This window comes from Actinomadura monticuli, from assembly GCF_041463655.1.
GTDB classification, from domain to species: Bacteria; Actinomycetota; Actinomycetes; order Streptosporangiales; family Streptosporangiaceae; genus Spirillospora; species Spirillospora monticuli.
The window spans coordinates 512,240-569,910 of record NZ_JAXCEI010000003.1; the positions used below are offsets into that span (position 1 = coordinate 512,240).

Sequence of the window (57,671 nt, forward strand, 5' to 3'; positions counted from 1 at the left end):
GCGCCAACCGCCTCGCCCACGAGCTGATCGCCCGGGGCATCGGCCCCGAGGACCGCGTGGCCCTCGTCCTTCCGCGCACCCCCGCGATCGTCGTGGCGATCCTCGGCGTGCTCAAGGCGGGCGCCGCCTACGTCCCGATCGACCCGGAGTACCCGTCCGACCGCATCGCCTCCATGCTGGCCGACGCCCGCCCCGCCCTCACCATCACCGCCGACGACTTCCCGGACGCGGAAGGGCGGCCCGCGCACGACCCTTCCGACGGGGACCGGGTCCGGGCGTTGCGGGCGGAGAACGCCGCTTACGTCATCTACACGTCGGGGTCCACCGGGCGGCCCAAGGGCGTGACCGTTCCGCACATGGGGGTGCTCAACTACTTCGAGGCGCACAGGGACGCGTTCATCGACCCGGCGGTCGAGGCCGCGGGCGGGCGGCGGATGCGGTTCGCGCATCTCGCGTCGTTCTCGTTCGACACGTCCTGGATGGGCCTGCTGTGGATGATGTACGGCCACGAGCTGCACCTCATCGACGACGACACCCGCCGCGACGTCGAGGCGTACACCGCCTACGTGGCGCACGCGAAGATCGACCTGGTGAACACCACCCCGTCGCACTTCGCCTCGCTCCGCGAAGCGGGCCTGCTGAGCGATGACGGGCGGCACGTGCCGGCGCAGCTCCTCCTCGGCGGCGAGGCCGTCGGCGAGAGCCTGTGGGCCGAGCTGCGCGCGATGCCCGGCCTCACCGCGCGCAACTTCTACGGGCCCACCGAGGCGACCGTCGACACGATGAACCAGGTCGTCGCGCGCAGCGAGCACCCGTCGGTCGGCGCCCCGTACCGCAACACCCGGTCGTACGTGCTCGACACCGCGCTCCAGCCCGTCCCGGTGGGCGTCCCCGGTGAGCTCTACCTCGCGGGCGCGCAGCTCGCGCGCGGGTACCTGGACCGGCCCGGCCTGACCGCCGAGCGGTTCGTCGCCGACCCGTTCGGCGAGCCCGGCGACCGCATGTACCGCACCGGCGACCTGGCCCGCTGGCTCCCGGACGGAACCGTCGAGTACCTCGGCCGCGCCGACGACCAGGTGAAGATCCGCGGGTTCCGGGTGGAGCCGGGAGAGATCGAGAACGTCCTCGCCGGGTGCGCGGGCGTCACGCGGGCGGCCGTGGTCGTCCGCGAGGACCAGCCCGGCGACAAGCGCCTCGCCGCCTACCTCGTCGGCCCGGACGTCGACGTCGCGGCCGTCCGCCGGTACGCGGCCGAGCGGCTGCCCGACTACATGGTCCCGGCGTTCACCGTCCTGGACGCGCTGCCGCTGACCGTGAACGGCAAGCTCGACCGGGCCGCGCTGCCCGCGCCCGACACCGGCGCCGCCGCGAGCCGCGCCCCGCGCACCCCGCAGGAGGAGATCCTCTGCGGGCTGTTCGCGGAGATCCTCGGCGTGCCGCGGGTCGGCGTGGACGACGGGTTCTTCGACCTCGGCGGCGACTCGCTCACCGCGACCCGCCTCGTCAGCAAGGTCCGGTCGGCGCTCGGCGCCGAGCTGCCCGTCCGGGCGCTGTTCGAGGCGCCGACCGCCGCCGGGCTCGCCGAACGGCTGGCGGAGGCGGCGGGCGACGTGCGTCCCGCGCTGGTGCGGGCCGAGCGCCCCGACGTGGTGCCGCTGTCGTACGCGCAGCAGCGGCTCTGGTTCCTCAACCGCTTCGAGGGCGCGTCGGCGACGTTCAACATGCCGATCGCGCTGCGGCTGAACGGCGCCCTCGACCTGGACGCGCTGCGGGACGCGCTCGCCGACGTGGTGGCGCGGCACGAGTCGCTCCGCACGATCTTCCCGGACGGGTCCGGGACCGCCCGGCAGCTCGTCCTCGAACCGGCCGCCGCCCGCCCCCGGCTCGACCTCGCCGAGACCGGCGAGGCGGGCCTGCCGATGGCGCTGGCCGCCGAGGTCGGGCGCGGCTTCGACCTGTCGGTCGAGCCGCCGCTGCGCGCCCGGCTGTTCGCGCTCGGCGACGACACGCACGTCCTGATGCTGGTCCTGCACCACATCGCGGCGGACGGCTGGTCGATGGCGCCGCTCGCCCGCGACGTGATCCTCGCCTACGCGTCCCGCGCGGAGGGGCGCGAGCCGCAGTGGGCTCCGCTGCCCGTCCAGTACGCCGACTACACGCTCTGGCAGCGCGAGCTGTTCGGCTCGGAGGACGACCCCGAGAGCCTGATCTCGCAGCAGATCGCCTACTGGCGGGACGCCCTGTCCGGCCTGCCGGAGGAACTCGCGCTTCCCACCGACCGGCCGCGCCCGGCGGAGGCGTCCTACCGGGGCGGGACGCACGCGTTCGAGCTGGACGCCGGCCTGCACGCCGGGCTGCTCGCCCTCGCGCGCGAGAACGGCGCGAGCCTGTTCATGGTCATGCAGGCCGCCTACGCCGCGCTCCTCACCCGGCTCGGCGCCGGGACGGACGTGCCGATCGGCTCGCCCATCGCGGGCCGCACGGACGAGGCCCTCGACGACCTCGTCGGCATGTTCGTGAACATGCTCGTCCTGCGCACCGACACGTCCGGTGAGCCGTCGTTCCGCGAGCTGATCGCCCGGGTGAAGGAGCGTGACCTCGCCGCGTACGCGCACCAGGACCTGCCGTTCGAGCGGCTCGTCGAGGTGCTCAACCCGGCGCGGTCAATGGCCCGGCACCCGCTGTTCCAGGTCGTCCTGTCGTTCCAGAACAACCCGGAGGCGCGGCTCGAACTGGACGGGCTCACCGGTGGCGCCGAACCCCTGACGGCGGGCGCCGCCAAGTACGACCTGTCCCTCTACCTGGAGGAGCGGCACGGCGACGACGGGGCGCCGGGCGGCATCGAGGCCGGTCTCGAATACGCCCTCGACCTCTTCGACGCCGGCACCGCCGTGACCCTCGCCGAGCGCTTCGAGCGCCTCGTCCGCGAACTGGTCGCCGACCCGGACGCGCCCATCACCGCCGCCGAGATCCTCGACCGGGGCGAGCGCCGCACGCTGCTGCGCCGCTGGGCCGGGGGCAGGGGCGGCGGGGATGTCGAGCGGGCGACGATCCCGGCGTTGTTCGAGGCGCAGGCGGTGGCGCGTCCGGACGCGCTCGCTGTGACGTTCGAGGGTGTGTCGTGGACGTATGGCGAGGTCAATGCCAGGGCGAATCGTCTCGCGCACCGGCTTATCGGGCGGGGTGTGGGGCCTGAGCAGTTCGTGGCGCTGGCGCTGCCGCGTTCGGCCGACTTGGTGGTGGCGATCCTTGCGGTGCTGAAGGCGGGTGCGGCGTATGTGCCGATCGACCCGGACTATCCGCAGGACCGGATCGCGTACATGGTCGAGGACGCCGAGCCCGTCCTCACCCTCGGCCCCGAAGATCTCGACGCCGTCGGCGAGCCCGACACCGACCCCGGTATCGCGATCTCGCCGGACCACCCCGCGTACGTCATCTACACCTCGGGTTCGACGGGTCGTCCCAAGGGTGTGGTGATTCCGCATCAGAATGTGGTGCGGCTGCTGCGTTCCACTGAGGAGTGGTTCGACTTCGGTGCGGACGATGTGTGGACGCTGTTCCACTCCTACGCGTTCGACTTCTCCGTCTGGGAGCTGTGGGGGCCACTGCTTTACGGCGGCCGTCTCGTCGTCGTCCCGTACCTGACGTCCCGTTCGCCGGAGGACTTCCTCAAGCTCCTGGAAGCCGAGAAGGTAACCGTCCTCAACCAGACCCCGTCGGCGTTCTACCAGCTCATGGCCGCTGACCGGGACAACCCGGGCACCGATCTGGCGCTGCGTTACATCGTGTTCGGCGGCGAGGCCCTCGACCTCGGCAGGCTCGAAGACTGGTACTCCCGGCATCCCGAGGACGCGCCGGTGCTCGTCAACATGTACGGGATCACCGAGACGACCGTGCACGTCTCCTATCTGGCCCTCGACCGCGCCTACGCGGCGACCGCGCCCGGCAGCGTGATCGGTGTCGGCATCCCCGACCTGCGCGTCTACGTCCTCGACGACCGTCTGCAGCCCGCCCCGCCCGGCGTGGCCGGCGAGTTGTACGTCGCGGGCGCCGGGCTGGCGCGCGGCTACCTGAACCGGCCCGGCCTGTCCGCCGAGCGGTTCGTCGCCGACCCGCACGGCAGGCCCGGCACCCGCATGTACCGGACGGGCGACCTCGGCCGCTGGCGCCGCGACGGCACCCTCGAATACCTGGGACGCGGCGACCAGCAGGTGCAGCTGCGCGGCTTCCGGATCGAGCTGGGCGAGATCCAGGCCGTCCTGACCAGGCACGACGCCGTCCGGGACGCCGCCGTGATCGTCCGCGACGACCGCCTCGTCGCCTACGTCGTCGCCGGCCGGATCGACACCGCCGACCTGCGCCGGTTCGCCGCCGGGTCGCTGCCCGACTACATGGTCCCCGCCGCCGTCGTCGAGCTGGACGCCCTCCCGCTGACGTCCAACGGCAAGCTCGACCGCAAGGCGCTGCCCGCCCCCGACTTCGCCGCCAGGGTGTCCTCCCGCGCGCCGCGCACCCCGGCGGAGGAGACCCTCGCCGGCCTGTTCGCCGAGGTCCTCGGCCTGGAGCGGGTCGGCGTCGACGACGGGTTCTTCGACCTCGGCGGCGACTCGATCATCGCGATCCAGCTCGTCTCCCGCGCCCGCCAGTCCGGCCTCGTCATCACGCCCCGCGAGGTGTTCCAGCACCAGACCGTCGAGGAGCTGGCCGCCGCCGCGCAGCCGGTCGGCGAGGCCGAGGAGATCGAGGCCGAGGCGCCCGGCGCGGGGATCGGCCGCGTCCCGGCGACCCCGATCATGCGCTGGTTCCAGGAGCTGAACGGCCCCGTCGGCGGCTACAGCCAGCGGATGCTGCTCCAGGTCCCGCCGGACGCCGGCCTCGGCGAGCTGACGAGGGCGCTGCAGACCGTCCTCGACCACCACGACATGCTCCGCCTCCGCGTGGACGGCGACGAGTTCGAGGTCGCCGAGCCCGGTACGGTCGACGCCGCGCCGCTCGTCCGCCGCGTGGACACGGCCGGCCTCGGCGCCGCCGGCCTGCGCGCCGTGCTCGCCGAGGAGGGCGAGGCGGCGCGCCGCCGCCTCGACCCGGCCGCCGGGACGATGGCGCAGCTCGTCTGGTTCGACGCCGGGCCCGCCGCCTCCGGGCGCCTCCTGCTCGTCCTCCACCACCTCGTGGTGGACGGCGTGTCCTGGCGGATCCTGCTGCCCGACCTGGTCACCGCGTGGGCCGGGGGAGACCTCGACCCCGTCCCGACCTCGTTCCGCCGCTGGGCGCAGCGCCTCACCGCCGAGGCGTCCGACCCGTCCCGGACGGCCGAGCTGCCGCTCTGGGAGGACGTCCTCGCCACCCCCGACCCCGTCCTCGGCGCCCGCCCGCTCGACCCGGCCGCCGACACGTTCGCGGCGGCCCGGCACCTCACCCTCGACCTGCCCGCCGACGTGACCGAGCCCCTCCTCACCGAGGTCCCGGCGGCGTTCCACGGGCGCGTCAACGACGTGCTGCTCACCGGCCTCGCCCTCGCCGTCGCCGAATGGCGGCGCGAGCGCGGGACGTCCGACGAGACGGCCGTCCTCATCGACCTCGAAGGGCACGGCCGCGAGGAGATCGTCCCCGGCGTCGACCTGTCCCGCACCGCCGGCTGGTTCACCTCCATCTACCCGGTCCGCCTGGACGCGGGCTGGGTCGAGCCCGCCGACGTCCGGGAGGGCGGCCAGGCCGTCGGCACCGCGCTGAAGCGGGTCAAGGAGCAGCTCCGCGAGATCCCCGACAACGGCATCGGGTACGGGCTGCTCCGCCACCTCAACCCCGCCGCCGGGGAGCGGCTGCGGGGCGCGCGACCGCAGATCGCGTTCAACTACCTCGGCCGCTCCGCCGCGCCAGAGGCCACCGACTGGGGACCGGCGGGCCAGGCCGACGGCGACGCCCTCGGCCCCGCCCAGGACGGCGCGCTCGGCCTCGTCCACGCCGTCGAGGTCAACGCGCACACCCGCGACCTGCCGGGCGGCCCCGAGCTGTCCGCGACGTGGACATGGGCCGGGGACCTGTTCGACGACGCCGCGATCGAGGACCTCGCCGGCCGCTGGTACGCGGCGCTCCGCGGCCTCGTCGCCCACGTCGTCGACGGCGCCTCCGACGGCCCCGTCGGCGGGTTCACCCCGTCCGACCTGTCCCTCGTGGACGTCAGCCAGGACGAGATCGACGAGCTCGCCGCCGAGCTCGACGATGAATGGGAGCTGGAGTGAGCAAGTCGCAGCTTGAGGACATCCTTCCGCTGTCCCCGTTGCAGCAGGGACTGTTCTTCCACGCCCTCTACGACTCCGGCCGCGACGTCTACACCGCGCAGATCGTGTTCGACCTGCGCGGCCCCCTCGACGTGGACGCGCTGAAGGCCGCCGCCGCGACCCTCCTGCGCAGGCACGCGAACCTGCGGGCCGGGTTCCGGCAGCGCAAGGAGGGCTCACCGGTCCAGGTCGTGCACCGGGCGGTCCGGCTGCCGTGGCGCGACGAGGACCTCTCCGCCCTGCCCGGACGCGAACGCGAGGCCGCCGCCCGCGAACTGGCCGACGCCGAACGCGCCCGCCCGTTCGACATGACCAGGCCGCCGCTGCTGCGCTACCTGCTCATCAAGCTGGCGGACGGCCTGCACCGCATGGTGTTCACCAACCACCACATCCTCCTGGACGGCTGGTCCACACCCGTCCTGCAGACCGAGCTGTTCGCCCTGTACCTTTCCAAGGGCGACGACACCGGGATGCCGCGCGTCGCCCCCTACAAGAACTACCTGGCATGGCTCGCCGCGCAGGACCGCCCCGCCGCCGAGGACGCCTGGCGCCGCTCGCTGGACGGCGTCCACGAGCCCACCCTCGTCGCCCCCGGCGCGCCCGAGCCCGGAGCCGGCACCCCCGGACGCGTCCGGACGACCCTCACCGAGGAGCTCACCACCGCGCTCAGCGCGCGCGCCCGCGCCCAGGGCGTCACCCTCAACACCGTCCTGCAGCTCGCCTGGGGCACGCTGCTCGGCAGCCTCACCGGCTCCGCGGACGTGGTGTTCGGCGCCGCCGTGTCCGGCCGCCCGCCCGAGCTGCCCGGCGTCGAGCAGATGATCGGGCTGTTCATCAACACGCTGCCGATCCGCGTCCGCGTCCACCCCGCCGACACCGTCGCCGAGGCCCTCACCCGCCTCCAGGACGAGCAGGCCGCGCTGATGCCGCACCACCACCTCGGCCTGTCCGACATCCAGCGCCTGACCGGCGCCGGGACGCTGTTCGACACGATGACCGTCCTGGAGAACTACCCGTTCGACCCGGACGCCGCCGGCACCGACCTGGGCGGCCTCACCCTCCACGACGTCGACGGCTACGACGCCTCCCACTACCCGCTGACCTTCGCCGCCGTTCCCGGCCGCGGCCTGTCGCTCCGCATCGACCACCGCCCCGACCTCTACACCGGGGAGGACGCGGGGCGGCTCATGCGCCGCCTCGTCCGCATCCTCGAAGCGATCGCCGGCCGCCCCGACCTGCCCCTCGGCCGCATCGCCGTGCTGGACGACGACGAACGCGCCCGGGTCCTGCGCGACTGGCAGGGCCCGGCCACGCCCCGCCGCCCCGGCACCCTCACGGCGCGGTTCGCCGCGCGGCTGGCCGAGGCCCCCGCCGCCACCGCCGTCCGCGCGGCGGGGGAGTCGATCACCTACGCGGAGCTGGACGCGCGGGCCAACCGGCTGGCGCACCGGCTCATCGGGCTCGGCGTCGGGCGGGACACCCCGGTCGCCGTGCTCCTCGAAAGATCCGCCGACACCGTCGTGGCCTCGCTGGCGATCCTCAAGGCGGGCGGCGCCTACGCGCCCGTCCACCACAGCTACCCGCCCGAGCGCATGGCGTGGGCGGTCGCCGAGGTCGACGCGCCCGTCCTCGTGGTCAACACGCCGATGCGGGACCGCGTGGCCGGGCTCGACACGTCCGCGCGGGTTCTCGTCGTGGACGACGACCCCGAGACGGACGCCCAGCCGGACACCGCCCCCGGCGTCGGCTGCCACCCTGAGCAGCTGGCCTGCGTGCTGTTCACCTCCGGGTCGACCGGCGTCCCCAAGGGCGTCATGCTGCGGCACCGCGACGCGCTCGACCTCGCCACCGACGGCCGGCTCGGGGGAGGGGCGCACGACCGGGTCCTCGTCCACTCGCCGCACGCGTTCGACGCGTCGATCTACGAGATCTGGACGCCGCTGCTGCACGGCGGCACCGCCGTCGTCGCGCCGCCCGGCCACCTGGACGGCGAGGCGCTCGAAAAGGTCATCGCCGCCGAGGACCTGACCGGCCTGTTCCTCACCACCACCCTGTTCAACCTGGTCGCCGACGAGCGCCCGCACGCGTTCGCCCGGCTCCGCGAGGTCCTGACCGGCGGGGAGGCGGGATCGCCGAGCGCGATCCGCAAGGTCCTCGCCGCCTGCCCCGAGACCGAGGTCGGCAACGTGTACGGGCCCACCGAGGCCACCACGTACACCACCATCGCGGGGCAGCGCGCCCCGCTCGGCGACCCGTCCGAGACGTCCACCGTGCTGGGCCGCCCCATCGACGACATGCGCGTCTACGTGCTGGACCCGGCGCTGCGGCCCGTCCCGCCCGGCGTGGTCGGCGAGGCCTACATCGCGGGCGCCGGGCTCGGCCGCGGCTACCTGCGGCGCCCCTCGCTCACCGGCGAGCGCTACGTCGCCGACCCCTACGGCGCGCCCGGCGACCGCATGTACCGGACGGGCGACCTCGTCCGGTGGCGGGCGGACGGCACCCTGGAGTACGTCGACCGCGCCGACTTCCAGGTCAAGGTCCGCGGGTTCCGGATCGAGCTGGGCGAGATCGAGGCCGCGGTCGCCGCGCACCCCGCCGTGCAGAACGTCGCCGTCGTCGCCCGCGAGGACGCCCCCGGCGTCAAGACCCTCGTCGCCTACGTCATCGCCGCGTCGATCGACGGCCTCCGCGCGTTCGTCAAGGACCGGCTGCCCGAGTACATGGTGCCCGCCGCGTTCGTCCGGCTCGACACGTTCCCCGTCGGCCCGAACGGCAAGCTCGACCGGCGCGCCCTGCCCGCCCCCGACTACGGCGAGGCCGCCGCCGGGCGCGACCCCGGCACGCCCGAGGAGGAGCGGCTCTGCGGGATCGTCGCGGACGTCCTCGGGCTCGACCGCGTCGGCGCCGACGTCAGCTTCTTCGACCTCGGCGGCGACAGCATCGCCGCGCTGAAGCTCGTCACCCGCGCCCGGCAGGCGGGCATCGAGCTGACGCCCCGCGACGTGTTCACCCACCAGACCGTCGAGGCCCTGACCCGCGTCGGCGAGCCCGAGGACCGGCTCGGCTTCGAGGTCCTGCTGCCCATCCGCGCGTCGGGGTCGCGGCCGCCGGTCTTCTTCGTCCACCCGGCCGGCGGGCTGTCCTGGGGCTACCTCCAGTTCCAGCGGCACCTCGGCCCCGACCAGCCGATCTACGGGCTGCAGGCCCGCGCGTTCACCCGCTCCGAGCTGCCCGGCTCGGTGGAGGAGATGGCCGCGGACTACCTGGAGCAGATCCGCGCCGTCCGGCCGTCCGGCCCCTACCACCTCGCGGGCTGGTCGCTCGGCGGGCTCGTCGCCTACGAGATGGCCGTCCGGCTGCAGGCCGCCGGCGAGCGCGTCGGGCTGCTCGCGCTCATCGACGCCTACCACGGCCAGGACCTGGAGTCCGAGCGGCGCGAGGTCCTGCCCGAGCTGCTGGAGGCCATCGGCATCGACGCGAAGATGGTCGCCGCGGACGGCAACCCCGACATGGCGCAGATCATGGCGGTGCTCGCCGACCGCGACGACGCCCTCGCCACCCTCGGCGAGGACGACCTCGTCAACGTCTACCGCAACTACGAGAACGGGCTCCGCCAGGCCGAGGCGTACCGGCCGGGACGGTTCCGCGGCGGCATCGTGTTCTTCACCGCGCTGCGGGGCCGCACCGAGGGCTCGCCCACCGGGCGGTCCAACTGGGGGCCGCTCGTCGAGGGCGAGATCGAGGACTACCCGCTCGACGTCGACCATCACCTGCTCATGGAGCCGGGCCCGGCCGCCGAGATGGGCGCCGTGCTGGCCGCTAAATTGGACAAACTGCACAGCAGTCACTGAAAGGGATACAGATGAGCAACCCGTTCGAGGACCCGGACGGCACGTACTCCGTCCTCGTCAACGACGAGGGCCAGCACTCGCTGTGGCCCTCCTTCGCCGAGGTCCCCGCCGGCTGGACGGTGGTCAAGGACGAGGACACCCGGCAGGCGTGCCTCGACTACATCAACGAGAACTGGACGGACATGCGGCCGAAGAGCCTCATCGAGGCCATGGGTGAGTGAGCCCGGCTGGGGGCCGCCCCCAGGAGACGGCGCTCTGCGGATCCCCTCGGTCACCGAGTGGGAGATGGAGATGCGGGACGCCGCCGACCTGCGTCCCGCGCCGCTGCCGGGCGTCGAGATGACGTTCACGCTGGCCGCGCTGCCGTCCGCCGACGTCAACCGCGCCCTGTACGCGACCGTCGGCTCCCGCGTCTGCTGGACCGACCGGTTCCCGTGGACGTACGCGCAGTGGCGCGGCTGGGTCGAGCGCCCCGAGCTGGGCACCTGGATCGCGATGGCCGAGGGCACCATCGCCGGGTTCTTCGAGATCGAGGCGCAGCCCGGCGGGGACACCGAGATCCACCTGGTCGGCCTCACCCCCGCGTTCGTCGGGCGCGGCTACGGCGGCTACCTCGTCGAGCAGTGCACCCGCCGCGCCTGGCAGCGCGGCGAGCTGTGGGCCCTGGACGCCGGGCCCGCGTCCCGGGTGTGGCTGCGCACGAGCAGCCTCGACCATCCGAACGCGATCGCCAACTACCGGCGCCGGGGCTTTAAGGTGGCGGCGGAGACCACCGCGCCGAAGCTCGTGCCGGACCCGCGGGTCGCGCCCTGGCCGCTGCCGGACGACCCGCGCAGGGCCTCCCGCCGGTACGAGGACGAGGAGGAGTTGATCACGTGACCACCTGGTTCCGCTGCGCCGAGACGCGACCGTGGGCGTCCATGCGGCTGTTCTGCCTGCCGCACGCGGGCGGGTCGGCGGTGTTCTACCGGTCGTGGGCCAGGGAGATCAGCCCGGCCGTCGAGGTGCACGCCGTCCAGTACCCGGGCCGCGCCGACCGGATGGCGGACGCGTTCGTCACCGACGCCCACCAGCTCGCCCGCCTGGTCGCCGGTGCCATGGCCCCGCTGATGGACCGTCCTGCCGCGCTGTTCGGGCACAGCATGGGCGCCGTCCTCGCCTACGAGGTGGCCCGGCTGCTGCAGGAGCGGGGCAGCGCCCCCGTGCACGTGTTCGCCTCCGGCACCCGGCCGCCCCACGACCGCGGCGACGACCGCGTCTCCGAGCGGGACGACGACGGCGTGGTCGAAGAGATGGTCAGGCTGGGCGGCAGCGACGCCGAGGCGCTGCAGGACCCGGAGCTGCGCGAGCTCGTCCTGCCCTACGTCCGCAACGACTTCGCCCTGATCGAGGACTACGCGCACCGGGACGGGACGCGGCTGGCCGTCCCGCTCACCGCCATCATCGGCGACTCCGACCCGCACGTGTCGGTGGAGCAGGCGCGCGGCTGGGCGCGGGTCACCGACGGGGCGTTCGCGCTGAAGGTGCTGCCCGGCGGCCACTTCTACCTGACCGACCAGCAGCCGGCGGTCATCGCCGAGGTCCTGCGCACCCTGGAGGTGCCCGCCACCGGCTGAGCCCGCCGTCGGCGAGACCGGCCGGACCCGGTCGGGGCCCGCACGCGGCGGCGGGCCGCCCCCACGGAGTCCGGGTGGGGACGGCCCGCCTCTCACGGTGCCGTCTTCTCAGTCGTGCCGCGAGATCAGTAGACGCTCAGCCCGTAGCGGGAGAGCGGCTCGGTGACGGGCTGGAAGAACGTCGTCCCGCCCGACGAGCAGTTGCCGCTGCCGCCGGAGGTCAGGCCGAGCGCGGTGGACCCGGCGAACAGGGAGCCGCCGCTGTCGCCCGGCTCCGCGCACACCGTGGTGCGGATGAGGCCGCTGACGCTGCCCTCCGCGTAGTTCACCGTCTGGTTGAGCGCGGTGACCCGGCCGCTGTGCAGGCCGGTGGTGCTGCCGCTGCGGTACACGGTCTGCCCGACCGCCGCGTTTCCGGCGCTCGTGATGTCGCGGGTGCCGGAGTAGAGGCTGACGCTGCCCTGCGTGTCGGTCGGCGTCGAGGTGTACTGCACGACCCCGTAGTCGTTGCCGGGGAAGCTGCTGGCCACGGTGCGGCCGAGCGTCCGGCCCGAGCTGTCGGTCCAGGTCGTGCCGATGTTGGTGCAGTGCCCGGCGGTCACGAAGTAGTACGTGCTGCCGGACCGGACGTTGAAGCCCAGCGAGCAGCGCGCGCCGCCCGTGTAGATGGCCTCGCCGCCGCGGGTGAACTTCTGGAACGTCCCGGCGACCCGCTCGGTGCGGACGGCGGCGCCCTGCTTGGCGACCGCGGCCCGCACCTTCGTGAGCTTGGCGCCCGTGACCGTGCTGTCCATGGTGAGGAGCACCTGGTTGCTCGCCGCGTCCACGGCCCACGCGGTGCCGGGCACGGTCGCGTCGCGCTCGAGCGCCTTCATGACCTTCTTCAGGTCGGCGCCGCTGCGCGCGACGGTCTGCGGGACGGCGCCCGCGGCGCGGACCGCCTGCGCGGCCCGCGCACCGGTGACGGTGACGACCAGCTTGCCGTTCTTCAGGTAGGAGCCGGCGGTCTGGGAGCCGAGCTGGTGCGCGAGGCCGGTGGCGACCTCGCCGGGAGCGGCCGGTGCGGCGGGAGCAGCCGGTGCCGCGGACGCGGCGGGAGCGGTGGCGAGGGTCGCGGCCACCAGGCCGGCCGCGGCCGTGGTGACGGCGGCGGCGCCGACGCGCCTGTGACGGTTCTTCACGTGTGCCTCCAGCGGGGGGATTGGCGCACCCTTGTGGTGCGCCGGAGGTCCTGGACATCGTGTAAGAACCGTCAATACGGATGTAAGACGCAGAAGGTGACTAATTCGGGACGACGTCGTTGTCATCCTGCGGGGCCGCAGGTGGTCATCCGGGCATGCCGGACTCCCGGCCCAGGAAACCGAACGCGATTATGTTTCGGGATGCGCGGGGCGTCCGGACCGGGTGTGCCGCAGGGGACGCCCTCGACCGGGCGTCCGCTGGGCCTCCCCGCCGCGCCGAACCCGTCGTACAGTCGGAGATGACGGGGGACCGGACATACGACGCGGATCCCCCGCTCCCGGTTCCCGCACGGGAGTGCCCATGGGTGTCGAGATCCGGGTGGAAGGGCTCAGGAAGTCGTTCGGGCGGCAGGTCATCTGGGAGGACGTGTCGCTCACCGTCCCGGCGGGGGAGATCTCCGCGCTGCTCGGGCCGTCCGGCACCGGCAAGTCGGTGTTCCTCAAGAACCTCGTCGGGCTGCTGCGCCCGGACCGCGGCCACGTCTACGTCGCCGGCGGCGACGTCCCCCGGCTGCGCGAGCACGAGCTGTACGAGATGCGCCGCCGGTTCGGGGTGCTGTTCCAGGACGGCGCCCTGTTCGGCTCCATGAACATCTACGACAACATCGCCTTCCCACTGCGCGAGCACACCAAGAAGGGCGAGTCGGAGATCCGGCGCATCGTGCTGGAGAAGATGGAGATGGTCGGCCTGACCGGGGCGGAGGACAAGCTGCCCGGCGAGATCTCCGGCGGGATGAAGAAGCGCGCCGGGCTCGCCCGCGCCCTCGTCCTGGACCCCGAGATCATCCTCGCGGACGAGCCGGACTCCGGCCTCGACCCCGTCCGCACCGCCTACCTCAACCAGCTGTTCGTCGACCTCAACACCGAGCTCGGCGCCACGTTCCTCATCGTCACCCACGACATCGGCACCGCCCGCGTCCTGCCGGACAACCTCGGCCTGCTGTTCCGCCGCGGCCTCGTGATGTGGGGGCCGCGCGAGATGGTGCTGTCCAGCACGGACCCGGCGGTCAACCAGTTCTTCAACGCGCGCCGCCAGGGCCCCATCGGCATGGCCGAGGAGAAGGACGTCGCCGACGCCGCCGCCGAGCCGCAGGCGGTGCCGATGCCGGCGCCGATCCAGCCGCAGCTCATGCCGAGCGACGGCCGGCTGCGCCCCTCGATGCGCCGTCCGGGCGCGTGGCTGCGCGACCACGGGATCACCCCGCCGCCGGGCTCGTTCGTCGACGAGCAGGGACGCGACTGGCTCGCCGACTGGGACACCCTGGTCGCGCAGCGCCAGCGGCACCCGTAGCCGGGAGTCCGCGGACCCGGACCGGTGAGGACCGGACCGGCGAGGCTGGCTACCCTCCGAAGTCGTCGCCCGCGCACGGGAGCACGGGCGGGAGACATGGGGGGACGGCATGGGAGAGAGCGCGTCGGGCGGCACGACCCTCTACCTCGCCCGGCACGGCGAGACCGAATGGCACGCGGAGAACCGGTACGCGGGCGTCAGCGACGTCGGGCTCACCACGACGGGCCGCGCGCAGGCCGAACGGCTCGGCCGGTGGGCGGCCGGGGCCGGGGTGGACGCGGTGTGGGCCTCCCCGCTGGGCCGGGCGAGGGCGACGGCCGCCCCGGCGGCGTCCACCCTCGCCCGCCCGCTCGCGATCGACGGCGACCTCGCGGAGGTGGACTTCGGCTCCGCCGAGGGCCGCACCCTCGCCGAACTGCCGCCCGCGGAGGCGGCGGCCTTCCTCGCCGACCCGGTGACCGGGGCCTTCCCCGGCGCCGAGGACCCGCGCAAGGCCGTCGAGCGCGGGACGGCGGCGCTGCGGCGCATCGCCGCCCGGCACCGCGGCGAGCGCGTCCTCGTGGTCACCCACAACACGCTGCTGCGGCTGACCCTGTGCGGGCTGCTGGGCATCGCGCCGTCCGCGTACCGCACGGTGTTCCCGCAGGTCCGCAACTGCGCCGTCACCGAGCTGCGGTTCACCGGGCGCACCGCGGGCCTGGTCTCCTTCAACGTGCCGGCCGGGTAGCGTCCCCGCCGCCGCGGGGGAAGATGGTCCGGTGACGCTCCTCCTGAACCGTTCCGACCTTGAGACGCTGCTCGATCCCGCCACGTGCCTCGACGCGCTGCGCCGTGGCTTCACCGCCGTCGAGGACGGGACGGCCGCGCGCCGGGTGGTCGTGCCGCTGCCCGGCCAGGGCACCGCCACCGCGCTGCTGCCGGGCCTGGTCGAGGGAATCCCCGCCTACACGGTGAAGGCCAACGCCAAGTTCCCCGGCAGCCGGCCGGCGCTGCGCGGCGTCGTCTGCCTCCACGACCTCGGCACCGGCGAGCTGCTGGCGCAGCTGGACTCGGCGACCGTGACCGCGTGGCGCACCGGCCTGGCCGCCGCGCTCGGCACCCACGCGCTGGCCCGCCCGGACGCCGGCGACGTCGCGGTGATCGGCGCCGGCGCGCAGGCCGAGCTGGTCCTGCGGGGCCTGTCCGAGCTGCGGGAGGTGCGCGGCCTCACCGTCTGCGACCTGGACGCCGGCCGCGCCGCCGGGTTCGCCGAGCGGCACGGCGCGCGGCTCGGCATCGCGCCGGCCGTCGCCGCCGACCCGCGCGCCGCCGCCCGGGACGCGGGGATCGTCGTCATGGCGACCTGGGCGCGCCGCCCCCTTCTGCACGCCGCCGACGTGGCGCCCGGGACGCACCTCACCTCGCTCGGCGCGGACGAGCCCGGCAAGGCCGAGCTGGGCGCCGACCTGCTGGAGGGCGCCCGCGTCGTCGTCGACGACGTCCCGCTCGCCGTCGAGATGGGCGTGCTCGCCGGCGCGGGCCTCGACGTGAAGCACGCCGCCGGGACGCTCCGCGACCTGCTGCGCGGCCAGGTCCCGGCACGGGTGAAGGGCGGAGAGGTCACGGTCTACGCGCCCGTCGGGCTGCCCTGGCAGGATCTCGCGGTGAGCTGGGCGGCCTACCGGGCGGCCCGCGCCGCCGGGGCGGGCGCGGAGTTCGACTTCCTCGCGTGAGCTCGCGAGGCTCGGCCGCACCTGGCTAGACCTCCGGCGCGCCGAGCAGCGGGACGAGCCGCTCCTCCTCGTGGTCCAGATGCGCCTCCAGCGCATCGGTGAGCCGCTCGACCTCCGCGAGCAGGGACGCGGGGTCGCCCGTGTCGAGGACGCGGCGCAGCTCGTCCAGCAGCCCCTTCACGACCTCGTGCTCGTCCTTCATGCGGGCCAGCGCCGGCGCGAGGTCCGGATGCGCCCGCTCCAGCGCCGGGAACAGCATCGTGTCCTCGCCCAGATGATGGTTGCCGAGCCCCTGGCACAGCGAGAGGCAGGTGACGCGCAGCTGCGCCCCCACACCGGCCCCGGACGCCGCGACCTCCTTCCGGATGAGCGCCAGCTCCCTGCGGAACGCGTCGTGCACCGCGAGCAGCATCGCGGCCGGAGACTCCGGCCCGCCGGGCGGCCCGGCCGCCGTCTGGACCAGCGCGACGACGGGCAGCGTCCGCCCCGACCGGGCCTCGTACTCGCCCCACCCCGGGTCGGCCTCCACGGCCCGCGCGAAAGCGGTGTCGCGCTCGGCGCCCTCCAGGACGACGGCGTCCGCCTCGTACCTGAAGGGGCCGCTCTCCACCGTGACGCGCGGGGTGGCGACGAGGTTGCGGAACCAGGCCGGGTGCCTCGGCGCGCCGCCGGCCGACGCGATGACCAGGACGCGCGTCTCCCCGTCCGGCAGGTAGCCGAGCGGCGTCGTGTGCGGGGCGCCCGACCGCGCCCCGGTCGTGGTCAGCAGGAGCAGCCGCCCGCCCTCGAACGGGCCGCCGACCCGCCCGCCGTTGGCGCGGAACTCCTCGATGACCTGACGATTGAAATCCATGTGTCTCCTGAACTGTTTCCGGGCATGGCGAAAAAGCCATGGAGGCGGCAAGCGACCATGACTGAAGAAATGGTGGGGACGGGCATGCCGAAGAGACGGGCATGCCCGATGACGTCGCGCGATGCGCGTGAAGAGAAGAGAGAGAACGCGAGTGGAAAAGGCGGGCCGCGCGCCCGCCCCGGCCTCACTCGGAGGCCGGGAACCTCACTCGCTCATGGCCAATGGCCGACCCGGCAGTCACGAATAGCAGGCTAACCGAACCGTGCCGTTCAACGCAACGCTCACAGTCCTTCGCGGTGGGCCACGGCGGCGGCCTGGGTGCGGGACGCGACGTCCAGCTTCGCGAGGATGTTGGAGACGTGGACGCTCGCCGTCTTCGGCGAGATGAACAGCGCCGCCGCGATCTCCCGGTTGTTGCGCCCCTCCGCGACCAGCTTCAGGACCTCCCGCTCGCGCCCGGTGAGCGCGCCGAGCCGGCCGGACGACGCGGGCGCCGCGCGGCCGGCCGTCCCGCCGAGGCGGGCGCGGGCGCCGAGGTCGCGCAGCACCGCGAGCAGCGGCCTCGCCTCCAGCCGTTCGGCGGTCTCGACGGCCGAGCGCCACACGTCCGCCGCCTCCTCGCGGTCGCCGCTCTCCGCGAGCGCCTCGGCGAGCCGCCAGCGGGATCGCGCCACCTCGTAGGCGAACCCGCCGTCCGGGTCGCCGTAGGTGAACAGGTCGGCGGTCTTCCGCCACAGCTCCACGTCGTGGACGCCGTCGATGCGGGCCCGCTCCGCCTCGGCGCGGCTCACCCAGGCGTGCCCCTCCAGCCCGAGCCAGGTGCGGGGCTGCCCGTCGAAGGTGACCGCGACGGCCCGCCGCACCCGCCGCATCAGGTCGTCGCCGGCCTCCGCCGCCCGCCGCACGGCGTCCCCGTCGCCCGCGGCGCGCCCCCGGGCGGCCAGTTCGGCGTGGGCCCAGAGCCCCGTCGCGGCGATGCGCAGGAAGGACGCGCCCTCGCCGTAGAACGGGTCGGCGATGGCGCCGACGTGCTCCAGCGCCTCCCGCGGGTCGTCCCGCCACAGGGCGTCCTCGGCCGCGAGGCCCCGCGCGATGTAGTTGGCCAGGAGGTCCTCGCCCCAGAGCGGAGCGATCCAGCGCAGCCGCTCGGCCACGACCGGGCTGCCCTGCGCGACCTCCACGAACAGCGCGTAGGCCGAGACCTGCGCCTCGTAGGGCCGGACGACCTGGAGGGGGAAGCCGCCCGCGATGCCGCGGGCCTCCGCCCAGTCCCCGGTCGTGTAGCGGACCAGGTACTGCAGCGTCCGCATGGCGATCCCGAACATGCTCCATCCGACGCCGTTGTCGAGGGCGAACCGGACGCCCTCGTCCGCCGCCGACGCGGCGCCCGCGAGGTCGCCGCGGTCGAACTTCGTCCGGGCGTACTGGAACCTGGCGCGCAGCGCCGCCTGCGGGCTGTCCCCGCCGGCGTCGGCGAGGTCGCGGGCCCGCGCGAACAGCTCGGCGACCCCGCTGTCGGCCTCCCGCGACTCCCGGTACATGCCGAGCGTCACCAGCAGGGCCGCCTCGGCGCCGGACGCGCCGGCGGCCCGCGCGGTGCCGATGGCCTTCTCCGCCATCCCGGGCATCTCCCCGTCCGGGTCGGTGTACAGGAGCGTCCGGGCGTAGGCGGCCTCCGCCCAGGCGAGGCCCGGTGTCGGCGGGTCGGCGGGCAGCATCGCCACCGCGTCCCGCGCGACGGCGCGCGCCTCGTCCAGCTCGTCGAGGTCGAGCAGGTACGTCGAGTAGTGCTCGCGGATCGTGGAGCCGAGCGCGACGTCGGCCGGGTCCACGACGTCCAGCAGGCGGCGCAGCCGGTGCGCGGCCCGCCGCGCCTCGCCGGCCCGCGCGGACGCCTTCGCGGCGGTCAGCGACAGCCGGACCCGGTCGGTGCCCGCGGCCTCCGCCGCGCCGGGGACGGCCTCCCACAGCTCCAGCGCCCGCTCGTAGTGCTCGAACGCGTCCGCGGGCGCGCCCAGCCGGTCGGCCTCCCGGCCCGCCCGGACGGACGCGGCGAACGCCGCCGGCAGGTCGTGCGCCGCGAGGCTGTGGTGGGCCAGCTCCGCCGCCGATCCCCGCGTCCCGGCCGGCAGGTCGGCGAGGCGGCGGGCGAAGTCGGCGTGCAGCCGGGTCCGCTCGCCCGGCAGCAGATCGGCGTAGACGGCCTCGCGCAGCAGCGCGTGCCGGAAGACGTACCCGGTCCCGTGCGGGACGAGCAACTGGTGCGACACGACCTCGCGCAGCGCCTCACCGACGGCCGCCTCGTCCAGCCCGGACACGCGGCGCACCAGCTCGTCGTCGATGCGGCGTCCCGCGACGGCCGCGACCCGCACCACCCGCTGCCCGCCGTCCGACAGCCGCTCCACCCGCGACAGCAGCAGGTCGGCGAGCCCGGACGGCAGCTCCGCCGCCCCGTCCCGCGGCCCGGGGTCGGCCGAGTACAGCTCGCCCGCGTAGAACGGGTTGCCCTCCGACCGCCGGTGCACCCGCTCCACGACCTCCGCGGTCACCGGCGCCGCTCCGTGCGACAGCGCCGCCAGGTACTCGGCGGTCTCGCCGGGCCCGAACGGCGGCACCTCGACGCCCGTGACGTTCGGCAGCCGCAGCAGCTCCGCCACCACGGGCCGCAGTGGATGCCGCCGGTGCAGGTCGTCCGACCGGTACGTCCCGACGAGGCAGACCCGCTCGCGCTGCAGGACGCGGCACAGGAACGTCAGCAGATGCCGGGTCGACCGGTCGGCCCAGTGCAGGTCTTCGAGGACGAGCAGGACGGGCCGGTCGCGCCCCAGTTCGCCGAGCAGCCCGAGCACCGCCCCGAACAGCTGCTGCTGGCCCAGCTCCGACGCCGCGCCCGGCCCGCCGTCGCCGTCCGGCAGCAGGCCCTTCAGCACGGGCCGCGCGTCGAGCGCCGCGCGGACCTCGTCCGCCTCCGGCGCGCCGGGCTGCGCGGCCGTCCACAGCGCGTCCGCGAGCGGCAGGTACGGCATGCTCTCGCCGAGTTCCGCGCACTGGCCGACCAGCACCGCGCCGCCCTGCGCACGAGCGGCCCGGGTCAGCGCGGCCACCAGATGCGACTTGCCGACGCCCGCGTCGCCGCTGACCAGCACGGCGCCCGCACCGCCCGCGGCGGCCCGCTCCATGGCGACGGTCAGCTCCGCGAGCTCCGCCGCCCTGCCGATCAGCACCCCGCTCATTCCGCCGAGTATCCCATCGGACCGGACATGGACGGGCCCCGGATCCGGAGAGGGAACCGGGGCCCACGGAACGGAGGCTTCATCGCCGGTGGGCGGGCCTGGCGGCCGGCGGACGGTCGTCGGGCGAAGCCCGTCGGTTGGATGGTGGTGGGTGGGGGCTGGCGGACGGTCAGCCGACGAGGGCGGGCGCCAGGTCGGTCTCGTGCTCCGCCGCCTCCTCGGCCGCCGGCTCGGGCTCGGGCACGGGCAGCACCTTCAGGTAGGCGCGCAGCGTCTCGGCGGCGATCCGCTCCAGCGAGTAGCGGGAGCGGGCGCGGTCGGCGGCGGCGATCGAGTAGCCGTGCAGCGTCGTCTCCTCCGCCAGCAGCTGCCGGACCGCGCGGCCGATCACGACCGGCCGTCCCGCCGGGACGTGCAGTCCGGTGATGCGGTCGAGCACCTCGTCGACGTTCCCGCCGGCCGGGGTCGCCACGACGGGGACGCCGCAGGCCATGGCCTCCAGCGGCACCGACGGGCACGGCTGGTGCGGGGCCAGGCACAGGGCGAGGCTCGCGGTGCGCAGCAGCTTCGGCAGCGCCTTGCGGGGCAGCCGGCCGAGGAAGATCACCCGGTCGCCGACGTGCAGCTCCTTGGCGAGCAGCCGCAGCCGGTGCACGGCCTGGTCGCTCTCCAGCTCCTCGCGTCCGGGGCCGCCGGCGACGGCCAGCTCGGCGTCCGGGACGTGCACCAGCGCGCGCATCGCGGTGGCGACGTCGCCGGCCTCCAGGTCGTCGCAGACCATCACGAGGCGGGGCCGGCCGCCGTGCGGCATCGCCGGGCCGACCTGGGAGAAGTGCTCGCCGTCCACGCCGTAGGGGACGACCGCGACCGACGGGCGGGGGACGCCCATCCGCACGACCTGGCCGGCCTCCTCGGCGTGCCCGACGAGGACCATGTCGGCGTCGCGTCCGATGGCCTTCTCCAGCCGGTCGCGGTGCGGGTGCACGCGGCGCCCGGCGCGACGCTCGGACGCGGCCACGCCGTGGTAGCTCTGCGCGAACGGGATGCCGAGCTCGCGGGCGACGGCGCAGGCGGCGAGACCGCCGATCCAGCCGTGCGCGTGCACGACGTCGGGGCGTCCAGAGCCGCTCCAGCGGCGGCGCAGCCCGTCCGCGAAGTCGCGGATGTGCTGCAGCAGCTCGTCGTCCGAAAGCGGGCGCGCGGGCCCGGCGTCCAGGTGCACCAGCGTGGCGCCCGGCGCGAGCCGGACCCGGCCGCGCGCGGCCTTGTTCTCCCGCCGCGCGTAGACGGTGACCTGGTTCGGCTCCCCGTCCGTGGTGAGCGGACGGGTGAGTGAACGAGCGAGATCCCGGACGTGGACGGACTGCAGGTGTTCGCCGTCAAGGTCGGAGGCGGACACGAGAGCGATGTTAAGCGGGCGAGTCATACGGATCCTCCGGGACATCACAGGGAAGCACGGAGGTATCTGCGTCGTAGACACCTGCTCGGCAGGGTTCATATCCGCCCGCGGGCCCCGCCAAACCCCCTGAAACGTCATCCGGTCCGGCCAGGTGCCATGAAACCACCACTGGCCTGCGGCGATACTGGACCGGATGGACGACGATCCGCTCTGGTACGTGGCCTACGGCTCGAACCTCTTCCAGGAGAGGTTCCGCTGCTACCTGTCGGGCGGCCGCCCGCGCGGGAGCGCCCGCCACCACACCGGCTGCCGGGACCCCCGCCCGGCCCGCGCCACCTGCTCGATCACGGTCCCCGGCGGGATCTACTTCGCGCACACCTCCCTGACCTGGGGCGGCGGGATGGCCTTCTACGACCCGGACCTTCCGGGCCGGGCCGCCGCCCGCGCCTACCTGCTGACCCGCCGCCAGTTCTGCGACGTCCTCTCCCAGGAGATGCGCCGCGGCACCGGCACCGACCACGACCTGTCCGAGGCCCTCGCCCGCGGCCGCCAGCGCCTGGGCCCGGGCCGCTACGAGACCGTCCTGAAGGTCGGCGAGCGGGCCGGCCGTGCCATGCTCACGTTCACCTCACCCGCTCCGGCGCCTCCAAACGCGCCCACCGCCCCCTACCTGGCGATGCTCGGCGGCGGCCTGCGCGAGGCGCACGGCTGGAGCACCGCCCGCGCCGCGTCCTACCTGGCCGGACGCCCCGGCGCGCAGGGGGTGTGGACCGCCCGGGCCGTCGCCGGGGTCCTGGGCTAGGTTCGTCCCATGAACGTCGGTGACACGGTTGACGATTTCGAACTGCCCGACGAGACGGGCGCCCCCCGGACCCTCGCCTCCCTCCTGGAGAAGGGGCCCGTGGTCCTCTTCTTCTACCCCGCCGCCCTGACCCCCGGCTGCACCGCCGAGGCCTGCCACTTCCGGGACCTGGTCGCCGAACTGGCCGAGGCCGGCGCCCACCCCGTCGGCATCAGCGCCGACCCGGTCGCCAAGCAGAAGGAGTTCGCCGACAAGCACTCCTTCGGCTACCCCCTCCTGTCCGACCCGTCCGGGGAGGTCCGCGCCCGCTTCGGCGTCAAGCGCGGCCTCGCCCTCATGCCGACCAAACGCCAGACGTTCGTCATCGGCACCGACCGCCGCGTCCTGGCGGTCGTCAAGAGCGAGATCCGCATGAACGCCCACGCGGACAAGGCCCTGGAGGCCCTCCGGGCCGCCAAGGGCTGAGGCGGGCTCTCCGCCCTCCGCGTCGCGCACGCGGCGGGGCGCTACGCGGTGACGATCGGGAGATTGACGGCCGACGGGTGGTCCGGCGAGTGGAAGATCTCCTGGTCGGCGGTGAGCATCTCGGTGGCGGTGCCCATGGGCGCGCCGGTGCCGGGGTTGCGGGCGACGCGCGGGTAGGCGCCGCTCGCCACCTGGACGCGGATGCGGTGGCCGCGGCGGAAGCGGTGCCCGGCGGGCCACAGCTCCAGGGCGACGCGCCGGACGCCGCCGGCGTCCGGTTCCGGCGTGCCGGGGACGAGCCGGCGCATGCCCTCGCAGAGGTTGAGGGACTCGCCGTCCGGGGTGACGTCGCAGAGCCGGACGACGAAGTCGGTGTGCTCGCGGTTCGAGCGGATGTGCAGGTCGGCGGTGACGGGGCCGATGATCTCCACGTCGTCGTCCAGCACGGCCGAGGTGTAGGTGAGCACGTCCCGGCGGCGCTCCAGGCGCTTCTGGTCGGTGGACGGGCGGGTCTCGCCCAGCAGGGTCGGGCCGCCGAGGAACGGCGTCGGGTGGTTCGGGTCGTAGCGGTAGGCGTCGGGGTCCGACTCGGGCGGCGCGTCGGGGGACAGGGCGCCGGCCGGCTGGAGGTGCCAGCGTTCCTCGCGCATGCCGGGGACGGGCCAGTCGGGGAACTCGCGCCACTCGTCCGCGCCGGTGATGAACAGGCGGACGGGCTGCTCGCGCAGGTCGGACGGGTCGTCCAGCAGGTGGGCGCGGAACCAGCGGACGGAGTCGGCGACCGAGCCGCGCATCATGCGCTGGTCGGCGTGGAACCAGGGGCCGATCGTCAGGTAGGGGCGGCGGCCGGCGGCGCGCAGCGCCGCGTAGTCCTTCATCTGCCAGGGCAGGAAGATGTCGTACCAGCCGCCCGTCATGTTCACCGGCGCGGTGACCTCGGACACGGTGGGGCTGAAGTCGCGCTTGTCCCAGAACGGCGTGTCGGGCCCGTTGACGAGCAGCTCCTGGAAGAAGCGCTGCTGCGCGCCGGTCGCGAGCCGGTCGAGTTCGGCGAGCGGGCGCCCGGAGAGCGTGGCGCGGCGGGCGCGGCGCGGCGACATGATGCCGGTCGTGATGCCGGACAGGGAGTTCTTCATCCGCGCGGTCAGGTCGACCCAGATGAGCGCCGACTCCAGCGCGAAGGTGCCGCCGACGTTGACGGCGTCCCGGAACGTCGACGCGGTGACCTGCATCGACAGGGCCTTCAGCTCGGGGCCGGCCTCGGCGGCGACGGCCCACTGCACGTAGCCGAGGTAGCTCGGGCCGTGCATGGCGAAGGTGCCGCCGAACCACGGCTGCGCCTTCAGCCACTCGATGGTGGCGAGCCCGTCCTCGCGCTCGTCGAGGGCCTCGAAGACGCCGCCGGACCCGAACCCGCCGCGGACGCTCTGCACCACGGCCTGGAACCCGTGCGACGCGAACGCCTGCCCGCACATGAGCCCGAACGGCCCGCGCCGCCCGTACGGGGAGCGGACCAGCACCGTGGGCGCCTTGTCGACGTCCACCGGGGCGTACCGGTCGGCCATCAGTTCGACGCCGTCGGTGACGGGGACGGCGAGGTCGCGCTCGACCGCCACCCGGTGGGGGCCGTTCCGCAGTCCCAGCGCCGTGACCCCCAGCCGGCGCATCATTCCCACGCCTACCACCTGTCCGATCGTAACCGCCACAGCGGGCGACCCCGCGGCCACACCTCCGTGATCTGCCTCGCAGCGGCCCGCGCCTTCACTACGATCGTGGACGCGTAAGACGGCAAATCGGGATCTTGCGGACCGTGGGGTCCCGCGGAGGGAGAGTTTCACACGTCATGGGTGACCTGGGCGATCTGAGCTGGGCGCGCGTCATCGTCGCCGCCGCCGTGATGGCGGCCGCGCTGGTGATCGCCGTCCTCCTGCGGCTGGCGACCGGGCGGCTGACCCGGCGCGCGGGCGACACCCGCTGGGCGTGGGACGACCTGGCCGCCCGCCTCATCCGGGACCTGGCGATGCCGCTCGCGGTGCTGCTCGGCCTGTGGACGGCGGCGAAGGTCCTCGAACTGCCGCGCGGGACCCTGGACGTGACCGCCAGGGTGCTGACGGCGGTGACGATCCTGGTGGTGTCGCTGGCGCTGGCCCGGCTGATCGCGGCGTCGGTGTCGTCGATCGCGCTGGCCCGGCAGGGCGTCGCCGCGAACGTCACGATCTTCGCGAACATCACCCGGGTGATCGTGCTCGGCATCGGCCTCCTGGTGATGCTGCAGAGCATCGGGGTGTCGATCACGCCCCTGCTCGGCGCGCTGGGCGTCGGCGGTCTCGCGGTGGCGCTGGCCTTGCAGGACACGCTGGCCAACCTGTTCGCGGGCGTGCACGTCCTCGCGTCCAAGACGATCGAGCCCGGCGACTACATCAAGCTCTCCACCGGCCAGGAGGGTTACGTCGTCGACATCAACTGGCGCAACACCTCCATCCGGACGCTGTCGGACAACATCGAGGTCATCCCGAACCAGCGGTTCTCCGACACGATCCTCACCAACTACCACCGTCCGGCGCAGGACATGTCGGTGCTGGTGTACGCGAAGGTCCACTACGAGGTCGACCTCGACGAGGTGGAGGAGCTCCTCGTCCAGGTGGGCCACGACGTCATGAAGGACGTCCAGGGCGGCGTCGCGGACTCCAACGTCCTGGTCCGGTTCGACGACTTCAACGACGCCACGGTCGGCTTCCACGTGATCCTGCGGTCCAGCGAATTCGGCGACCAGTTCGCGATCAAGCACGAGTTCCTCAAGCGCCTGCACAAGGTGCTCCGCGAGAGGGGCATCGCGCCGCCCTACTGGCAGCACCGCGTGGTCGTGGACGAGCCGGCCCGCGCGAACGGCGTGCCCCGCAAGGACGAGCTGGCCCTGTAACCGGCCCGCCCTCCGGGCCCTCCGGGCCCTCCGGCCGTCACGGCCGCAGGAGCGGCATCATCACCTCGTCCACGACCGACTGCACGTAGGCGTCGTCGAGCGGGCCGCCCTCGACGAGGTTGTGGTAGACGATCACGGCCGGGCCGACGTTGGCGACCTGCCGGGTCGCCGCGCCCGGCCGGATCTCGCCGCGCTCGGCGGCCCGCAGCAGCGCGTCGTACAGCAGGTCCCGGACGGGCTTGGACAGCCGGGCGTGGACGACCTCGTGCACGATGCCCTTGCCCTGCTCGGTCTCCTCCTTCAGCACCTTGAAGGCGGCGCCCCGGCAGGCGGTGAGGGTGTCGCGCGTGCAGGTGAGGATGGCGAGGAGGTCCTCGCGCACCTTGCCGGTGTCGGGCGCGGTGGGCGGCTCGGGCAGGACGTGCTCGAGCGCGTCGGAGATCAGCTCGTCCTTGGACCTCCACCGCCGGTAGAGCGCGGCCTTCCCGGTCCGGGCGGCCGTCGCGACCCCCTCCATGGTCAGCTTGGCGTAGCCCACGCTCTCCAGCTGCGCGAACACGGCGTCGAAGATCGCCGCCTCCAGGTCGCCGCCGCGGCGGCGGGTGGCCGGGGTCACGGCGCGCTCCCCAGAATAGTGAACGCTGACGTTCTCTTTTTCGCGTATCGGTGGTACGTTCCCCACATAGTGTACTTCGCCGTTCCTTAAATCTCGGAAAGGTCCGCCTGTGACCGCGTCCAACGAGCGGACGGCCGCGCCCCCGGAGTCCGCCGCTCCGGGGAAGGCCGCCGCCTCCCATCATCGCCCAGGAACCGTCCTCGCCGTCATCGTCGGCTGCCAGCTCATGATCGGCGTGGACACCTCGGTCGTCACCATCGCGCTCCCCGACGTGCGGCAGGGCCTCGGCCTGTCGACCGGGGGCCTGGCCTGGATCCAGAACGCCTACATGCTCGCCTTCGGCGGCCTGCTGCTCCTCGGCGGGCGCGCCGGGGACGTGTTCGGCCGCCGCCGCGCGTTCACCGCCGGGGTCGCGCTGTTCACCGCCGCGTCGCTGCTCGGCGGCCTGGCGGACGCGGGCTGGTGGCTGCTCGCCGCCCGCGCCGTCCAGGGCGCCGCCGCCGCCGTCGCCGCGCCGAGCGCGATGGCGCTGATCGCGCAGAGCTTCGAGGGGCCCGCCCGCGTCCGCGCGCTGAGCGTCTTCTCCGCGGTGACCGGCGCCGGCGCCGCCCTCGGGATGGTCGCCGGCGGCGTGCTGACCGAGGCCGGGTCCTGGCGGTGGGTGTTCTTCGTCAACGTCCCCGTCGGAGCCGTCCTGCTGCTGGCCGCCCCGCGCGTCCTCGCCGAGACGCCGCGCCGCCCCGGCCGGTTCGACCTCGGCGGCGCCGTCGCCTCCACGCTCGGCATGACCGCGCTCGTCTACGCGCTGATCCGGGCCGGCTCCGACGGCTGGGACGACGGCCGGGCGCTCGCCGCCTTCGGCGCCGCCGCCGTCCTGCTGGCCGGCTTCCTCGCGGTCGAGCGGAGCGTCCGGCGGCCGGTCATGCCGCTGTGGCTGCTGACCGGACGCGACCGCGCCGCGTCCTACCTCGTCCAGTTCCTGCTGACCGCCGGGATGTTCGGCGCGTTCTTCTTCCTCACCCAGTACCTGCAGCAGGTCCTGCACTACGGGCCGCTGCGCGCCGGCGCGGCGTTCCTGCCGATGGTCGCGACGCAGTTCGCCGTCGTCCGGCTGGCGCCGCGCCTCATGGCGCGCGCCGGCGCGCGGCCGCTCGTCGCGGCGGGCGCGCTCCTGCTCGCGGGCGGGCTGCTGTGGCTGTCGCGGCTGTCGCCCGGGGACGGGTACGCCGCCGGCCTCCTCGTCCCGTTCCTGCTGATGGGCGCGGGGGGCGGGCTGTCGATCATGCCGCTGAACGCGACGATCCTGGCCAGCGTGGCGCCGGACCAGTCCGGCGCGGCGTCCGGGGTGGCGCAGACGATGCTGTGGTCGGGCGGGGCCGTGGGCTCGGCGGTCATGGTCACCGTCTACGGCTCCGCCGCCTCGGGCGCGGACGTCTCCCGCGGCATGGACGCCGCGTTCGCGACCGGCGCCGGGTTCGCCGCCGCGGCGCTGGCGGTGGCCGTGCTCGTCCTGCGCGTGCGCCGCTGAAGGCCGCCCCGCCCGCCGGACGGCGTCAGGCGGGCGGGGGAGCCACCTCGTCGAACCAGGCGAGGAACTCGGTGTTGCCGAACATCCGCGCCGTGTCGGCGGCGGACGGCGACCCCGCCCGGGGGTCGGCGCCCGCGTCCAGGAGGGCTCGCACCACGTCCGCCTCCTTCTTGAACACCGCGCCCGCGAGGGGGCGCTGGCCCCGGTCGTTCGCGCGCTCGGGGTCGGCGCCCCGCGCGGCGAGGGCCCGGACGGTGTCCGGGTGGCCGTGGTAGGCGGCGAGCATGAGCAGCGTGTCGCCCTTGTCGTTGCACAGGTTGACCGGCGTCCCGGCCTCGACGTAGTCGACGAGCCGGCGGGTCTCCCCGGCCCGCGCCAGCTCGAACATCCGGGTCCGGAACTTCTCGCTGCCCGGGCGGACCTCGGGCATGGGAGGCAGGCCGTTGTCGGCGGTGAGGAGCCCGCCGAGGCTGTCCTCGCCGTAGCTGAGCCGCTTCTCCAGCGAGACCAGCGCGCCGTCCTCGAGGAACGACCGGAACCGCACGTCGTCCGCCAGCGACCGCATGATCAGCAGGCCGCGGCCGTGCTCGGCGGACGGGTCCGGCCGGGGCACCCGCTCGGCGTCGAACCCGGAGCCCGCGTCGATCACCTTGATCACGCAGCGGCGGTCATGGATGGTGGCGCGCACCGTGTAGCCGGCGCCGTGCTCGGCGTGCCTGATCACGTTGCTGCACGCCTCGGTCAGCATCATCTGGATGTCGTCCCGGATGTGGTCCTCCACCCCGAGTGCGGTGAGCGCCGCGTCCAGGAGCCTCCGCGTCGCCGGGACGCTCGCGGCGTCCCGGGGGAGCAGGAGGTCCAGGCTGATTTCCACATCATCTCCGTCCGTCCCCTTGAATCGTGCCCTTCCGGGCACGCTCAAACCTGGGCCGGACGCCGGGGTCACTCCGGCCCGGCGGGCCGGGGCGCGTAGTCGTCCACGTACTCCTGCCCCGACAGATCCTGGATGGCCTCCATGATCTCGTCGGTGACCTGCCGCGCCGCCCTCCCGCGCGGGACGCCCCGGTCCCGTCCGCGGAAGTCCATCGGCGGGCCGATGCGCAGCCCGATCCGGCCCGGCTTCGGGACGGCCTGCCCGCGCGGCTGCACCTTGTCGGTGCCGGTGATCGCGACCGGGACGACGGGCGCGCCGGTGCGCATCGCCAGCCGCGCCACGCCCGTCCTGCCCCGGTAGAGGCGCCCGTCGGGGGAGCGGGTGCCCTCGGGATGGATCGCGAACGCGCCGCCGCGCTCCAGCACCGCCGCGGAGGTGTCGAGCGCGTCCAGCGCCGCCCGCCCGCCGGACCGGTCGACGGCGATCGCGCCGACGCCGCGGAAGAACGTCGCCGTGGCGCGGCCCTTCACCCCCGCCCCGGTGAAGTACTCGTGCTTGCCGAGGAAGTGGACCCGGCGCGGCACCATCAGCGGCAGGACGAACGAGTCGAGGAACGCCAGGTGGTTCGCCGCGAGGATCAGCGGGCCGACCCGCGGGACGTGCCGCAGGCCGCTCACCCGGGGAAGGAAGGCGACGCGCATCGCGGGTCCCATGACGACGTACTTCATCAGCGGGTAGACAACGCGTTCGGGGTCCATGTCCGAGAAGGCTATGGGCCGCGCCGCCCCCGCCGCCGCTGGCGCCCGGTACAAACCAGGCCCCTCCTAGCTTGTAGGAATCCGCACTGGCGCAGCATAGATTGCACGCAATTAAATTGGAAGCAATCTAAGGAGGACGCATGGACACCCACTACACCGCGGTGGCGACCGCGAACGGGCGCGACGGCAGGGCCGTCACCTCGGACGGCCGCCTCGACCTCGGCCTCGCCGTCCCGCGCGAGATGGGCGGGAGCGGCGACGGCACCAACCCCGAGCAGCTGTTCGCCGCCGGCTACGCGGCGTGCTTCGCCAGCGCCATCGGCGCCGTCGCGCGCGGTACGAAGCAGGACGTCCGGGACGTCTCCGTCACCGCCGAGGTCGGCATCGGCGGCGACGTCGAGAGCGGGTTCGGGCTCGCCGTCGTCCTGCGCGTCGAGCTGCCCGACGGCCTGGAGAACGGCCGGGACCTGGTGGAGCGCGCCCACCAGGTCTGCCCCTACTCCAACGCCACGCGGGGCAACGTCCCGGTGGAGCTGGTCATCGAATGACCGGTGACCGCTGACGGCCGGATGACCGGTCAGCCGGCGGCGGCCGCGTTCAGCCGGCTGATCAGCTTGCGGACGGCGGGCGCCGCCGGCCCGCTGCGCGCCGTCAGCTCCTCGATCCGGCGCTTGTGCCGCCGCCGGTCCGACGCCGGCAGCACCGACGACAGCTCGCCGGCCGCCGCCAGCGCCACCGCCGCCGCGTCGTAGCTGTTCACATGGGCGACCGGCCGCCCGCGCAGCGCCGACGACGCCCCGCCCCACAGCGCCTTCACCACCCGCGGATCCTTCACGGTGACCTCCTGGCGCGGGAACAGGCCCAGCGCGCGCCGCTCGCGCACCCGGATCCAGCCGTCCCGGACCAGCTCGTCCCGGACCGTGCCGACGAGGGCCCTGGCGTCCTTGCGCACCCAGTGCTGCCACGACCGGGGCCGCGACGCCGCGATCTGCGCCAGCACGCCGTACGGGTCGTCGCCCGGCGTCCCCGGGACGGGCCGGCGCCGCTCCTCGCCGAGCCGCCCGTCCAGGTACAGCTCGGTGAGCGCGGCGGCCCGCAGCACGTAGCCGAGCCGCGCGCCGCCGCCGGTCATCTTCCGCTTCCTCAGGTCGTACGCCAGCAGGTACATCCGCGCCGGCAGCGACTCCGGAACCTCGACCATGGCTAGTCCTCGCCCCCGCCCTCCGGCGGGCCGTCCTCGTCCCGCGTGTTCCCGGCCGGCCCCCTGCGCGGGCGGCCGGGCCTTCGCATCCGTCCGGCCGACCCGGGCATCCGGCCCGCGTCGGCGAGCGCCTGCCGCAGCAGGAACTCGATCTGCGCGTTGGTGCTGCGCAGCTCGTCCCCCGCCCACCTCGCCAGCGCGTCGTGCACGGCCGGGTCGAGCCGCAGCAGGATCTTCTTCCGCTCCGCCACTGGTTCCGGGGCTACTGGTAGAGGGTGCCGGTGTTGACGACCGGCTGGGCGTCCCGGTCGGCGCACAGCACGACCAGCAGGTTGCTGACCATCGCCGCCTTGCGCTCCTCGTCCAGCTCGACCACGTTCTCCTCGTCCAGCCGTCCCAGCGCGAGCTGCACCATGCCGACCGCGCCCTCGACGATCCGCTGCCGCGCCGCCACGACCGCGCCCGCCTGCTGCCGGCGCAGCATCGCCTGCGCGATCTCCGGCGCGTACGCCAGCCGGGTGATCCGCGACTCGATGATCTCCACTCCGGCCGAGGCGACGCGCTGCGCCAGCTCCTCCGACAACTGGGCGGTGATCTCGTCGGCGTTGTCGCGCAGCGAGGTCCGGTCGGCGGCGTCGTAGGGGAAGCTGCCCGCGATGTGCCGGACGGCCGCCTCCGTCTGGAACGCGACGAACTCCACGAAGTCGTCGACCTCGAACACGGCCCGCGCGGTGTCGGCGACCTGCCAGACCACCACGGCGGAGATCTCGATCGGGTTCCCGTCCAGGTCGTTGACCTTGGCGAGCCCGGTCTCGTGGTTGCGGATCCTGGTCGAGACCTTGCGCCGTTCGGTCAGCGGGTTCACCCACCGCAGCCCGTCGGTGCGCACTGTCCCGGAGTACCGGCCGAGCAGCTGCAGGACCCGCGCCTCGCCCGGCGCGACCGGCGTCAGCCCGACCAGGACGACCAGCCCGGCCAGCGCCAGCAGCGAGCCCACCGTGACCCCGACGGCGAGGGCGGCGCCCCCGCCGGCCAGCGCGCCGAGCGCGGCCGCCGCGCCGCCCACCGCGATCCACAGCACGCCGACGCCCAGCATCATCCAGCCGCCGCGGTCCCGGGCCGGCCGCTCCGCGATCTTCGGCCGCGGCATCTCCACCTTGGCTCCCGCCTCCACCATGCCGTCCTCCTCCTCGGTTATCATCAATCTATCAAAGTGATATCACATTTAACGGGGGAGCGGGACGCCGGGGCGGCTCAGGGGGCCGGGACGAGACCGGCCTCGCCGGCCTCGTCCGCCTCCTCGATGACCTTGGGGACGTTCCGCAGGCTCACCAGGGCGAACACGGCCACCAGCGCGGCCATGCCGGCGCTGCACATCAGGGCGGCGTGCATGCCGTCCACGAAGGCGGTCCGCGCGGCGGCGCCGACCTGGCCGGCGAGCGCCGCGGGAAGGTGCGCGGCGGACTGGAGGGCGGCGCTCAGCGAGTCGCGGGCGGCGGCCGCGGCGGGGGCCGGGACTCCCGCGGGCAGGTCCAGCGCGTTGCGGTAGACGGCCGTCAGCACGCTGCCGAGCACCGCCATGCCGAGCGCGGCGCCCAGCTCGGTCGCCGTCTCGGAGATCGCGGACGCGGCGCCCGAACGCTCCTTCGGGACGGACGCGAGCACGGTGTCGGCGGTGACCGTCATCGCCATCCCCATCCCGATGCCGGACAGCAGCATCCCGGGGAACATCACCCAGTACGAGGTGTTCAGGCCGATCGTCGTGAAGACCGTGAAGCCGGCGGCGGAGACCGCCATGCCCGCCGCGACGACGCGGGCGCGGCCGAGCGCGGCGATGAGCGGCGGGGCGAGCGCGGCGCCGCCGATCATGGCGCCGGCCGCGCCGGGCAGCCCGGCGAGGCCCGCCTTCAGCGGCGACCAGCCGAGCGCGAGCTGGAAGAACAGCGAGAAGATCAGCGACTGGGCGACCAGCGTGAACATCGCGAACATGTTGGTGACGACCGATCCGGTGAACGCGGTGCGGCGGAACAGCCGGATGTCGATGAGCGGCTCGGGCACCCGGGCCTGCCGGAGCAGGAACGCAGCCAGCGCCGCCAGGCCGATCGCCGCCGAGACGTAGATCCGGGTCTCGTCCAGGCCGTGCGCGGCGGCCTCCTTGATCGCGTACACCAGCCCGAGGACGCCGGCGGCCGACAGCGGGACGCTCAGCAGGTCCAGCCGGCCGGGGACGGGGTTGCGCGACTCGGGCAGCACCAGCGCGCCGGCGACCAGCGCCACCGCCATCAGCGGCACGTTGATCATGAAGACGGAGCCCCACCAGAAGTGGTCCAGCAGCGCGCCGGCGACGACCGGGCCGAGCCCGACCGCGAGGCCCGCGATCCCGCTGAACGCGCCGATCGCCGCCGTCCGCTCCTTCGGGTCGGTGAACGCCCGGCGGATCAGCGACAGGCAGGACGGCATCAGCGTCGCCCCCGCGACGCCGAGCAGCGCGCGGGCCGCGATCAGCAGCTCGGCGCTCGGCGCGTACGCGGTCACCGCGGACGCGGCGGCGAAGACCGCCGTGCCGATCAGCAGCAGCCGCTTGTGCCCGACCCGGTCGCCGACGCCGCCCATGGTGATCAGCAGGCCGGCGAGCGCGAACCCGTAGGCGTCGGCGATCCACAGGATCTGCGTGGCCGAGGGGTCCAGGTCCGCGCTCAGGTGCGGGATGGCCTGGTTCAGCGCGGTCAGGTCGATGTTCGGCACGAGCGCGACCAGCAGGCAGATCGCGAACGTGCCCCATTTGCGGGCCGTGCTCTGGCCGGCGTGCGTGTTCTTGCTGGCTGGGGTGTCCATGCCCGCGACTGTCGCGGGCGGCGCTGACCGTCCCCGCACCGTCCGCTGACAGCGCGCCCAGGTGCCGTCAGCCGCCCGCCAGCACGGCGAGGGCCTCGTCGCGGGTGAGCGCGGCGCCCCGCGCGCGGGCCTCCTCGAACGCGGTGCCGCCGAGCAGGCCGCGGGCGAGGGCGGAGACCCGTTCGGCGTCGGGGTCTCCGTCGACCTGGATGCCGCGCAGCGCCTGCGCGACACCGAGCAGCAGCGCCGCGCGCTCCCCGTCGCCCTCCGCGACGGCCACCCCGGCCAGCGCGGCCGCCGCGGACGTCCGGTAGAGGAACAGCGGGTGCTCGAACGACATGTCCAGCGCCTCGCGCAGCAGCCCGCGGGCCCGTCCGGTGTCGCCCTCCGCGATCGCCGCCCAGGCCAGCCCGATCAGCGCCGCGCCCCGCGTCGCGACGGCGATGAACCGCTCCGACGAGTAGCCGGTCAGGGCCGTCTCGTACAGCCGCCGGGCCTCGGCGACGTCGCCGCGCAGCCGCGCCAGGTCGCCGAGCCCCTGGTAGCCGGCGGCGATCTTGTCGGGGGTGCCGGCCCGGCGCGCCAGCTCGATCCCCCGCTCGAACCCGGCCCGCGCGGCGTCCGGCGTCCCGCCCCGGATGAGCACGTGCGCCCGCTGGTAGAGCAGGTCGGCGGTGTCCTCCAGCGCGCCGAGCCGCTCCACGAGGTCCAGCGCCTCGTCCAGCAGCGCGACGGCGCGGGCGTGGTCGCCGCGCCAGCCGGCCGCCTGGGACAGGGTGTCCAGCGAGTTGGCGATGCCCCACCGGTCGCCGCAGGCCCGGAACCCGCGCAGCGCCTCGCCGCACGCCCGCTCGGTCCCGGTGATGTCGCCGGCGAACTGGGCGAGGAACCCGTCGCTCATGCTGACCAGCGCGCGGGTCCAGGGGTCGTCCCCGACCTGCTTGGCGAACACGGCGTGGTCGGTGCGGCCGGGGCCGGCCGTGAGCGCCCACAGCACGATCACGACCGGATACCGCACCCGCCGGTCGATGTCCTGCAGCAGCGCCGCGGCGCGGTCGAGCCAGGCCACCGCCCGCTCGCCCGTGATCCCGCTCGACACCGCGTTCGTGACGCACAGGACGTACTCCTCCTCCAGCCCGTCCGGCGGCTCCGGGCCGATCGCGTCGAGCAGGTCGGCCGCCAGCGCCGCGCCCTCGACGCGTCCGCGCAGCCACCAGTACCAGGACAGCGACGCGATCATCCGCAGCGCGAGCGCCGGGTCGGGACGCAGCGAGCGCCGCAGCGCCGCGTGCAGGTTCCCGTGGTCGGCGGCGAGGAGGTCCAGCCATTCGAGCTGCTCGGCGCCGCGCAGATGCGGGTCCGCGCGGCGGGCGAGGCCGGCGAAGTACTCCGCGTGCGCCCGCTCGAACCGCTCCCGCTCGCCCGCCTCGTCGAGCCGCTCCGCGCAGAACGCCCGGACCGTGTCGAGCATCCGGTACCGGGTGCCGTCGCTCTGCACCAGTGACTTGTCGGCCAGCTCGATCAGCAGCTCGTCGGCGTCGTCCAGGTCGCAGACGCTGGCTGCGGCGTCCAGCGTGAGCCCGCCGGAGAACACCGTGAGGCGCCGGGCGAGGGTCTGCTCCGCGCCGTCCAGCAGGTCCCAGCTCCACTCGACGACCGCGCGCAGCGTCTGGTGGCGCGGCGCCGCCGCCCGGTTGCCCCGCGACAGCAGCCGGAACCGGTCGTCCAGCCGCGTCGCGACCTCGGTGACCGGCAGCGACCGCAGCCGCGCCGCCGCCAGCTCGATCGCCAGCGGCAGCCCGTCCAGCGCCCGGCAGATCCGCAGCACCGGCGCGGCGTTGCCCTCGTCCACCGCGAAACCGGGGCGGACGGACTCGGCCCGGTCCAGGAACAGCCGCACCGCCGGATAGTCCCGCACCTCGCCGGCGGGCGTGCCCTCGGGAGGCAGCTCCAGCGGCGGCAGCGGACGCAGCCGCTCGCCCGTGATCGCCAGCGCCTCCCGGCTCGTCGCCAGCACCCGCAGCCGCGGGCAGGCGCTCAGCAGCCGGTGGGTGAGCGCCGCGACGGACGCGATGACATGCTCGCAGTTGTCCAGGATGAGCAGGATCCGCCGCCCGTCGAGGGCCGTGACCAGGCGCTCCAGCGCGTCCGGCGACGCCTCGCCGGGGGCGGGCCGCATCCCGCCCTCGCGCAGCCCGAGCGCGCCGAGCAGCGCCTTCGGCACCTCCGCCGCGACGACCGGCGCCAGGTCGACGAAGCAGACCTCGCCGCGCTCGCGTCCCGCCGCCTCGATCGCCAGCCGCGTCTTGCCGGCGCCGCCGGGGCCGAGCAGCGTGACGAGCCGCCCGTCCGCCAGCATCGCCCCGACGCGCCGCATCTCCTCCTCGCGCCCGACGAAGCTGGTGAGCTGCGCCGGCAGGTTCGGCCGTATCCGCTCGGGCCCGCTCTCGCCCCGCAGGATGCTCAGATGCACCTCGGCGAGCTCCCTGGACGGGTCGGCGCCCAGCTCGTCGGCCAGCATCCGCCGCCCGTCCTCGAACACGGCGAGGGCCTCGGCCTGCCGCCCGCCGCCGTGCAGCGCGCGCATCAGCAGCGCCCGCGCCCGCTCGCGCAGCGGCCGCGCGTCCACCAGGGCGCGCAGCGGGGAGATCGCGGCCTCGGGGTCGCCCCCCCGGAGCCGCGCCTCCGCGAGTCCCTCCACGGCCGCCGCCCGCTCCTCCTCCAGCCGCGCCGCCTGCCCCGCCGCGAACGGCGCGCTCACATCGGCGAGCGCGCCGCCGCGCCACAGCCCGAGCGCCTCCTCGTACAGCGCGGCGGCCGCCTGCGCGGTCGCGGCCCGCCGCGCCTCGCCGGCAAGCCGCTCGAACCGGTGGACGTCGACGTCGTCGCGCTCGACGTCGATCCGGTACCCGGCGGGCAGGCCCTCGACCAGCGCCGCGTCCCCCAGCCCGCGCCGCAGCCGCGACACCTGCGACTGGAGCGCGTTCGCCGCGCCGCTCGGCGGGTCCTCCCCGTAGAGTCCGTCGATGAGCCGTTCGCTGGGGACGAGCCGTCCCGCGTCCAGCAGCAGCATCGCCAGCAGCGCGCGCACGGTGGGCCCGCCCACCGGCACGGCGTCGCCGCCGGCGCGGACCTCGACCGCTCCCAGGATGCCGAACCGCATGCCGGAATTCTCCCGCACTACGGTGGTGTCCCCGACCGGAGGAGCGCCATGACCGAGATCCAGACCGTCACCGACTTCCTCTCCGCCCTCGAAGACCTCGACATCGACCGCGCCCTGACCTACGCCGCGCCCGGCATGGTCTACCAGAACGTCCCGCTCCCGCCGGCGCGCGGCCTGCCCGCGGTCGAGAAGACCCTCCGCGCGATGGGACGCTACGGGACCGGCTTCGAAGCCCGCATCCACCACATCGCGTCGAACGGCCCCGCCGTCCTCACCGAACGCACCGACGTGCTGGAGGTCAACGCCTGGCGCGCCGAATTCTGGGTCTGCGGCACCTTCGAGGTGCACGACGGCCGCATCACCCTCTGGCGCGACTACTTCGACTGGACGACCTTCCTCGCGGCGAGTGCGAAGGGCCTCGGCGGCGTCCTTCTCTCCGCCCTCTCGCCGCGTCCGCGCACCAGGCCCCGCTGAGCGCCGCCGGACCCCGCCCCGCCCCCGGACACCCGGGACACGACCTGCGGCTTCCGGATCCCGGCCGCGGGCGGGGCGCGCACCGTAGCTCAAACTTGCCAGTATTTCCTGTCATGGTTGTGACAAGCGCCCCCACCGCGCCCTGCAGCACCATCGTCCGCATGAGACGCGCGTGGATGATCGGAGCGGCGGCAGCCCTCGTCGCCGGGCTGGCGGCACCGGCCCAGGCGGCCGAGCGCCCGTGGCGGACGACGGAGGCCCCGTCCGGCCTCTGGCCTGAGAGCGGCCTCACCGACGTGACCGCCCTGAGCCCGCAGGAGGTCTGGGCGGCCGGGTTCGAGGGCCATTCGTGCGTCGACTGGTCCTGGCCGTTCATGGGCGCCGGCTCGATCTGCAGCTCGAACGCGATCGTCCGCAGATGGAACGGCGCCTCCTGGGAGAACCGCAACCCGCCCGGCGCATGGAACCTGGAGATCGTGGACATCGACGCCTCCTCCCCGGAGAACGTCTGGCTCTCCGGCGGCAAGGCCGACCAGGGGTACCTGGCGCGCTGGGACGGTTCCCGCTGGACGCAGATAGCCCTCCCCGAGTCGTGCGCGTCCGCCGTCTACCTGCGGCTGGAAGCCGTCGACGACGGCGTCTGGGCGTCCAACGGCTGCCTGGCCCGGTGGCGGAACGGCGCCTGGACCGCCTACGACGTGGACGCCTACGTCCACCGGATCGACGCGGTGAGCGACACCGAGCTGTGGGCCGGCGGCAGCCGCCTCGGCCCCTACCGCTCCGCCATGCTCCGCTGGGACGGCACCGAATGGTCGGAGCCGGCCGTACCCGACGGCTACACCGACTTTCTGGCGGCCGGCCCCGGCGGCGTCCTCCTGAGCGGTCCCGGCAAGCCCGAGCTGATGTTCCGGCGCGGCGGCACCTGGGAGGCGATACCGAAACCGCCGTCCGACTACCTCGGCTACCGTTTCGGCGACGACGGCTCCCTGTGGAGCGGCGCCGACCCCCGCGGCGCCGGCGCGCTCCTCTACCGCTTCGACGGCGAGTCCTGGCAGTCCAGCCCGCTGCCCGCGCGGACGGGCACCGGCTCCCGCAACCGCGGCGGCTTCGACTTCGCGCCCCTCCCCGCCACGGGCGGCGGCATGGTGGCGGTGGGGACGGCCCAGGGCGGCGGCCCACTCGCCATGACCAACCAGCCGTGAGCCCCGCGCCCTACTGGAGTCCGCCGGTGCCCGCGTCCACTTCTGGCCTCATTGAACCCCCTTGACGGAGGACGTTTGGCAATACCAAGATCTCAGCAGCCCGATGAGACACCCGCGGAGTTCGCGTCTCAGCGTCGGCTGTCATCATGCGGCGCGGCGTGATCTGGCGCCCTCGGCCGGAGACGGGGATCGGCGATGAGCGGATACGACGACGTGCCCGAGTGGGCGCCCAGGACTCCGCCGGAGAGCGGAGAGTTCGGCATTCCGTACACCTTCCCCGGCGACCCCGGCGCCACTGGTGCCACTGGAGCCCCTGGAGCCCCTGGAGCGGACGGCGGGCCCTCCGCCCCGCCGGGCGGGGCCGCCGACGGCGGGTTCGACTACTTCGCGAAGCCCGACCGCTCGTCCCGTCCGCCCGGACCGGCGCACGCGGCCGCCAAGCGGACCCGCAAACGACCGCGGCCCTCGAAGCGGACCGGCGGCATCATGCTCGGCCCGCTGGCCGGCGCGGTCGTGCTGGTCATGCTGACGGGCTTCGCGGCGTACGCGTTCACCTCGGCCGCCGACACGTGCTCAGGCGACGACGCGCTCACGATCGACGTGGCGACGTCCCCGGAGATCTCCCCGGCGGTCGTCCGCGCCGCGAAACGCTTCAACGACGCCCGCAACGAGGTCGCCGGCATGTGCGCCCGCGCGAGCGTGCGGTCCGCCGACCCGGCGGCCGTCGCGACGCTGCTGTCGGGCAAGGGCGTCTCCGGCGTCACCGAGCAGCCGGACGTGTGGATCCCCGACTCCTCCCTGTGGAGCAAGCTCGCCGAAGGATCCGGCCGGGCCGGGGCCACCGCGGCCGTCACCGAACTCGGCGGGATGGCGTCGACCCCCATCGTGCTGGCGATGCCCGGCTCGCTGGCGACGCAGCTGCGCAACCTCGGCGCGCCCGCGCAGCCGTCCTGGAAGGACCTCATCACCGCGGCCGGGACAGCGGAGAACGCCGAGCGGGGGAGCGGCCCGGCGGCCGAGAAGAGCCCCATTCCGTCGCGGCTGTTCCGGTTGCAGGTCCCCGACCCCGGCAAGACCGCGACCGGCATGGGCACCCTCATGCTGGCCAACGCGCTGCTGTCGGACGACCCGCAGGGCCAGGCGATGTTCGCCGGCGCGGTGCGGACGTTCCGCGAGGGCGTCGCGGCGTCGGTCACGGCGCAGTTCGCCGCGTTCGGCGAGGGGACGGGGGACCGCTACCCCATCGCGCTGACGCCCGAGCAGGCGGTGTTCGCCCACAACGCGAAACGTCCCACCGAGATCGCCGCCGCCGTGTATCCGGCCGAGGGGACCCTCTACCTCGACCACCCGGTCTCCGTCCTGTCCGGGGACGCGGCCAAGCTGAGCGCGGGCCGGCTGCTGTTCAAGGAGCTGACGAGCGACGCCACCGGCGAGGACGTGCGCAGGCTGGGATTCAGGACGCCCGACGGCACCGCCCCCGCGGCGTTCTCCGAGCGGACCGGCCTGTCCGAGGCCGCGCCGAAGGGGCTGACCCCGCCGTCCGCGGCCGAGGTGGAACAGATCATGCAGCAGTGGGCGAAGCTCTCGCTCAGCCTCCGCATGCTGAGCATCATCGACATCTCCGGGTCCATGAGCGAGAAGATCGCGCCCGGCCTCACCCGGCTGCAGGCCACCATCCGCACCGCGCAGAACGGGCTGTCGCTGCTGCCCGACGACAGCGAGGCCGGCGAGTGGGTGTTCTCCACCCACCTGAAGGGCGAGCAGGACTGGCGGGAGGTGGTGAGCGTGGGCCCGCTGGGCGAGCGGCTCGGCTCGGTCACCCGGCGCCAGGCCCTGCTGAGCACGTTCACGCGGACCACGGTGAAGAAGAACGGCGACACGGGCCTGTACGAGACCGTCATCGCCGCGTTCGACGACATGAAGCGGACCTACAAGGCGGAGTACATCAACTCGGTCGTGCTGTGGACCGACGGGAAGAACGACGACGAGGACGGCCCCTCGCTGGCGGAGACGCTGAAGCACATCCGCGACGCCTCCGACCCGCAGCGCCCCATCCTGATCTACATGCTGGGCCTCGGCGACGGCGTGGACGTCGGCGAGCTCCGGCAGATCGCCAAGCTGACGAACGGGGACGCCCTGGTGGCGCAGACGCCGGGACAGATCCAGTCCCTCTTCCTCAAGTCACTGTCCGACCAGGCCTGCGGGTCCAACTGCTGAACCCGTGCGCCGCGCCGCCCCAGGTGGCCGACGGCCGGATGGGGACGGCTCGCGAGCGTTATCGTGCCCTCCAGGGAACTGGGTCGGTCGGGCCGCCGCCGGTGCGGGCGGGACCCGGGAGGATCGGGGAGAGATGGAACCGCTGCGTCCGGCCGATCCGCGTACGATCGGCCGCTACCGGCTGGCGGGGCGCCTCGGCGCCGGCGGGATGGGCGAGGTGTTCCTCGGCTACTCGCCGGGCGGTCGCGCGGTCGCGGTGAAGATCGTCCGGGCCGAGCTCGCCGCGGACGCCCGGTTCCGCGAGCGCTTCGCCCGCGAGGCGGAGGCCGCCCGAAGGGTCGGCGGCTTCCACACCGCCCAGGTCGTCGAGATCGACCTGGACGCGGACCCTCCCTGGCTCGTCACCGCCTTCGTGCCGGGGCCGTCCCTCGCCGCGGTCGTCGCCGAGCACGGCGCCCTCCCCGAACGGTCCCTGCGCGTCCTCGCCGCCGGCCTCGCCGAGGCGCTGGAGGCGATCCACAGCACGGGGCTGGTGCACCGCGACCTGAAGCCGGCCAACATCCTGCTCGCGTCCGACGGGCCCCGCGTCATCGACTTCGGCATCGCGCAGGCCCTGGAGGGGACCGCCCTCACCGTGCCGGGCGGCTCCATCGGCACACCGGGCTTCATGGCGCCCGAGCACATCCGCGGCGACGCCGTCGGCCCGCCGGCCGACCTCTTCGCGCTGGGCGCCGTCCTCTGCCACGCGGCCGGCGTCCGCCCGTACGGCGACGGCCCCGCCCACACGCTGATGTACCGGATCGTCCACGAGGAACCGGACCTCTCCTCCCTCCCCGCCGGCCTCCGCGACCTGGTGTCCGCCTGCCTCGCCAAGGACCCCGCCGACCGTCCCACGCCCGCCGAGGTACTGGAGCGCACGGGCCTGGACGGCGCGGCCGGCCCCATCGGCGAATGGCTCCCCGCCCAGGCGACCCAGATGGTGGACGAGTACCGACCCGACCCCACCGAGACGCAGCCCCCGCCCGTCCCGCCCCCGGCGCCCGTCCCGCCCGGTCCGGCCCTGCCACCCGATTCGGCCCTGCCACCCGCGCCGGCCCTGTTACCGGCCCCGGCCATGGCGCCCGCCCCCGCGGGTTCGCCCCGGCCCTCCCGCAGGACGTGGACGCTCTGGGCGGGAATCGGCGCGCTGGGCCTCGTCGCCACCGTGGCCGTCGGCCTGCTCATCGTGCTGAACTCGTCCGGCTCGTCCGCTCCGCCGGCCGCCTCCGAATCGGAGACCGCCGCCGCGTCCGGAGCCGCGCCCCCGGTCCAGCGCTGCACGCTCGACGGCAACCAGGTCACCGACCCCAAGGGCCGCCGGTTCGACACCTGGTCCTGCCGCACCGCGCAGCAGGGCCCGCTCTTCCTCGAACCGGCGCCCGGGACGACCACCGGCTACCTGAGGTCGTCCAGCAACTGGTTCGTCTGCCAGACGGAGGGCGCCGCGAACCCGCAGGGCAAGGCGACCACCTGGCTCTACACCCAGGGCGACGACCGCTACCAGAACGACGGCTGGGGCTGGTACCCCGCCTCATCCGTCTCCGAGACCTGGCAGGACAACCCCGTCCCCGACATCCCCGCGTGCCCCTTCTGAAGCGTCCACGCCAACGAGCGGCGCGTCCGATCGGTCGTCGGCCGTGGCGGGCACGACCGTGGCCTCCGCCTCGACCCGCTTCGACGGCCCCGGCGGCACGCCGCCCCCCGGCGCGGCCTTCCCGGTGGGCTGGGCAACCGCGACCGGCGCGGGGTGATGCCGCGCCGGTCGTCACGCGGCCGCGCAGCGCCGTATGGCCGGCTGCACCCACTGTCGAGCACCTACATCCGTCCCGAACGGGCGATGCGGATGAGGCGCGGACGCCGCGGGGGCGTCATCGGCTTGTTTGCGGGACGTCGTTGAGGGGGCGCCGTCCGGTGACCACGAGGAGGATGTCCTTCGAGGTCATCGCCACGACCGTGGATCCGTCCCCGACGACCGCGTCGGAGTCGGTGGCGGCCAGTTTCCGCCCGCCGAGGTCGACCCCGAAGTACTTCAGCTGCCGGGGCCTGGTCGACGCCAGGATCAGCGCGAGGCGCTCGGGCGGTGCCGGGGGCAGGCCGAGCGGCTCGGTGAAGTCGAGGCCGTGGATGACGTCGTGGCTGAGGGCGCCGGCCTGCCCGCCACCGGGTGGCTGCCAGGGGTGCTCGATGTTGCGGCGCAGAAGGCCGAGCAGTTCGGCGTCGCTCATCGCCCGCGTCGCCGACCGGGCGTCCCGGTCGGCGTACCGGTTGAAGGAGAACCGGGCCCGGACGAGACCGGCCAGCACTCCGATCGCCCTGGTCCGGTACGCCATCGTCATGTGGGCGACCACCTCGCGGACCCGCCACCCGTCGCACAGGGACGCCGCGTCCCACTGCTCGGGCGTGAGGCCGCCGAGAATGCCGGCGAGCCGCTCCCGCTCCGCACGGGTTTCCTTGGTCAGGTGGGCCGAGTGTGTCTCCATCGGGCTGTCCTTCCGCGTCGCCGGGACTTCACCGGCTTGTACGACGCGGCCCGCGAGAACTCATCGCTCACCCTCCGACGGGCTCCGCACCTCGGAGGATCTCGGGGAGACCGAACTCGGCGAACCGGTCGTGCGTACCGAGGAACGTCACCATCCGAGCGATCCGTCCGTCCCGGACATCGACCGCGACGAGCGCGAACGGGTGGAGGACGCCGCCGTCCCCGGGCCGGTACTGCCCGAACCCGGGCGCGCCGTTGATGCCGCATGGCACCAGCCGCGCGCCCGCGCAGGCGTCGCTGGCCTCGAGGGTGCCGGCGATCCTCCGCGCGCCATCCAGCCGCCACCGGAACGGCGGCATGGAGGCCACCGCGTCCTCACGCAGCACGGCGGTCAGCGCGGCGACGTCATGGGACTCGAAAGCGGCCACGTAGCGACGCAGCAGATCGCGCTGCCCGGCGTCCTCGGGGTCGTGGACGTCGGACGGGTCGGGCGGGTCCGCGTCCAGCGAGGCCCGCGCGCGCTGCAACGCGCTGTTCACCGCGGGCACCGTGGTGCCGAGGATCTCGGCGGTCTCCCGGGCGCTGAACACGAGGACGTCCCGCAGCACCAGGACGGCCCGCTGCCGGGGAGCGAGACGCTGGAGGGCCGCGATGAACGCCAGCCGGACCGACTCCCGCCCCAGGACCACGTCACCGGGATCCTGCCCGCCCAGCAGCCGCGAGTCGGGCATCGGCTCCACCCAGAGCTCTGGAGGCAGCGGCGCGCCGAGGTCCGGGCCCGCCGACCCGACGTCCATCACCAGGGCCCGCCGCTTCGCTGCCCGGAGCATGTCGAGGCAGACATTGGTCGCGATCCGATGGACCCACGTGCTCAGGCGTGCCCTGCCCGGATCGTACTGGTCCCGCTTGGACGACGCCCGGATCAGCGTCTCCTGGACCGCGTCGTCGGTGTCGGCCGCCGACCCGAGAAGCCGGTAGCAGTAGCCGGTCAGCGGCCCGCGCAAAGCCTCCAGCTCCTCGACCGCCAACTGACCGTCACGCACGAGCACCTCCACGAGTCATCGCCCCAAGTCTGCCGCACCCCTCTGACACCCTCCCCGCACGGCCGCCGTCCGCCGTCCGCACCGTCCAGCGGCTCTGCGGCCTCGTGCTGGTCCTGACCGGAGTCGCGCTCGGCCGCCCCGCACGGGCCAGGCAACGCGGACATGCCGCTCAGTGCCGTTCATGCTCCTCCCCGGCGACGGGCCGGCGCATGTCGTCGGCCGGTTCGAGGCGGACGCGGAAGTGCCGGAGGACGGGGGCCTGCTCGGTGATGCGGTAGCCGGGGACCTTGCCCGGGGCGCCGGCGATCCGTGCGAGGACGTCGCCGACATGGTCGAGGTGCCCGCGGGTGTAGACCCTGCGCGGCAGCGCGAGCCGGACCAGCTCGTGCGGAGCGCTGGTGACCGGTTCGCCGTGCTCGTCCTCCCGGCCCAGGTACAGCGAGCCCAGCTCGGTCGAGCGGATGCCGCCTTCCAGGTACAGCTGGCAGGCCAGCGCCTGGCCCGGGAAGCGGTGCGCGGGAACATGCGGCAACAGGCGTCCGGCGTCGAGGTAGATCGCGTGCAGCCCCGGCGGCTCGACGATGCCGACGCCCGCGGCGCGGGCGCGTCCGGCCAGATGCCCGGCGGCGTGCTCGCGGGAGGCGAGATAGGCGGGGTCGAGGGCTTCGACCAGCCCGAGCGCCATCATGTCCAGGTCGCGGCCCGCCAGCCCGCCGTACGTGGGGAACCCCTCGGTGGCGATCAGCAGCAGCTCGCACCGCTGGGCGAGCGCGCTGTCACGCAGCCCCAGGAACCCGCCGATGTGGACGATCCCGTCTTTCTTGGCGCTCATCAGGCAGCCGTCGGCCAACCGGAACGCCTCCTGCGCCACCTGCCGGGGCGTCCTGCCAAGGTGGGCGGCCTCCCGGCGGGTGACCAGCCAGGCGTTCTCGGCGAACCGGGCCGCATCCAGGAACAGCGGGACGCCGTGGCGGCGGCACGCCGCGGCGGTCTCGGCGAGGTTCGCCATGGAGACCGGCTGGCCGCCGCATCCGTTGTTCGTGACCGTCATCAGCACCAGGGCGACCCGGGACGCCTCCGGTCCGTCGAGGACGGCCCGCAGCGCGTCCAGGTCGATGTCGCCCTTGAACGGTGCGGCGCCGTCCAGGTCGCGCGACTGAGGGCAGGGAAGGTCGCGGGCCTCCCCGCCGGTGAGCTCCACGTTCGCGCGGGTCGTGTCGAAGTGCGTGTTGCTGAGGGTGATCTTGCCCGGCCCCACGAGGGTGGAGAACAGGACGCGCTCGGCGGCGCGGCCCTGGTGCACCGGCAGGATGTGCGGGTACGACGTCAGCTCCTCGACGGCGTCGCGGAACCGGTGGAAGGACGTGGACCCGGCGTAGGACTCGTCGCTCGACATCGCCGCCGCCAGCTGCCCGGCCGACAGGGCCCCGGTGCCCGAATCCGTGAGGAGGTCGATGGTGACCTCCTCGGCGCGCAGGTCGAACAGGTTGTAGCGCACCCGCCGCAGCGCCGCCTCGCGCTGCGGGCGCGTCGTGCGCGGCAGGGGCTCGACGGCCTTGATCCGGTACGGCTCCATGGGCCCGGTCACCGTCCGGCCGGCAGGGGACCGGGCTCACCGCTCCCGGGTGCGGCGACCGCGCGGGCGGGCTCGACCCGGTACGCCTCCGAGGAGAAGTAGACCGTTACGCGGGGCGGGCGCCCGTCGGCATGGGCGAGCGTCAGGTAGGCGATCAGTCCCACGCCGGCGCCCAGGGAGCGGGACGTCAGGCCGGTCAGCGCCCTGTGGAGAGGCCGGTCATCGAGGCCGTACCGGCGCAGTGCGGCCACCGCGCGGTCCCGGGCCTGGCGGTCGTCCCGCACGTAGTCGCGCACCGGGACGTGCACGGAGTAGCCGCTGGGACGGTCTCCGCATGCCTGAGTGAAGGAGAAGCAGGAGACGAGCGGTCGCCGCCGCAGCCGGCCCTCGGCGGCGACGAGACCGATGAACTCCTCCACCCGTCCGGGATGGTCTCCCGGCATGGCGCGGGAGACGACGGCGGCTTCGGCGGCGGAGAAGTCCTGGTGCCTCACGTAGACCTTGACCCGGGGAGCGGGCCAGTCTCCCAGGTCCAGCGCGAAGAACATGAAGTCCTCGGGACCGTCGGCGTATCGCCGCAGCGCGGCGAACGCGTTTCGGTGTCCCAGGCGGGCGAGCGCCTCGGCCACGGCATCGGCCGAGCGCCCCGGGCCGCCGGCCGCCGGGTTCAGATAGACCTTCGCCCGGGGACGGCCGGCGGGGAACTCCAGCGCCAGCCACAACGCGAACGGCCCGTGCGGGTCGGCGGGGAGGAAGACGTCGGAGAGCGCGTGCAGGCGGGCGCACGACAGGACGCCGCGGGCGGCCAGCCGCTCGGCCACCCGGAGCCCGATGCGGCCGCTGCGGGCCATGTCGTCGGTGTAGCCGGGCTCCACCAGCACCCGGGGCACCGTGGCCGCGCCGGGAGTGAAGGCCAGGGAGAACTCCACCGGCGAGTGGTCGTCGGACACGAGGCTCCGCGCGGGCGGCGGGCCCGGCGGCGACGACCGCGTGAGCGGTTCCAGCAGGGGGTCCAGCAGGCTCCGGGCCGCGTCCCCTCCGGTTCCGGCCGCCTCGCACAGCGCCGCCGCCTGCCGCCGCACATGGTCGCCGAGCCAGGGGCCGGCGCCGCCCGGCGAACGCTCACCGCCCCGGGACACGGGATCTTCCGGTGCGGGGCCCCGCCGGAGCGTCCCGTCGGCGTTCTGGGCAGGGGGCTTCGCGGCTGGCGCGCTTCTCGGTGTCACAGGGCGACGATGGCCGAGCGGGCCGTCACGCCGGTCGCCCGGCGGTCACGCGCCGGTCACCCCCTCGCCGGCATCCCGGCGGGACGGCGACAGCTCGTCCACCACGGCCAGCGCCAGGCCGACGGCGTCCTCGGCCGTGTCGCCGCGACCCCACGCCTCCGCGTACGCCTCCTCGGACAGCGCGCCGCGGACCAGGCGCTCGGCCTCGGCGTGCGCGGCCTGGAACGGCGCGAGGCCGATCATCGCGACGCCCGTCGCCGTCCGCATCCCGTGCGCGGCGCCCAGCAGCACGGCCGAGTGCCGGTGCCGCCCGATGGCGGCGGCCGTCCACGCCAGGGCCTCCACGTCCCACACCGGCCCCCACTCGTCCTCGACGGACCGCTGCCGGACGACGGCGTCCCGCAGGAGCGGCAGGGCCCGGACGGGTTCGCCGTGCCACAGTTCGGCGAGCCCGGCGGACCACAGCGCCCAGGAGGCGAGCCACTCGGCCGGTGCGGTCTCGGTCTCCGCGCGGAAGACGTCGCAGGCGTGGAAGGCGATGTCCCGGGCGCCGAGGAACACGGCGGACATGGTCCAGAACATGGTGGCCATGAGGGCGTCGCCCGGCCGTCCCGCCGCCCGGAACCCCTCCCGGGCGCGGGCCAGCCGGCCGAGTGACCGCGGATCGCCCTGGATGAGCAGGTCGTGCAGGCCTTCCAGGTAGGCGGACTCGGGGGAGCGGGGACCGACCGCCGCGCGGCACTCCGCCATGGCGGCGGGCACCGCCTCCCGGTCCCCCTGCACGATCACCAGGAACGCCCGCATCGCCGCCGCGTGCCCGCCCGGCCCGGCCGGCGGCCGGTCGAGCCGCGCCGACAGCCGCTCCAGCCAGTGGCGGCCCTCACCGATGGTGCCGCTGAAGAACCACGACCGCGCCCGGATGAGGTTGACCGCGATCTCCAGCCCGGTGCCGGCGTGCTCGGGGGCGCCGCCGCAGAACTCCAGGGCGGCGCGGACGTCGGGCAGCTCGCGGCGCAGCCGGCGCAGCCAGGCGATCTCGTCCGGCCCGTACCACCCGGTGGCGGCGCGGACCGCGAGATCACGGTAGTGCCGGCTGTGCCGGACCCGCATCTCGTCCTGACCGCCCTGCTCCCGGAGGCGCCGCCACCCGTACCCCCGGATGGTCTCCAGCATCCGGTATCGGGTCCTGCCCTCGGCGTCGCCCGCCATCACGATCGACTTGTCCACCAGGCCCGCGAGCAGGTCCATCACCGCGTCGCGGGCGATGCCCTCTCCCGCGCAGACCGCCTCGGCCGCCTCCAGGTCGAACCCGCCCGCGAAGACCGACAGCCGCGCCCACAGCAGCCGCTCGCCGGGGGTGCAGAGCTCGTGGCTCCAGTCCACGACGCCGCCCAGGGTCTGCCGGTAGCGTCCGCCGGGGCGGGCGCGGGGCATCGACAGCAGCCGGAAGCGGTCGTCCAGGCGGGCGAGGATCTCCTCGACGCCGATCGAGCCGAGCCGCACCGCCGCCAGCTCGATGGCGAGCGGGATGCCGTCCAGGCGGCGGCACAGCTGGACGGCCGCGTCCCGGTTGCGGCCGGTGACGGCGAAACCCGGTGCGGAGGCGGCGGCCCGGTCGGCGAGGAGCCGGACGGCGTCCGCGCATCCGGCGGGGCCCGCCGCGCCGGTCCCGTCCTCCTCGTCCGGGACGGCGAGGCCCGGGACCACCAGCACGTGCTCGCCGGGGACGCCGAGCCGCTCCCGGCTCGTCGCGAGGATCCGCAGGCCGGGCGCCGCCCGCAGCAGCCGCAGCGCCAGCGCGGCGACGGCCTGGACCAGGTGCTCGCAGTTGTCCAGGACGAGGAGCACCCGCCGGTCGCGCAGGTGATCGGCCACCGCGTCGGCCGGGGCGCGCGCCGACTGGTCGCGCAGGCCGAGCGACTCGGCGACCGTCCGGTCCAGCTGCTCGGCGCCGGTCCGCGGCGCGAGCACGGCCAGGTCGGCGAGCCACGTCCCGTCCGGGAACGACGCGGCGGACTCGGCCGCGACCCGCAGCGCCAGCCGCGTCTTGCCCACCCCGCCGACCCCGGTCATCGTGACGAGCCGGGCGCCGTCGAGCGTCCGCCGGGCCTCCTGGAGGAGGCGCTCGCGGCCGACGAAGGTGGTCGTCTCCGCCGGCAGGTTCCCCTGCCGGCGCGTTCGCGGCTCCGCGCCGGGGCCGGACGCCGGGCGCAGCTCGGGGGCCGCGGCCAGGATCCGCCGGTGCAGGTCCTGCAGCTCCGCCCCCGGGTCGATGCCCAGCTCGTCCGCGAGCAGCGCGGCGACCGCGCGGTAGCACTCGAGCGCCTCCGCCTGCCGGCCGCACTGGTAGAGCGCCCGCATGCGCTGGGCCCAGAAGCGCTCGCGCAGCGGATGCGTCCCGATGAGGTTGCGCAGCTCCGGAAGCACGTGAGCGGCGCGGCCCAGCGCCAGATCGGCGTCGATGCACAGCTCGACCGCGTCCAGGCGCTGCTCGGCCAGGGTGGGGACGACGTCCTGGAGCAGGTCGGGCGGCAGGTCCGACAGGGGCTCGCCCCGCCACAGCCCGAGCGCCTGCCGCAGCAGGGCCGCCGCACGGTCGGCAGCGCCGCCCGCCTCCAGCTCGGCGCGCCCCCGCCGGACGAGCGACCCGAACCGGTGCAGATCCAGGGCGTCCGGCTCGACCTCGGCCAGGTAGCCCCGCGGGTGGGTCAGCACGATCCCGGCGCCGCCCTCGCCGAGCGCGCGCCGCAGCCGCAGCACGTAGTTCTGCAGGGTGTTCCGGGCCTGCGCCGGCGGGTTCTCGCCCCACAGCCGGCCGGCCAGCGTGCCGACGGGCACGACGTGACCGGCGTCCACGAGCAGGGCGGCCAGCAGGAGCCGGAGCTTGGTCGCGCCGATCGCCAGCGGTACCCCGTCCCGCCGGACCTCCAGGGGCCCGAGCACCCCGAACTCGTGCCGCACCCGCATCACGCAATAGTAAACGATCCGCAACGGTGAAGTCACCGTGGGTAGTCGCTCGCTTCGTCCGGGTCCGAACGGCCCTACGCCACCGCCCTCTCCGGCGGTCGAAGTGCGGGAGATTGGCCGTTTCCGGCCCTGCGGCTTTATGCACTGCGAACCCGTATTAACCCGGTTGTCTCCTCGTCTCGGAACGGCGTTCACTGGGAATTGTCCAGGGGTCGGTAACGGGGAGAGAGCAAGGTGCACGGAAACGGGGCGGCCCGCCCGCGGGCCTACTTCACGCACGCACCCGAAATGCCGCATCGGGAGCGGATCGAGGACGCGACACGATATCTGTGCTGCGCGGCCCATCTCGACGAGGACATGTCGCGGCGGATCCTCAAGGAATGCCTTTACGAAGAGCACCGCGCCATCGTCCCGTCCTACGGATTCGACCTGCGGCCCGTGCTGGCGCACTGCCTGAAGGCGCGGCGCCTGCGGCTCCTCCGCGACACCGTCCTGACGCTCGCGCTGGTGGCCGGGCTGCTGATCTCATGGACCGTCACCCTGGTGGTGCTCTTCGCGCTGACCGTCCTGGCCGTCGCGATCGGGGCGATCCGCATTCGCCTCCCGATGCCCGCGGTCGTCACCGCGGTACTGGTCATCGTCGGCGGCCCGATCCTGGTCGACTTCGGAATGGGCTTCCTGACCACGCTCGGCCTCACCTATCAGGCGTCCGCGATAGAGCAGATCGTCACCCGGGACTTCGAGAGCCTGACCGCTCCCGAGGGAGGCGGCAGATGGTTTCTCGGTGCGCTGTTGCTGTTCTTTTTCATGCTCGCCGTTCCCGTCGCGCACCGGTGGCTGACACTGCAGACGCTGCGGTCACTCGGACCGAACAGCCGGGCGCCCGTCCCGCGGGCGGGCTCGCAGGCGGTCGAAGACCGGATCGAGCAGGTCGGGGCGGCCCAGTTCGGCAACGTCACGCTGTACTCGCGGCAGAACCCCTTCATCGGCTCCGGGCGTCTTCTCGGCGATCGCACCAGGGCGTGGTCGCTCGACATCGAACTCGACCGGGCAGGGCCCGCCGAGGCGGGCAGGCCGGCGCTGCCCGTCGATCCGGTCGAGCTGCGCACGGCCATCGAGCGGAAGCTGTCCTCGATGCGCGACGGGCTGCCGCGCCCCGAATCGGTCGGGCTCATGGTCGACGACCACGTCGTGGCGGAGGGCGAATGCGTGCAGGGCCCGCGGCCGTTCGACCCGATGGATCCCGGCCCGCAGGTCGACGGGCATCCGCTGATCGACCGCGACGTGTGGCGGCCCTTCTCGAAGGCGAGCCCCGAGGCCGTCGACCTCCTCGTCCGCAACCCGCAGGCCGACATCCGCTGCTACCAGCGGATCACCCTGCAGACGCAGGCGACGCCCGTGACGGACCCGATGCGCGGCCCGGTCGTGCCGGGCAGGTACGCGGGCGTGCAGGTCACGGCGTTCCTCTACCTCGCCGTCCAGGGCCGCATGCTGTACGCGCAGTTCGTCTGCAACGCGCTGCCCCCGATCGCCAAGCGGTTCAGGGTCGTGGACGTCCTGCCCGGCCACAGCGCCGGCGCGGTCGTCGCCGAGGCGTTCCGGCAGACCGGCGTCCACGCCGTCGCCGACGCCGTCGCGGCTCCGATCCGCCTGCTCGGCGCCGTCCGGCAGCCCGGCCTGCTGCTCTGGCAGGGCGAGGGGGTGGGGCGGCAGCGGTTCCACAGCTTCGACTACGGCGCCCGGATCTCCGTCCGGGAGATGGCCGCGGAGCCGGCCTTCTCCACGTTCCTCCAGACGCTCGACGTCAACAAGTACACGCGGCTGATGGAGCGCCGCGTCCTCGGGGCGCTGCTCGACCACCTCCAGCACGACCGCAACATCGACGTCTCCGAGTACCGGGCCCAGGCCGCGGCCATCGTCAACAACTCGCTCATCCTGAACGGCGGCACGGTGACCGGGCAGGTCGCGTTCGCCCCCGGCGGCAGCGTCCAGCAGCACGCCGTCCACCGTTGACCGGACGGGAGAACACATGCCGGACGACGGCCGGGGCTCCTCCACGGGGTGGACGTCTCGACGGAACGGCGAAGGCCGGAAGGGGCGGAACCGGGCCGCCCCGCCCGTAGTGCCTACCCGAAGACCGCGCACGCGCTGTTCAAGGACGTCGACCGGCTCCTCGGCCAGGAGATCGACGACTCGACGGCGCGGATGTCGGCCATACAGTTCGCGCTGCGCGGTCATAGGGCTGCCCCCGGCGCGGTGCCGAACATGACGCCCGCCTCGTCCGGCCCGCGCCGGTGCGCCGGCCGATCGCCGACCTCCTCTGTACGGCTACTGAGCACCTGCCGGAGATCCGGACGTGCTCTGGGTGGCGCGGTAGTGCGACGGCGAGACGCCGTACAGTCCGCGGAAGGCCTGCCGCAGGGCCTCCTCGCTGCGGAAACCGCAGCGGGCGGCGATCGTCTCCACGGTCAGTGCCGTGCCGGTCAGGAGATGCGCGGCGGCCTCGCTGCGGGCCCGGCGCACGAACCGTGCCGGGGTGACGCCCGTCTCGGCCAGGAACAGGCGCGCGAGATGACGGCCGCTGACCCCCGCGCGGGCCGCCAGCGCCGCCGTCGACAGGTCCGCGGCCGGGTTCCCCGCGATGTGCGCGACGGCGTCCTGCACGACGGAGTGGGACGGGGACGGAGCGGTGAACATGCTCATCTGCGCCTGGTTGCCGGGCCGCTGCAGGTACGTCACCAGTTGTCGTGACACGTCCCGGGCCAGGTCGGGGCTCACATCGGACTCGATGAACGACAAGGTCAGGTCGAGCGCCGCGGTGACGCCGGCGGACGTGCACACGTGGCCGTCGGACACGAAGATGGGCCCGCTGTCGAACTCGACGGCCGGGAACCGGCTCGCCAGGAAGGCGGCGTGCCCCCAGTGGGTCGACGCGCGCCGTCCGTCCAGCAGGCCCGCCGCGGCGAGCACGCCGGCGCCGGTGCACACCGACGCCACGCGGCGCGACTCCAAGCCGAGCCTGCGCACGTGCGCGACCAGCCGCCGGTCCTCCATCGCGTCGACGTAGCCGATGCCGCCGGAGATGACCAGCGTGTCGAGCGGTCCGGTGGTGCGCTCCAGCGACCGTTGCGCCTGCACCGTCAGACCCGTCCCGGTATGGATGGGACGGCCGCCCGGCGAGGCCAGCGAAACCTCGTAGACGCCCCGGCCGTGGAGGTGGTTGGCCACTTGGAGGGCCGTGACGACGCAGGCGATGTCCAGCAGCTCGGCCGCCGGATAACCCACCACCAGGACGCGGCGCAGTGAGTGCATGCCGCCACCGTATTGCGCGTCGGCCCGTGCGCCACCCATGTCCGACGGACGGCTACCCCAAGATTTCGGACATCCACCGCTCCGACGCTGGCAGGCGAGCCCCCGGCATGCGGAGAGTGGTGCCATGGCAACCACGTCTCGCACTCTGGAATCCGATCAACGTGCCCCGGCGCACGCTCGTCCCGTATGGCGGCGGCTCGCACTCCACTACGTCGAGATGGTGCTCGCGATGTCCGCCGGGATGCTCGTCCTCGGCGCCCTCCGCGACGTTCTCGGGTTCACCGTCGCGTTCGAGGAGCGGCCGGGCGCCCACTACCTGCTCATGGCCACCGACATGGCGATCGGCATGGCCGCCTGGATGCGCCTGCGCCGCCACGGCTGGGCCTGCACGGTCGAGATGTGCGCCGCGATGTACGTCCCGGCCGTGCTCGTCCCGCTCGTCTGGGCCGACGTCGTCAGCGCGATGGCGTTCATGACGGCCGCGCACGTCCTGATGATGGCGGCCATGCTGGCCGTGCTGGTCCGCCGCCGGCACGAGTACGCCCACTGAGCCCGTCATGACCACACCAGAGATCAACGTCGTCATCCCGCTGTACGACGCGTTCACCGCACTGGACGCCGTCGGCCCGTACCAGATGCTGGCCTTCACGCCCGGCGTGCGAGTCGTGTTCGCCGCCGAGCGGCCAGGCCCGGTTGTGGACGACCGCCGGGCCCTCCAACTGACCGCTGTGGGCTTTGAGCAGGCGCCGCGCCCGGACGTGGTGGTCGTCCCCGGTGGTCCGGGCACCGTGCACGTCCTGGACGGCGCGTTCCCGTCCTGGCTGCGCGACGTCCACGCCACCACGCGCTGGACGACGTCGGTGTGCTCGGGGTCGCTCATCCTCGGCGCCGCGGGCCTGATCGAGGGACTGCGGGCGACGACCCACTACCTGCACCTGGACAAGCTCCCCATCTTCGGGGCCGTCCCGACGCCGCAGCGCGTCGTGGCCGAACACGACGCCCGCATCATCACGGCCGCGGGCGTCTCCAGCGGAATCGACATGGCGCTCCGTCTCGTCGAACTCCTCACCGGCACGCGCACGGCCCAGGCCGTCCAGCTCTGGACGGAGTACGACCCGCAGCCTCCGTTCGACACCGGGTCCCCGCTGCGAGCCCCGCAGGACATCGCGGCGCTGGCCGCCGAATACGACTCGGCCGCCCTGGAGGCCGTCACGCGATCAGACCGGCCACCGTCTTGAGGCATAGCCGATGGGATCGGTGCGTACGACCACGATCGTCGCTCTCCGTCGTGCTTGGACGTGGGGTTGCAGCAGGGGCGGGAGTTCGGGGGCGCCGCCCGTGCAGCAGGTCCGCGACGGTGATGAGCCGAAGTCTGGGAAGCCCGGCCGTACCGGCCTGGCCGGGCACGGTGCCGCGTCCGGGGACGTCCGCGGTCGGACGGTCAGAAGACGAAGCAGTCCGCGAACGCCGCCTGCCGGGCGGATGCCGCGGCGACACCGGTGCCCGCGTTGCGCGTCACCTGCGCCGCCTCGGTCGAGTGCGGGGTGGTGCTCGTGCAGGAGACCGGTGAGCTGTGGCCCGACATCAGGTAGTCGCAGCGCCCGTTGCGGTTGTCGGGCAGGCCGAGGGCGTGCCCGAGCTCGTGGGCGGCGATCCTGGGCGGGTAGAAGCCGTCGTCGACCGCTTCGCGACCCATGTAGATGACGGCCCGGCCGAAGCCGTACATGTAGGTGCGCGGCCAGCCGTTGTCGGCATACACCTTGACGGTGGCCTGGGACCCGGTCGCGGGGACGAGCCGGATCGCCGGAACGGCCGCGTTCCATGCGGCGGCGCCTTCGTCGACGGCCGCCCTGAACTCCTGGGCGCCGCCGGCGTCGTAGTAGATCGTCCTGACGGCGAGCGGGGCCGCGGCGGACGCGGGGGCGGCGGCGAGCGCGGGCGCCAGGAAGGCCAGCCCTAGGGTGACGGCCAGCGCCGCCGTGATCTTTCGGAACATGCGGGAGCTCCTGCGGGGGTGGGGGCGGCGTCAGCCGCCGATGTGCCGGGTGATCCAGGACGGCCGGTCCGCGCGGCCCCAGCCGGGCGGCCGCACCGGGTGTCCGGCGCGGGAGCGGGCTGCGCCATCTGCACCGGAGCCGCCCGGACGAGCGTGAACGGGTGCGTCTTTCGGGCATTGCGGGCCGGGCTCGGTGCGTGGCGAGGAAATGCGCCGCATGTTCGGGGGCATGCGGTTTCGCAATGATCTCCTCGTGGGCGTCACATCTACCGGAGGCTAGTTGAGGGAAACACCGATTTCCAGCAGATGAATCGCGTTAGATGTTCAATGTTGATTTCGAGGAGCGTAGAAAATGGTCGGTCAGGACGGCGGCACGACCTCGATGACGACGTTGCCCGTCTTCTGCCCCGTTTCGACGTACCGGTAGGCGTCCACGATCTCGTCCAGCGGATACCGGCGGTCGATGACCGGCCTGAACCGCCCGGACTCGATCAGGTCCCGGAAGTACTCCACCATTTCCTTGTTCTGCACGGGAACGCCGAACTTCACCCTCTTGCCGCGGAACAGCGGTGTGACGAGTGTCAGGGGGATGTTCTGCCACCCCGGCCCGAGGTCGGACGACATGTAGACCCCGCCGGGTTTCAGCAGCCGCCGGCAGCGGCCGAACGTGGACTTGCCGACCGCGTCCAGCACCAGGTCGTACCGCTGTTGGTCGGCGGTGAAGTCCTGTGCGGTGTAGTCGACGACCCGGTCGGGGCCCAGGTCGCGCACCCATTCCAGGTTCGCCGCGTCGCAGACCGCGGTCACCGTGACGTCGAGGACCTTCAGCAGCTGCACCGCGGCCGAGCCGATGGCGCCGGTCGCGCCGTAGACGAGGGCGTCCTGCCCGGCGGCGATCCCCGCCGTCCGGAGGGCCGAGAGCGCGTAGTGGGATCCTTCGGTTCCGGCGGCGGCGACGTCGAACGCCGCGCCCTCCGGCATGGCCGCGATCGCGCCGTCCTCCGCGACGGACACGTACTCGGCGTGCGTCCCGAACGGGCCCTCGTTGTAGCCGAAGACCCGGTCGCCGGCGGCGAAGGACGAGACGCCGCCGCCGACCGCGGTGACCACGCCCGCGAACTCGGTCCCGAGGACCTGCCGCCGCGGGCGGGCGAGGCCGGTGAGCAGCCGTATGAAGAAGGGCTTGGCCGCCCGGTAGCCGCAGTCCGTCCGGTTCACCGTCGTGGCGTGCACCTTCACCAGAACATCGCCGGCTCCGACCGTGGGCTCGTCCACGTCGGCGATCCGGACTACGTCGGGCGGGCCGTACCTGGAATGAACCGCTGCCTTCACAAATGCACCTTATCCAGATGTCTCGCCTCGTCCTAGGACTGCGCAAGCGGGCTTGGCGCGAATTGCGGACGGGGGACGCGAAGCCCCACCGCGGCCGATGTGCCTGGCGGGAGCCGCTCCGCCGCCTGTCCGGAAAAGCCGATGCTCTTTCAGCATGCGGAGCCCATCGCACACGGTGATGCGGGGGCGTTCCATCGAAGCGTATTGGCGATCGCCGAGCATGACTGTGCCGAGTCGCATGGCGGCTGGCCCCGGTTGTTCGGCGGCCGCACGCCCTACGTCGGCACATTCGTCGCCGTGCGCGCCGACCAGGAGACCGAATGCTGGATCGTCCACTGCCGCGCCAGGCAACTGGAGACCGGCGAGGAGCTGATACCGGTCCGGGTGCCCTTCGCCAGAAGCCGCGCCGGGCCATGTCGGCCGAGTGGGCCTGCGCCGCCCGCGACAGCCGCGAGTTGGACGTCAGCGCGCGGCATCCCCGCTTGGCGCGCTCCTTGTTCACCAGCGCGATGACCTGCGCGGCGGTGCCGCCGGCCGCCGGCGCGGCCGGCGTCTTCGAGCCGGCGGGCGCGGACGGGCGGCGGCTCGTGCGGGGCGCCGGGATCATCCGCGCGATATCGGGAATGACTGATGGCGACCTGCGGACGAGCGGCCCGCTCCGGCCCGATGCGGACCGGAGCGATCGCGACATCTAAGGTCATATGGGAGGACGGACGCATGGGCTCGCCCACCGGACGGTGCGGTGGAGTCCGCTTGACCCTGGGGCGGCAGCAGTGAAGGTCAAAGAGATCATGACGAGCCCGGTGATCACCGTGGAGCGGGACGCGCCCGTGCCCGACGTCGCGGCCCTGCTGCGCGCCCGCCGGATCAGCGCGGTCCCCGTCGTCGACGGGCACGGCGCCGTCGTGGGCCTGGTCAGCGAGTACGACCTGCTGGCCCGCGAGGGGAGCACCGCCGGCGACGTGATGACGACCGGCGTCATCAGCGTCACCGAGGACACCGACGTCGAGGAGGCCCGCCACCTGCTGCTGGAGCGCCGCATCCGCCGCGTCCCGGTGATGTCGGGCCGCGAACTCGTCGGCGTCGTCGCCCGCTCGGACGTCATGGCGCTGCTGACCACCGAATGGGCGTGCTCCGTCTGCGGCGAGGTCGTGCGCGGCGAGCACGCG

42 protein-coding genes and 1 pseudogene (2 of these 43 running past the window's edge) are annotated in these 57,671 nt (G+C 74.2%); 21 read left to right on the plus strand and 22 right to left on the minus strand.

Going from position 1 to position 57,671, the window contains the following annotated elements; genetic code table 11:
* The 5 genes in view from SM611_RS08870 to SM611_RS08890 are tightly spaced (at most 11 nt apart) and all read left to right on the plus strand, a layout consistent with a single transcriptional unit that may run on beyond the window.
* A protein-coding gene (locus tag SM611_RS08870) for a non-ribosomal peptide synthetase (protein WP_371948647.1) crosses the window boundary here: on the plus strand, window positions 1–6,242 show its 3' portion. Its footprint begins 1,453 nt before the window's first position; only the last 6,242 of its 7,695 coding nucleotides appear in the window; its start codon lies beyond the left edge, outside the window; it ends in the stop codon at window positions 6,240–6,242.
* Window positions 6,239–10,132: a non-ribosomal peptide synthetase gene (locus SM611_RS08875; RefSeq protein ID WP_371948648.1), complete on the plus strand. Its 3,894-nt coding sequence runs from the start codon at window positions 6,239–6,241 to the stop codon at window positions 10,130–10,132. The genes SM611_RS08870 and SM611_RS08875 overlap by 4 nt, the downstream gene beginning before the upstream one ends.
* 11 nt (window positions 10,133–10,143) lie before the next feature.
* A complete protein-coding gene (locus SM611_RS08880) occupies window positions 10,144–10,353 on the plus strand; it encodes an MbtH family protein (protein ID WP_371948649.1) in 210 nt (69 codons plus the stop codon).
* Window positions 10,346–11,011 carry a GNAT family N-acetyltransferase gene (locus SM611_RS08885; protein ID WP_371948650.1) on the plus strand — a complete coding sequence of 222 codons (666 nt, stop codon included), beginning with the start codon at window positions 10,346–10,348 and terminating at the stop codon, window positions 11,009–11,011. The genes SM611_RS08880 and SM611_RS08885 overlap by 8 nt, the downstream gene beginning before the upstream one ends.
* Window positions 11,008–11,748, plus strand: a complete 741-nt coding sequence (locus SM611_RS08890) for a thioesterase II family protein (protein WP_371948652.1) — start codon at window positions 11,008–11,010, stop codon at window positions 11,746–11,748. Before SM611_RS08885 ends, SM611_RS08890 begins: the two co-directional genes overlap by 4 nt.
* 125 nt (window positions 11,749–11,873) lie before the next feature.
* Here the strand turns inward: SM611_RS08890 and SM611_RS08895 are convergent, their stop codons facing one another.
* The gene (locus SM611_RS08895) at window positions 11,874–12,929 is read right to left on the minus strand and encodes a S1 family peptidase (RefSeq protein WP_371948653.1); all 1,056 of its coding nucleotides are present in this window, start codon (window positions 12,927–12,929) and stop codon (window positions 11,874–11,876) included.
* A 361-nt stretch (window positions 12,930–13,290) separates the two neighbouring features.
* Here SM611_RS08895 and SM611_RS08900 point away from each other — a divergent pair, with 361 nt between their 5' ends.
* From SM611_RS08900 to SM611_RS08910, 3 genes are all read left to right on the plus strand, one after another.
* Window positions 13,291–14,280, plus strand: coding sequence for an ABC transporter ATP-binding protein (locus SM611_RS08900; protein ID WP_371948654.1), 990 nt, complete (start codon window positions 13,291–13,293; stop codon window positions 14,278–14,280).
* Between the two features lie 109 nt (window positions 14,281–14,389).
* Window positions 14,390–15,007, plus strand: coding sequence for a histidine phosphatase family protein (locus tag SM611_RS08905; protein ID WP_371948656.1), 618 nt, complete (start codon window positions 14,390–14,392; stop codon window positions 15,005–15,007).
* A 31-nt stretch (window positions 15,008–15,038) separates the two neighbouring features.
* Window positions 15,039–15,992, plus strand: a complete 954-nt coding sequence (locus tag SM611_RS08910) for an ornithine cyclodeaminase family protein (RefSeq protein ID WP_371948657.1) — start codon at window positions 15,039–15,041, stop codon at window positions 15,990–15,992.
* A gap of 25 nt (window positions 15,993–16,017) precedes the next feature.
* On the opposite strand, the gene SM611_RS08915 is transcribed toward SM611_RS08910, so the two are convergent.
* The 3 genes from SM611_RS08915 to SM611_RS08925 all read right to left on the minus strand — a co-directional run bounded on the left by SM611_RS08915 (window position 16,018) and on the right by SM611_RS08925 (window position 21,477).
* Entirely contained in the window at window positions 16,018–16,845 is an 828-nt protein-coding gene (locus SM611_RS08915) for a nitroreductase/quinone reductase family protein (RefSeq protein WP_371948658.1), read from the minus strand.
* A 281-nt stretch (window positions 16,846–17,126) separates the two neighbouring features.
* On the minus strand, window positions 17,127–20,078 hold the full coding sequence (locus SM611_RS08920; protein WP_371948659.1) for a helix-turn-helix transcriptional regulator: 2,952 nt from the start codon (window positions 20,076–20,078) through the stop codon (window positions 17,127–17,129).
* Window positions 20,079–20,247: 169 nt separating this feature from the next.
* Window positions 20,248–21,477 carry a glycosyltransferase gene (locus SM611_RS08925; protein ID WP_371948661.1) on the minus strand — a complete coding sequence of 410 codons (1,230 nt, stop codon included), beginning with the start codon at window positions 21,475–21,477 and terminating at the stop codon, window positions 20,248–20,250.
* 193 nt (window positions 21,478–21,670) lie between these two features.
* Here SM611_RS08925 and SM611_RS08930 point away from each other — a divergent pair, with 193 nt between their 5' ends.
* Window positions 21,671–22,279, plus strand: a complete 609-nt coding sequence (locus SM611_RS08930; protein ID WP_371948662.1) for a histone deacetylase — start codon at window positions 21,671–21,673, stop codon at window positions 22,277–22,279.
* 9 nt (window positions 22,280–22,288) lie between these two features.
* Window positions 22,289–22,744 carry a peroxiredoxin gene (locus tag SM611_RS08935; protein ID WP_371948663.1) on the plus strand — a complete coding sequence of 152 codons (456 nt, stop codon included), beginning with the start codon at window positions 22,289–22,291 and terminating at the stop codon, window positions 22,742–22,744.
* A 41-nt stretch (window positions 22,745–22,785) separates the two neighbouring features.
* Here SM611_RS08935 and SM611_RS08940 read toward each other — a convergent pair whose 3' ends face one another.
* Entirely contained in the window at window positions 22,786–24,414 is a 1,629-nt protein-coding gene (locus tag SM611_RS08940) for a CocE/NonD family hydrolase (RefSeq protein ID WP_371948742.1), read from the minus strand.
* A gap of 173 nt (window positions 24,415–24,587) precedes the next feature.
* Here SM611_RS08940 and SM611_RS08945 point away from each other — a divergent pair, with 173 nt between their 5' ends.
* Window positions 24,588–25,664 (plus strand): mechanosensitive ion channel family protein, encoded by a 1,077-nt coding sequence (locus tag SM611_RS08945; protein ID WP_371948664.1) that lies wholly within the window; start codon window positions 24,588–24,590, stop codon window positions 25,662–25,664.
* A gap of 37 nt (window positions 25,665–25,701) precedes the next feature.
* On the opposite strand, the gene SM611_RS08950 is transcribed toward SM611_RS08945, so the two are convergent.
* The gene (locus SM611_RS08950; RefSeq protein WP_371948665.1) at window positions 25,702–26,280 is read right to left on the minus strand and encodes a TetR/AcrR family transcriptional regulator; all 579 of its coding nucleotides are present in this window, start codon (window positions 26,278–26,280) and stop codon (window positions 25,702–25,704) included.
* A gap of 109 nt (window positions 26,281–26,389) precedes the next feature.
* On the opposite strand from SM611_RS08950, the gene SM611_RS08955 reads away from it, so the two are divergent.
* Window positions 26,390–27,808, plus strand: a complete 1,419-nt coding sequence (locus SM611_RS08955) for an MFS transporter (protein ID WP_371948666.1) — start codon at window positions 26,390–26,392, stop codon at window positions 27,806–27,808.
* A gap of 25 nt (window positions 27,809–27,833) precedes the next feature.
* Here the strand turns inward: SM611_RS08955 and SM611_RS08960 are convergent, their stop codons facing one another.
* Window positions 27,834–28,682 carry an ATP-binding protein gene (locus tag SM611_RS08960; RefSeq protein WP_371948667.1) on the minus strand — a complete coding sequence of 283 codons (849 nt, stop codon included), beginning with the start codon at window positions 28,680–28,682 and terminating at the stop codon, window positions 27,834–27,836.
* Window positions 28,683–28,750: 68 nt separating this feature from the next.
* The gene (locus SM611_RS08965) at window positions 28,751–29,440 is read right to left on the minus strand and encodes a lysophospholipid acyltransferase family protein (RefSeq protein ID WP_371948669.1); all 690 of its coding nucleotides are present in this window, start codon (window positions 29,438–29,440) and stop codon (window positions 28,751–28,753) included.
* A 140-nt stretch (window positions 29,441–29,580) separates the two neighbouring features.
* Between SM611_RS08965 and SM611_RS08970 the strand changes: the two genes are divergently transcribed.
* On the plus strand, window positions 29,581–29,988 hold the full coding sequence (locus SM611_RS08970) for an organic hydroperoxide resistance protein (protein WP_371948670.1): 408 nt from the start codon (window positions 29,581–29,583) through the stop codon (window positions 29,986–29,988).
* Window positions 29,989–30,017: 29 nt separating this feature from the next.
* Here the strand turns inward: SM611_RS08970 and SM611_RS08975 are convergent, their stop codons facing one another.
* From SM611_RS08975 to SM611_RS08995, 5 genes are all read right to left on the minus strand, one after another.
* Window positions 30,018–30,641, minus strand: a complete 624-nt coding sequence (locus SM611_RS08975; RefSeq protein ID WP_371948671.1) for a GOLPH3/VPS74 family protein — start codon at window positions 30,639–30,641, stop codon at window positions 30,018–30,020.
* 2 nt (window positions 30,642–30,643) lie between these two features.
* The gene (locus tag SM611_RS08980; RefSeq protein WP_371948672.1) at window positions 30,644–30,892 is read right to left on the minus strand and encodes a type II toxin-antitoxin system antitoxin; all 249 of its coding nucleotides are present in this window, start codon (window positions 30,890–30,892) and stop codon (window positions 30,644–30,646) included.
* A gap of 11 nt (window positions 30,893–30,903) precedes the next feature.
* On the minus strand, window positions 30,904–31,842 hold the full coding sequence (locus SM611_RS08985) for an SPFH domain-containing protein (protein WP_371948673.1): 939 nt from the start codon (window positions 31,840–31,842) through the stop codon (window positions 30,904–30,906).
* 53 nt (window positions 31,843–31,895) lie between these two features.
* Complete coding sequence (locus SM611_RS08990; protein ID WP_371948674.1) at window positions 31,896–33,476, minus strand: MFS transporter; 1,581 nt, start codon at window positions 33,474–33,476, stop codon at window positions 31,896–31,898.
* A gap of 67 nt (window positions 33,477–33,543) precedes the next feature.
* On the minus strand, window positions 33,544–36,639 hold the full coding sequence (locus tag SM611_RS08995) for an AfsR/SARP family transcriptional regulator (RefSeq protein ID WP_371948675.1): 3,096 nt from the start codon (window positions 36,637–36,639) through the stop codon (window positions 33,544–33,546).
* Window positions 36,640–36,687: 48 nt separating this feature from the next.
* Here SM611_RS08995 and SM611_RS09000 point away from each other — a divergent pair, with 48 nt between their 5' ends.
* The 4 genes from SM611_RS09000 (at window position 36,688) to SM611_RS09015 (ending at window position 42,165) form a co-directional block, all read left to right on the plus strand.
* Window positions 36,688–37,113: a limonene-1,2-epoxide hydrolase family protein gene (locus tag SM611_RS09000; RefSeq protein WP_371948677.1), complete on the plus strand. Its 426-nt coding sequence runs from the start codon at window positions 36,688–36,690 to the stop codon at window positions 37,111–37,113.
* 161 nt (window positions 37,114–37,274) lie between these two features.
* On the plus strand, window positions 37,275–38,315 hold the full coding sequence (locus SM611_RS09005; protein WP_371948678.1) for a hypothetical protein: 1,041 nt from the start codon (window positions 37,275–37,277) through the stop codon (window positions 38,313–38,315).
* A 195-nt stretch (window positions 38,316–38,510) separates the two neighbouring features.
* Window positions 38,511–40,532 carry a substrate-binding domain-containing protein gene (locus SM611_RS09010; RefSeq protein ID WP_371948679.1) on the plus strand — a complete coding sequence of 674 codons (2,022 nt, stop codon included), beginning with the start codon at window positions 38,511–38,513 and terminating at the stop codon, window positions 40,530–40,532.
* A gap of 133 nt (window positions 40,533–40,665) precedes the next feature.
* The gene (locus tag SM611_RS09015) at window positions 40,666–42,165 is read left to right on the plus strand and encodes a serine/threonine-protein kinase (RefSeq protein ID WP_371948680.1); all 1,500 of its coding nucleotides are present in this window, start codon (window positions 40,666–40,668) and stop codon (window positions 42,163–42,165) included.
* Window positions 42,166–42,439: 274 nt separating this feature from the next.
* On the opposite strand, the gene SM611_RS09020 is transcribed toward SM611_RS09015, so the two are convergent.
* From SM611_RS09020 to SM611_RS09040, 5 genes are all read right to left on the minus strand, one after another.
* Complete coding sequence (locus SM611_RS09020) at window positions 42,440–43,051, minus strand: maleylpyruvate isomerase family mycothiol-dependent enzyme (protein WP_371948681.1); 612 nt, start codon at window positions 43,049–43,051, stop codon at window positions 42,440–42,442.
* Window positions 43,052–43,118: 67 nt separating this feature from the next.
* Window positions 43,119–44,093 (minus strand): RNA polymerase subunit sigma-70, encoded by a 975-nt coding sequence (locus tag SM611_RS09025; protein WP_371948682.1) that lies wholly within the window; start codon window positions 44,091–44,093, stop codon window positions 43,119–43,121.
* Between the two features lie 169 nt (window positions 44,094–44,262).
* A complete protein-coding gene (locus SM611_RS09030) occupies window positions 44,263–45,669 on the minus strand; it encodes a tryptophanase (protein WP_371948683.1) in 1,407 nt (468 codons plus the stop codon).
* Between the two features lie 8 nt (window positions 45,670–45,677).
* Complete coding sequence (locus SM611_RS09035; protein WP_371948685.1) at window positions 45,678–46,808, minus strand: tryptophan dimethylallyltransferase family protein; 1,131 nt, start codon at window positions 46,806–46,808, stop codon at window positions 45,678–45,680.
* A 132-nt stretch (window positions 46,809–46,940) separates the two neighbouring features.
* Window positions 46,941–49,862, minus strand: coding sequence for an AfsR/SARP family transcriptional regulator (locus SM611_RS09040; protein WP_371948686.1), 2,922 nt, complete (start codon window positions 49,860–49,862; stop codon window positions 46,941–46,943).
* A gap of 234 nt (window positions 49,863–50,096) precedes the next feature.
* Between SM611_RS09040 and SM611_RS09045 the strand changes: the two genes are divergently transcribed.
* Window positions 50,097–51,875 (plus strand): AbeC-like domain-containing protein, encoded by a 1,779-nt coding sequence (locus tag SM611_RS09045; protein ID WP_371948687.1) that lies wholly within the window; start codon window positions 50,097–50,099, stop codon window positions 51,873–51,875.
* A gap of 315 nt (window positions 51,876–52,190) precedes the next feature.
* On the opposite strand, the gene SM611_RS09050 is transcribed toward SM611_RS09045, so the two are convergent.
* On the minus strand, window positions 52,191–53,174 hold the full coding sequence (locus SM611_RS09050) for a GlxA family transcriptional regulator (RefSeq protein ID WP_371948689.1): 984 nt from the start codon (window positions 53,172–53,174) through the stop codon (window positions 52,191–52,193).
* 124 nt (window positions 53,175–53,298) lie between these two features.
* On the opposite strand from SM611_RS09050, the gene SM611_RS09055 reads away from it, so the two are divergent.
* Window positions 53,299–53,724, plus strand: coding sequence for a hypothetical protein (locus SM611_RS09055; RefSeq protein WP_371948690.1), 426 nt, complete (start codon window positions 53,299–53,301; stop codon window positions 53,722–53,724).
* Between the two features lie 7 nt (window positions 53,725–53,731).
* Window positions 53,732–54,412 (plus strand): DJ-1/PfpI family protein, encoded by a 681-nt coding sequence (locus tag SM611_RS09060; protein ID WP_371948692.1) that lies wholly within the window; start codon window positions 53,732–53,734, stop codon window positions 54,410–54,412.
* Between the two features lie 203 nt (window positions 54,413–54,615).
* Here the strand turns inward: SM611_RS09060 and SM611_RS09065 are convergent, their stop codons facing one another.
* The 3 genes and pseudogenes from SM611_RS09065 to SM611_RS09075 form a co-directional block, all read right to left on the minus strand.
* The gene (locus tag SM611_RS09065) at window positions 54,616–55,170 is read right to left on the minus strand and encodes a snapalysin family zinc-dependent metalloprotease (RefSeq protein ID WP_371948694.1); all 555 of its coding nucleotides are present in this window, start codon (window positions 55,168–55,170) and stop codon (window positions 54,616–54,618) included.
* 360 nt (window positions 55,171–55,530) lie between these two features.
* The gene (locus SM611_RS09070) at window positions 55,531–56,502 is read right to left on the minus strand and encodes an NAD(P)-dependent alcohol dehydrogenase (RefSeq protein ID WP_371948695.1); all 972 of its coding nucleotides are present in this window, start codon (window positions 56,500–56,502) and stop codon (window positions 55,531–55,533) included.
* Between the two features lie 451 nt (window positions 56,503–56,953).
* Window positions 56,954–57,193, minus strand: a pseudogene (locus tag SM611_RS09075) (hypothetical protein); the annotation flags it as partial.
* 100 nt (window positions 57,194–57,293) lie between these two features.
* Here SM611_RS09075 and SM611_RS09080 point away from each other — a divergent pair.
* Window positions 57,294–57,671: the 5' portion of a CBS domain-containing protein gene (locus tag SM611_RS09080; RefSeq protein ID WP_371948697.1), read on the plus strand. Its footprint extends 72 nt past the window's final position; the window shows 378 of its 450 coding nt (coding positions 1–378); it begins with the start codon at window positions 57,294–57,296; its stop codon lies off the right edge, out of view.

Coding starts and splice junctions, on each gene's coding strand:
- SM611_RS08880 (WP_371948649.1), top strand. CDS start 10,144: ATGAGCAACCCGTTCGAGGACCCGGACGGCACGTACTCCGTCCTCGTC.
- SM611_RS08900 (WP_371948654.1), top strand. CDS start 13,291: ATGGGTGTCGAGATCCGGGTGGAAGGGCTCAGGAAGTCGTTCGGGCGG.
- SM611_RS08905 (WP_371948656.1), top strand. CDS start 14,390: ATGGGAGAGAGCGCGTCGGGCGGCACGACCCTCTACCTCGCCCGGCAC.
- SM611_RS08915 (WP_371948658.1), bottom strand. CDS start 16,845: ATGGATTTCAATCGTCAGGTCATCGAGGAGTTCCGCGCCAACGGCGGG.
- SM611_RS08920 (WP_371948659.1), bottom strand. CDS start 20,078: ATGAGCGGGGTGCTGATCGGCAGGGCGGCGGAGCTCGCGGAGCTGACC.
- SM611_RS08930 (WP_371948662.1), top strand. CDS start 21,671: ATGGACGACGATCCGCTCTGGTACGTGGCCTACGGCTCGAACCTCTTC.
- SM611_RS08935 (WP_371948663.1), top strand. CDS start 22,289: ATGAACGTCGGTGACACGGTTGACGATTTCGAACTGCCCGACGAGACG.
- SM611_RS08940 (WP_371948742.1), bottom strand. CDS start 24,414: ATGATGCGCCGGCTGGGGGTCACGGCGCTGGGACTGCGGAACGGCCCC.
- SM611_RS08945 (WP_371948664.1), top strand. CDS start 24,588: ATGGGTGACCTGGGCGATCTGAGCTGGGCGCGCGTCATCGTCGCCGCC.
- SM611_RS08965 (WP_371948669.1), bottom strand. CDS start 29,440: ATGGACCCCGAACGCGTTGTCTACCCGCTGATGAAGTACGTCGTCATG.
- SM611_RS08970 (WP_371948670.1), top strand. CDS start 29,581: ATGGACACCCACTACACCGCGGTGGCGACCGCGAACGGGCGCGACGGC.
- SM611_RS08975 (WP_371948671.1), bottom strand. CDS start 30,641: ATGGTCGAGGTTCCGGAGTCGCTGCCGGCGCGGATGTACCTGCTGGCG.
- SM611_RS08985 (WP_371948673.1), bottom strand. CDS start 31,842: ATGATAACCGAGGAGGAGGACGGCATGGTGGAGGCGGGAGCCAAGGTG.
- SM611_RS08990 (WP_371948674.1), bottom strand. CDS start 33,476: ATGGACACCCCAGCCAGCAAGAACACGCACGCCGGCCAGAGCACGGCC.
- SM611_RS08995 (WP_371948675.1), bottom strand. CDS start 36,639: ATGCGGTTCGGCATCCTGGGAGCGGTCGAGGTCCGCGCCGGCGGCGAC.
- SM611_RS09000 (WP_371948677.1), top strand. CDS start 36,688: ATGACCGAGATCCAGACCGTCACCGACTTCCTCTCCGCCCTCGAAGAC.
- SM611_RS09005 (WP_371948678.1), top strand. CDS start 37,275: ATGAGACGCGCGTGGATGATCGGAGCGGCGGCAGCCCTCGTCGCCGGG.
- SM611_RS09010 (WP_371948679.1), top strand. CDS start 38,511: ATGAGCGGATACGACGACGTGCCCGAGTGGGCGCCCAGGACTCCGCCG.
- SM611_RS09015 (WP_371948680.1), top strand. CDS start 40,666: ATGGAACCGCTGCGTCCGGCCGATCCGCGTACGATCGGCCGCTACCGG.
- SM611_RS09020 (WP_371948681.1), bottom strand. CDS start 43,051: ATGGAGACACACTCGGCCCACCTGACCAAGGAAACCCGTGCGGAGCGG.
- SM611_RS09030 (WP_371948683.1), bottom strand. CDS start 45,669: ATGGAGCCGTACCGGATCAAGGCCGTCGAGCCCCTGCCGCGCACGACG.
- SM611_RS09040 (WP_371948686.1), bottom strand. CDS start 49,862: ATGCGGGTGCGGCACGAGTTCGGGGTGCTCGGGCCCCTGGAGGTCCGG.
- SM611_RS09050 (WP_371948689.1), bottom strand. CDS start 53,174: ATGCACTCACTGCGCCGCGTCCTGGTGGTGGGTTATCCGGCGGCCGAG.
- SM611_RS09055 (WP_371948690.1), top strand. CDS start 53,299: ATGGCAACCACGTCTCGCACTCTGGAATCCGATCAACGTGCCCCGGCG.
- SM611_RS09060 (WP_371948692.1), top strand. CDS start 53,732: ATGACCACACCAGAGATCAACGTCGTCATCCCGCTGTACGACGCGTTC.
- SM611_RS09065 (WP_371948694.1), bottom strand. CDS start 55,170: ATGTTCCGAAAGATCACGGCGGCGCTGGCCGTCACCCTAGGGCTGGCC.